General features: G+C 70.0%; 41 protein-coding genes and 1 riboswitch. Of the genes, 18 read left to right on the forward strand and 23 right to left on the reverse strand.

All coding sequences use genetic code 11. The annotated features are described in order from the left end of the window. Nucleotides 1-175: 175 nt before the first annotated feature. On the reverse strand, nucleotides 176-2236 hold the full coding sequence (locus ACE3T5_RS05770) for a M3 family metallopeptidase (protein WP_374665402.1): 2061 nt from the start codon (nucleotides 2234-2236) through the stop codon (nucleotides 176-178). Nucleotides 2237-2312: 76 nt separating this feature from the next. Beyond that, nucleotides 2313-2402: riboswitch (glycine riboswitch) on the forward strand. Nucleotides 2403-2564: 162 nt separating this feature from the next. On the opposite strand from ACE3T5_RS05770, the gene ACE3T5_RS05775 reads away from it, so the two are divergent. Next, nucleotides 2565-3824, forward strand: coding sequence for a D-amino acid dehydrogenase (locus ACE3T5_RS05775; protein WP_374665404.1), 1260 nt, complete (start codon nucleotides 2565-2567; stop codon nucleotides 3822-3824). 22 nt (nucleotides 3825-3846) lie between these two features. Here ACE3T5_RS05775 and xerD read toward each other — a convergent pair whose 3' ends face one another. Then, on the reverse strand, nucleotides 3847-4734 hold the full coding sequence (xerD, locus tag ACE3T5_RS05780) for a site-specific tyrosine recombinase XerD (RefSeq protein ID WP_374665407.1): 888 nt from the start codon (nucleotides 4732-4734) through the stop codon (nucleotides 3847-3849). Between the two features lie 111 nt (nucleotides 4735-4845). Further along, nucleotides 4846-5817, reverse strand: a complete 972-nt coding sequence (locus tag ACE3T5_RS05785; RefSeq protein WP_374665409.1) for a tripartite tricarboxylate transporter substrate binding protein BugE — start codon at nucleotides 5815-5817, stop codon at nucleotides 4846-4848. A gap of 148 nt (nucleotides 5818-5965) precedes the next feature. Between ACE3T5_RS05785 and ACE3T5_RS05790 the strand changes: the two genes are divergently transcribed. Both ACE3T5_RS05790 and ACE3T5_RS05795 read left to right on the forward strand, forming a co-directional pair. After that, nucleotides 5966-6871: an AEC family transporter gene (locus ACE3T5_RS05790; RefSeq protein WP_374665411.1), complete on the forward strand. Its 906-nt coding sequence runs from the start codon at nucleotides 5966-5968 to the stop codon at nucleotides 6869-6871. An 84-nt stretch (nucleotides 6872-6955) separates the two neighbouring features. Further along, complete coding sequence (locus ACE3T5_RS05795; protein WP_374665413.1) at nucleotides 6956-8284, forward strand: adenylate/guanylate cyclase domain-containing protein; 1329 nt, start codon at nucleotides 6956-6958, stop codon at nucleotides 8282-8284. Between the two features lie 8 nt (nucleotides 8285-8292). On the opposite strand, the gene queG is transcribed toward ACE3T5_RS05795, so the two are convergent. Then, on the reverse strand, nucleotides 8293-9390 hold the full coding sequence (gene queG, locus ACE3T5_RS05800) for a tRNA epoxyqueuosine(34) reductase QueG (RefSeq protein ID WP_374665415.1): 1098 nt from the start codon (nucleotides 9388-9390) through the stop codon (nucleotides 8293-8295). Here queG and tsaE point away from each other — a divergent pair, their 5' ends adjacent. Beyond that, a complete protein-coding gene (tsaE, locus tag ACE3T5_RS05805) occupies nucleotides 9391-9882 on the forward strand; it encodes a tRNA (adenosine(37)-N6)-threonylcarbamoyltransferase complex ATPase subunit type 1 TsaE (protein WP_374665489.1) in 492 nt (163 codons plus the stop codon). It abuts the gene before it with no gap. A 67-nt stretch (nucleotides 9883-9949) separates the two neighbouring features. Next, nucleotides 9950-11323 (forward strand): N-acetylmuramoyl-L-alanine amidase, encoded by a 1374-nt coding sequence (locus tag ACE3T5_RS05810; protein ID WP_374665417.1) that lies wholly within the window; start codon nucleotides 9950-9952, stop codon nucleotides 11321-11323. Nucleotide 11324: 1 nt separating this feature from the next. Here ACE3T5_RS05810 and ACE3T5_RS05815 read toward each other — a convergent pair whose 3' ends face one another. Next, nucleotides 11325-11810: a nuclear transport factor 2 family protein gene (locus ACE3T5_RS05815; protein WP_374665419.1), complete on the reverse strand. Its 486-nt coding sequence runs from the start codon at nucleotides 11808-11810 to the stop codon at nucleotides 11325-11327. Further along, nucleotides 11810-13135, reverse strand: coding sequence for an aromatic ring-hydroxylating dioxygenase subunit alpha (locus ACE3T5_RS05820; RefSeq protein ID WP_374665421.1), 1326 nt, complete (start codon nucleotides 13133-13135; stop codon nucleotides 11810-11812). Before ACE3T5_RS05820 ends, ACE3T5_RS05815 begins: the two co-directional genes overlap by 1 nt. A gap of 195 nt (nucleotides 13136-13330) precedes the next feature. Here ACE3T5_RS05820 and ACE3T5_RS05825 point away from each other — a divergent pair, with 195 nt between their 5' ends. From ACE3T5_RS05825 to ACE3T5_RS05850, 6 genes are all read left to right on the forward strand, one after another. Beyond that, nucleotides 13331-14050, forward strand: coding sequence for a hypothetical protein (locus ACE3T5_RS05825; RefSeq protein ID WP_374665423.1), 720 nt, complete (start codon nucleotides 13331-13333; stop codon nucleotides 14048-14050). A 1-nt stretch (nucleotide 14051) separates the two neighbouring features. Beyond that, nucleotides 14052-14585 (forward strand): ATP/GTP-binding protein, encoded by a 534-nt coding sequence (locus tag ACE3T5_RS05830; protein ID WP_374665425.1) that lies wholly within the window; start codon nucleotides 14052-14054, stop codon nucleotides 14583-14585. Then, on the forward strand, nucleotides 14575-14979 hold the full coding sequence (locus ACE3T5_RS05835; protein ID WP_374665427.1) for a roadblock/LC7 domain-containing protein: 405 nt from the start codon (nucleotides 14575-14577) through the stop codon (nucleotides 14977-14979). Before ACE3T5_RS05830 ends, ACE3T5_RS05835 begins: the two co-directional genes overlap by 11 nt. Nucleotides 14980-15034: 55 nt before the next feature. Beyond that, complete coding sequence (locus ACE3T5_RS05840) at nucleotides 15035-15400, forward strand: hypothetical protein (RefSeq protein WP_374665429.1); 366 nt, start codon at nucleotides 15035-15037, stop codon at nucleotides 15398-15400. A 78-nt stretch (nucleotides 15401-15478) separates the two neighbouring features. After that, the gene (locus ACE3T5_RS05845; protein ID WP_374665431.1) at nucleotides 15479-15838 is read left to right on the forward strand and encodes a hypothetical protein; all 360 of its coding nucleotides are present in this window, start codon (nucleotides 15479-15481) and stop codon (nucleotides 15836-15838) included. Between the two features lie 100 nt (nucleotides 15839-15938). Beyond that, entirely contained in the window at nucleotides 15939-17312 is a 1374-nt protein-coding gene (locus ACE3T5_RS05850) for a hypothetical protein (protein WP_374665433.1), read from the forward strand. A 7-nt stretch (nucleotides 17313-17319) separates the two neighbouring features. Here ACE3T5_RS05850 and ACE3T5_RS05855 read toward each other — a convergent pair whose 3' ends face one another. Then, complete coding sequence (locus ACE3T5_RS05855) at nucleotides 17320-17964, reverse strand: DedA family protein (protein ID WP_374665435.1); 645 nt, start codon at nucleotides 17962-17964, stop codon at nucleotides 17320-17322. Between the two features lie 87 nt (nucleotides 17965-18051). Here ACE3T5_RS05855 and mutL point away from each other — a divergent pair, with 87 nt between their 5' ends. Continuing rightward, nucleotides 18052-19923 (forward strand): DNA mismatch repair endonuclease MutL, encoded by a 1872-nt coding sequence (gene mutL, locus ACE3T5_RS05860; protein ID WP_374665437.1) that lies wholly within the window; start codon nucleotides 18052-18054, stop codon nucleotides 19921-19923. Nucleotides 19924-20045: 122 nt separating this feature from the next. Continuing rightward, the gene (locus ACE3T5_RS05865; RefSeq protein ID WP_374665439.1) at nucleotides 20046-20888 is read left to right on the forward strand and encodes an alpha/beta hydrolase; all 843 of its coding nucleotides are present in this window, start codon (nucleotides 20046-20048) and stop codon (nucleotides 20886-20888) included. Here ACE3T5_RS05865 and aroD read toward each other — a convergent pair. Next, nucleotides 20875-21651 (reverse strand): type I 3-dehydroquinate dehydratase, encoded by a 777-nt coding sequence (gene aroD, locus ACE3T5_RS05870; RefSeq protein ID WP_374665441.1) that lies wholly within the window; start codon nucleotides 21649-21651, stop codon nucleotides 20875-20877. The two genes, ACE3T5_RS05865 and aroD, sit on opposite strands and share 14 nt — an antisense overlap. A 47-nt stretch (nucleotides 21652-21698) precedes the next feature. On the opposite strand from aroD, the gene miaA reads away from it, so the two are divergent. Further along, nucleotides 21699-22634 (forward strand): tRNA (adenosine(37)-N6)-dimethylallyltransferase MiaA, encoded by a 936-nt coding sequence (miaA, locus tag ACE3T5_RS05875; protein ID WP_374665444.1) that lies wholly within the window; start codon nucleotides 21699-21701, stop codon nucleotides 22632-22634. Further along, complete coding sequence (locus tag ACE3T5_RS05880; RefSeq protein ID WP_374665446.1) at nucleotides 22634-23275, forward strand: ABC transporter ATP-binding protein; 642 nt, start codon at nucleotides 22634-22636, stop codon at nucleotides 23273-23275. Before miaA ends, ACE3T5_RS05880 begins: the two co-directional genes overlap by 1 nt. A gap of 30 nt (nucleotides 23276-23305) precedes the next feature. On the opposite strand, the gene ACE3T5_RS05885 is transcribed toward ACE3T5_RS05880, so the two are convergent. Next, nucleotides 23306-23920, reverse strand: coding sequence for a thioredoxin fold domain-containing protein (locus tag ACE3T5_RS05885; protein ID WP_374665448.1), 615 nt, complete (start codon nucleotides 23918-23920; stop codon nucleotides 23306-23308). 86 nt (nucleotides 23921-24006) lie between these two features. Continuing rightward, nucleotides 24007-24744: a GNAT family N-acetyltransferase gene (locus ACE3T5_RS05890; protein WP_374665450.1), complete on the reverse strand. Its 738-nt coding sequence runs from the start codon at nucleotides 24742-24744 to the stop codon at nucleotides 24007-24009. A 41-nt stretch (nucleotides 24745-24785) separates the two neighbouring features. Here ACE3T5_RS05890 and ACE3T5_RS05895 point away from each other — a divergent pair, with 41 nt between their 5' ends. After that, nucleotides 24786-27326, forward strand: coding sequence for an FtsX-like permease family protein (locus tag ACE3T5_RS05895; RefSeq protein ID WP_374665453.1), 2541 nt, complete (start codon nucleotides 24786-24788; stop codon nucleotides 27324-27326). After that, nucleotides 27320-28399, forward strand: a complete 1080-nt coding sequence (locus ACE3T5_RS05900) for a lipocalin-like domain-containing protein (protein ID WP_374665491.1) — start codon at nucleotides 27320-27322, stop codon at nucleotides 28397-28399. Before ACE3T5_RS05895 ends, ACE3T5_RS05900 begins: the two co-directional genes overlap by 7 nt. Nucleotides 28400-28423: 24 nt before the next feature. On the opposite strand, the gene ACE3T5_RS05905 is transcribed toward ACE3T5_RS05900, so the two are convergent. The 3 genes from ACE3T5_RS05905 to ACE3T5_RS05915 all read right to left on the reverse strand — a co-directional run bounded on the left by ACE3T5_RS05905 (nucleotide 28424) and on the right by ACE3T5_RS05915 (nucleotide 30148). After that, nucleotides 28424-28846, reverse strand: a complete 423-nt coding sequence (locus ACE3T5_RS05905) for a hypothetical protein (RefSeq protein WP_374665455.1) — start codon at nucleotides 28844-28846, stop codon at nucleotides 28424-28426. A 30-nt stretch (nucleotides 28847-28876) separates the two neighbouring features. Continuing rightward, nucleotides 28877-29197, reverse strand: a complete 321-nt coding sequence (locus ACE3T5_RS05910; RefSeq protein WP_374665457.1) for a HigA family addiction module antitoxin — start codon at nucleotides 29195-29197, stop codon at nucleotides 28877-28879. A gap of 126 nt (nucleotides 29198-29323) precedes the next feature. Further along, entirely contained in the window at nucleotides 29324-30148 is an 825-nt protein-coding gene (locus ACE3T5_RS05915) for a phosphate/phosphite/phosphonate ABC transporter substrate-binding protein (RefSeq protein WP_374665459.1), read from the reverse strand. Nucleotides 30149-30292: 144 nt separating this feature from the next. On the opposite strand from ACE3T5_RS05915, the gene ACE3T5_RS05920 reads away from it, so the two are divergent. Beyond that, nucleotides 30293-32059: an ABC transporter transmembrane domain-containing protein gene (locus ACE3T5_RS05920; protein WP_374665462.1), complete on the forward strand. Its 1767-nt coding sequence runs from the start codon at nucleotides 30293-30295 to the stop codon at nucleotides 32057-32059. 85 nt (nucleotides 32060-32144) lie between these two features. On the opposite strand, the gene ACE3T5_RS05925 is transcribed toward ACE3T5_RS05920, so the two are convergent. From ACE3T5_RS05925 to ACE3T5_RS05970, 10 genes are all read right to left on the reverse strand, one after another. Continuing rightward, a complete protein-coding gene (locus tag ACE3T5_RS05925; RefSeq protein WP_374665464.1) occupies nucleotides 32145-32594 on the reverse strand; it encodes a DUF1178 family protein in 450 nt (149 codons plus the stop codon). Then, nucleotides 32591-33178 carry an NUDIX domain-containing protein gene (locus ACE3T5_RS05930; protein WP_374665466.1) on the reverse strand — a complete coding sequence of 196 codons (588 nt, stop codon included), beginning with the start codon at nucleotides 33176-33178 and terminating at the stop codon, nucleotides 32591-32593. Before ACE3T5_RS05930 ends, ACE3T5_RS05925 begins: the two co-directional genes overlap by 4 nt. A 10-nt stretch (nucleotides 33179-33188) precedes the next feature. Next, the gene (locus tag ACE3T5_RS05935; protein WP_374665468.1) at nucleotides 33189-33491 is read right to left on the reverse strand and encodes a DUF2818 family protein; all 303 of its coding nucleotides are present in this window, start codon (nucleotides 33489-33491) and stop codon (nucleotides 33189-33191) included. Between the two features lie 20 nt (nucleotides 33492-33511). Beyond that, entirely contained in the window at nucleotides 33512-34999 is a 1488-nt protein-coding gene (gene nuoN, locus ACE3T5_RS05940; protein ID WP_374665470.1) for an NADH-quinone oxidoreductase subunit NuoN, read from the reverse strand. Nucleotides 35000-35021: 22 nt separating this feature from the next. Beyond that, nucleotides 35022-36500 (reverse strand): NADH-quinone oxidoreductase subunit M, encoded by a 1479-nt coding sequence (locus ACE3T5_RS05945; protein ID WP_374665472.1) that lies wholly within the window; start codon nucleotides 36498-36500, stop codon nucleotides 35022-35024. Nucleotides 36501-36513: 13 nt separating this feature from the next. Next, complete coding sequence (gene nuoL / locus ACE3T5_RS05950) at nucleotides 36514-38553, reverse strand: NADH-quinone oxidoreductase subunit L (protein WP_374665474.1); 2040 nt, start codon at nucleotides 38551-38553, stop codon at nucleotides 36514-36516. A 33-nt stretch (nucleotides 38554-38586) separates the two neighbouring features. Continuing rightward, nucleotides 38587-38895, reverse strand: coding sequence for an NADH-quinone oxidoreductase subunit NuoK (gene nuoK, locus ACE3T5_RS05955; RefSeq protein WP_374665476.1), 309 nt, complete (start codon nucleotides 38893-38895; stop codon nucleotides 38587-38589). A 25-nt stretch (nucleotides 38896-38920) separates the two neighbouring features. Beyond that, nucleotides 38921-39580 carry an NADH-quinone oxidoreductase subunit J gene (locus tag ACE3T5_RS05960; RefSeq protein ID WP_374665478.1) on the reverse strand — a complete coding sequence of 220 codons (660 nt, stop codon included), beginning with the start codon at nucleotides 39578-39580 and terminating at the stop codon, nucleotides 38921-38923. A 105-nt stretch (nucleotides 39581-39685) separates the two neighbouring features. After that, nucleotides 39686-40207, reverse strand: coding sequence for an NADH-quinone oxidoreductase subunit NuoI (nuoI, locus tag ACE3T5_RS05965; protein WP_374665480.1), 522 nt, complete (start codon nucleotides 40205-40207; stop codon nucleotides 39686-39688). Between the two features lie 8 nt (nucleotides 40208-40215). Further along, a partial coding sequence (locus ACE3T5_RS05970) for an NADH-quinone oxidoreductase subunit H (RefSeq protein WP_374665483.1) occupies nucleotides 40216-40399 on the reverse strand: 184 nt, incomplete at its 5' end.

A 40399-nucleotide genomic window follows, 5' to 3' on the forward strand; every position in this document is an offset into this window, starting at 1 on the left:
GTAGTTTATACCCACCCCACCTGGCCCCGCCTCGCGGCGCCCCCCCCGGGGGGGGGGCGCCGCGGCCCCCCCACCGCCGTGGCCGCGAAGCCGAGGGGAATGCCCTCGGTGATGTAGAGGCCGAAGAAGGCGGCGAGCCGCCCGCGCCGGGTGGCCAGCAGGTTCGGCAGGCGGATCATGCGTCGACCAGCCCGCGTTGCGCCAGCAGGGGTTCGATGCCGGGCGCACGCCCGCGGAAGGCCTGGTAGGCAGCGCCGGGCTCCACGCTGTTGCCGGCGGCATAGATGCAGCGACGCAGGCGCCCCGCGACCTCTGGCGCGAACGGATCGCCCGCCTCGGTGAACGCGCCCCAGGCGTCGGCCTCGAGCACTTCCGCCCACAGGTACACGTAGTAGCCGGCCGCATACGAATCGGTGGAGAACAGGTGCTGGAAGTGCACCAGCCGATGCATCACGCCCACCGCCGGGTCCAGGCCCAGGTCGGCCAGCGTGCGCGCCTCGAACGCGCACCAGTCCTCCACCGACGCGGGGTCTTCATGGGCATGCGCGGCCATGTCCACCAGCGCACTGGCCGTGTAACGCACGGTGTCGAAGCCCTGTCCGAAGCGGCGTGCCGCCTGCAGGCGCGCGATCAGCGCGTCGGGCAGCGGCTCGCCCGTCTGGTAGTGGCGCGCATGCCGGCGCAGCACGGCCGGCTCCTCCATCCAGTGCTCGAAGAGCTGAGAGGGCAGCTCGACGAAGTCCCGCAGCACCGCGGTGCCGGAGAGCCTGGCGTAGGTCACATCCGACAGCAGGCCATGCAGGCCATGACCGAACTCGTGGAACAGCGTGCGCACGTCGTCGAACGACAGCAGCGTGGGGCTGCCCTTGGCGAAGTTGTTGTTGTTGCTCACCACCGGCAATTGCACATCGCCGTTGCGCCACTGCAGCGCATAGCTGCTCATCCAGGCGCCACTGCGCTTGCTCGGCCGCGCGAAGTTGTCCTGGATGAACAGGCCCAGGGCACGGCCCTCGGCGTCATGCACCTCGTAGGCCCGCACGTCGGCGTGATAGAGGGGCAGCTCGGGCCGCGGCGTGAAGCGGATGCCGAAGAGCCGCGTGGCGCAATCGAAGGCTGCCGCCACCATGGCTTCGAGCGGGAAGTACGGCTTCACCTCCGCGTCGTCCACCGCGAAGTCGCGCTGGCGCACGCGCTCGGCCCAGAAGCGCCAGTCCCAGGGCTGCAGCGCATGCGCCTCGCCGGCCGCACGGGCCGTGGCCTCCAGCAGCGAGCGCTCGCGCGCCGCCACGCGCCGGGCACGCGGCCACACGTCACCCAGCAGCCGCTGCACCGCCGCCGGCTCGCGCGCCATGCGGTCCACCAGCGCGTAGTCGGCATAGCTGCGGTAGCCCAGCAGCCGGGCCTGCTCGGCGCGCAGCGTGAGGATGCGGCCGATCAGCGGGCGGTTGTCGTGCTCGCCCGCGTGCTCCCCGCGGGCCACCCACGCGCGCCAAGCCTGCTCGCGCAGGTCGCGCCGCGCCGAGAAGGTGAGGAAGGGCACGATCAGCGAACGCGAGAGCGTGATGACCGGGCAACCGGGCCGACCGCGCTCGGCGCCGGCGGCCAGCGCCGCCTCGCACAGGAAGTCGGGCAGGCCGGCCAGATCGTCATCGTGCAGGAGCGGCAGCATCCAGGTGGACTCGTCGTGCAGCACGTTCTGCGCGAAGGCCGTGGTGGCCTCGGCGAGTTCCTCCATCACCTGCGCGTAGCGTTGCCGCGCCGGCCCTTCCAGCAGGGTGCCGGCCCGGACGAAATCGAGGTAGATGCGTTCCAGCAGGCGCAGCGCCTCCGGCGCCAGCCCTAGGGTGTCGCGCCGGTCATGCAGTGCACGGACACGCGCGAACAGCCCGGCATGCAGGTAGATGGCGCTCTGGTGCGCCGCCAGCGGTGCCGCCATCTCGCGCTGCACCGCCTGCAGCTCCGGCGACGTGTGCGAAGCGCAGAGATTGGAGAACACCGCATGGACGCGCAGCAGCAGCCGGCCGCTGCGGTCGTAGGCGGCGATGGTGTTCTCGAAGTCGGGTGGCTCGGGGTTGTCGGCAATGGCATCCAGCTCCGCGCGCTCGGCCGCCATCGCGGCGATCAGCGCGGGCTTGAAGTGATGGGGTTGCACGGCCTGGAACGGCGGCAGACCGTGCAGGGCGGGCCAGGCGCCCAGCAGCGGGTTGGCTTGGGTGTCGATGGCGGCCAGGTCCATGAGGGCTCTCCTTGCGCCGCGGCGCGGGCGGCGGGTGCGTGAAGCCAGCCATTCTGCGCGAACCGGTTATCATCCGGCCACTGCATCGGGAGAGCCCGGCCCCAGCGCCGGCGCCGAAGGAGCAACCGCCCCGGAAACTCTCAGGCCCCAGGACCGGTGCAGTGTCTCGCACTCTGAAGAGCAACGGGCGGCATCGTCGGCCCGGCGCACCGAAGGAGCAAGCGGCCCCGCGCGCGGCCGTGAATCTCTCAGGTCCCGCAACAGAGGGGGTGTCCGTTCCACGTGGTGTGGGCGGTCCCAACCCTTTCTGACGGTGCGGAGACTCTTCATGCAATCCATCGCAGTCCTCGGCGGCGGCATCACCGGCGTCACGACGGCCTACGCGCTCATGCGCCGCGGCTTCCAGGTCACCCTCTTCGAGCGGCATCGCTACGCCGCGATGGAGACCTCGTTCGCCAATGGCGGCCAGTTGTCGGCCTCCAACGCCGAAGTCTGGAACCACCCCTCCACCGTGTGGAAGGGCCTGAAGTGGCTGCTGCGCCAGGATGCGCCGCTGCTGGTACGGCCGCACCCCACCTGGCACAAGCTGTCATGGTTCGCCGAGTTCCTGGCCGCGATGCCGCGCTACGAGGCCAACACCGTGCAGACCGCCCGCCTGGCCATTGCCGCGCGCGAGCACCTGTTCGCCTGGGCGGCGCAGGAAGGCATCGCCTTCGACCACAAGACCCGGGGCATCCTGCACATCTACCGCGACCGCCAGGGCTTCGAGCACGCCGCGCGCGTGACCGAGCTGCTGCGCCAGGGCGGCCTGCAGCGCCGTGCGGTCACGCCCGAGGAGATGCGGGCCATCGAGCCCACGCTGGCCGGCCAGTACCACGGCGGCTTCTACACCGAGTCGGATTCCACCGGCGACATCCACCTGTTCACCACCGGCCTGGCCGCCGCCTGCGCGCGCCAGGGCGTGCTGTGCCTCTACGGCCAGGAGGTGACGCGCGTGGCGCACCGCGACGGCCGCGTGCAGGTGACCACCGCCACGGCGGGCGGCAGCGGCACCTCGACCTTCGACGCGGTGGTGGTCTGCGCCGGTACCGCCAGCAGAGCCCTGGCCGCGCAACTGGGCGACCGCCTCAACGTGTACCCGGTCAAGGGCTACTCGATCACGGTGATGCTCAACGACGAGAAGAGCCAGGCCGCCGCCCCGCAGGTGAGCCTGCTGGACGACGAGACCAAGCTGGTGACCAGCCGCCTGGGCAAGAACCGCTTCCGCGTGGCCGGCACGGCGGAGTTCACCGGCTTCAACCGGGACATCCGCGCGGAACGCATCGAGCCCCTGGTGCGCTGGGTGAACACCTGCTTCCCGGAGGTGAGCACGCGTCAGGTGGTGCCGTGGGCCGGTCTGCGGCCGATGATGCCGGACCTGATGCCGCGCGTGGGCCAGGGCCGCAGTGCCCAGGTGTTCTACAACACCGGCCATGGCCACCTGGGCTGGACGCTCTCGGCCGCCACCGCGGAGCTGGTGGCGGACGCGGTGGCCGGGGCGCGTCGGCCCGCGGTGTGGGCGCGTCCGGCCACGGCTGGCGCCGCTTGACGGAGCGCCCGCGCGGCGCCGATCAGCCGCGTGGATGATGGCGCGCGTGCAACTGCTTCAGCCGCTCGCGCGCCACATGGGTGTAGATGGTGGTGGTGGAGATGTCGGCATGCCCCAGCAGCATCTGCACCGCCCGCAGATCCGCACCGTGATTGAGCAGGTGCGTGGCGAAAGCGTGCCGCAACGTGTGCGGTGACAACGGCACGGTGATGCCGGCCTGCGCCGCGTGCTTCTTCACCACCAGCCAGAACATGGCACGCGTCATGCCGTGGCCGCGCGCGGTGACGAACAGGTCTTCGCTCTGGCGCGGCCCCAGGATGGCGGGCCGCGACTCGGCGAGGTAACGCACCAGCCAGTCTCGCGCCACCTCGCCGAAGGGGACCAGGCGCTCCTTGCCGCCCTTGCCAGTGACGCGCACCACGCCTTCGGCCATGCCGACCGCGAAGGTCTTCAGGCCCACCAGCTCGCTCACGCGCAGCCCGCTGGCGTACAGCAGCTCCAGCATCGCGCGGTCACGCAGGCCCAGCGGCGTCTCCACGTCCGGCGCCGCGAGCAGGGATTCGACCTGGGCCTCGGTCAGCGTGCGCGGCACGCGCAGCGGCTGGCGCGCGGACTGCAGCTTCAGCGTGGGGTCCGCCGTGACCAGCCGCTCCCGGTGGGCCCAGCGGTAGAAGCGCTTGAAGACGGTGAGACGCCGGTTGGCCGAGGTGGCCTTGGTGTCGGCGTGGCGGGCGGCGAAGTAGGCCAGCAGGTCCGCCTCCGAAGCGGCGAGCAGCGCCGGCCGCTTCTGCGCGGCCAGCCAGCCAGCGAACAGGGCGAGATCACGCCGGTAGGCCGCCAGCGTGTTGCGCGACAACCCCTCCTCCAGCCAGAGGGCGTCGATGAAGGTGTCGATGGCGGGGTCGGTCAATCGGCGAAGCGCTGGGGTTCCCGCGGGTCACCCCAGCCTACGAATCACGGGTTGGCCCCGTAGGCTGGGGTGGAGCGTAGCGCAACCCCAGCGATCCCCCGGGGCGTGCGCTCAGTCCAGCTTCAGCTTCGCCGAATCGACCACCTTCTTGTACACCTCGAACTCGGCCTTGATCTGGGCCGTGAACTCCGCCGGGGTGTTGGCGACGATGATGGAGCCGGTGTCCTCGATGCGCTTGCGCACCGCGGGGTCGTTCAGGGCCTGGCGCGTGGCGCCGGAGATCTTGTCGACCACCTCCTTCGGCAGCCCCTTGGGGCCCAGGATGCCGTAGTAGGCCATGCGGTTCACCGGCTCCAGGCCCACCTCCTTGAAGGTGGGCACGTTGGGCAGGTCCTTCAGGCGCTGGGGGGCCGCCACGACGATGGGAATGAGCCGGCCGTCGCGGATGAAGGGAATGGCCGAAGGCAGGTTGTCGAAGATGATCGGCACCTGGCCGGCCACCGTGTCGTTGAGCGCCGGGCCGGCGCCGCGGTACGGGATGTGCGTCACGAAGGTGCCGGAGAGGTTCTTGTACAGCTCCATCTGCAGGTGGCCGATGCCGCCGGTGCCCGACGACGCGTACGAGTAGCGGCCCGGGTTCTTCTTCAGCGCCTCGACGAAGGTCTTGTAGTCCTTGGCCGGGAAGCTGGGGTGCACCGCGATCACGTTGGGCGTGGCCGCGATGTTGATGATGGGGGTGAAGTCCGTCGTCGGGTTGTACGGGATCTTCGGGTTGATGGCCGGGTTGGCGGCGGTGGTGGAGACCGTGGCCATGCCGAGCGAGTAGCCGTCGGGCGCGGAGCGCACCGTCTCGGTGGCGCCGATCACGCCGCCGCCGCCGGCCTTGTTCTCGACCACGACGCTCTGGCCCAGGGCCTTGCCCAGCGGCTCGGAGATGACGCGGGCGATGATGTCCGTGGTGCCGCCCGGTGCAAAGGGCACCTGCAGCTTCACGGGCTTGTTCGGATAGGACTGCGCCAGCGCGGGGGCGGCGACGACAGCGAGCGCGCTGGCGGCCAGGGCAATGCAGGAACGGCGTTTCATGGTCTGGGTTCTCCTTGAGTCGTGCGAATCGAATGCGTGCAAGTCAAAAGACCCGTGCATCCTAAGAGCAGAATCCGCTAGCGATGCTGTGGAATTCACATAAGGGTTAGCCCGGGTCAAGGTTCAGCTCATCCGCTATCCTCGACCGGTGAATTTTGCCCAGCTGCTGTTTCCCGATTTCTCGCTCATTGCCTGCGGCTTCCTGCTGTGCCGCTACACCGCGCTGGACCGCGCCGTGTGGGAGCAGGTGGAAAGCCTCGTCTACTACTTCCTGTTCCCGGTGCTGCTGTTCCACAGCATCGTGCGCAGTCCGCTCGACCTGGGCGCGGCCTCGGCGCTGATCGCCGCCGGGCTGCTGCTGGGCGTGACCGGCATCGCGCTCGCCTACAGCCTGCCGTGGTGGCCCGCACTGGGGCGGCACATCGACCGTCGCGAGCACGCGGCCAGCGCACAGGTCGCCTTCCGCTTCAACTCCTTCATCGGGCTCGCGCTGGCCGAGCGGCTGGCCGGTCCGCAGGGCCTGCTGATGATCGCCGTGCTCATCGGCGTGTGCGTGCCGCTGTTCAACGTGGCCGCGGTCTGGCCCATGGCCCGGCATGCCAAGCAGGGTTTCGTGGGCGCACTGCTGCGCAACCCGCTCATCATCGCCACGGCCACCGCTCTCGCCGCCAACCTGCTGGGCCTGCGCATCCCCGGCTGGATGGAGCCGACCGTGCAGCGCATCGGTGCCGCCTCGCTCGCGCTGGGCCTGATGGCCGCAGGGGCCGGCATGCAGATCGGCAAGCTGGCCGAGGCCAAGTCGCTCGCCATCGCGGTGCTGGCCATCAAGCACGCGTTCATGCCGCTGGCCGCGGCCGGCATCGCCTGGGCCATGCGGCTGGATGGGGCCCAGGCGACCATCCTGCTGGCCTTCTCTGCCCTGCCCACCGCTTCGAGCTGCTACGTGCTGGCCTCGCGCATGGGCTACAACGGCGCCTATGTCGCGGGGCTGGTGACACTGTCCACCCTGATGGGCCTGGCGAGCCTGCCGTTCGCGCTGGGCGTGCTGCGCTGAGGGCGCGCGGGCCTCGCCCGGCCGAGGATTGACAGCCGGCGGAACTGCTCGACAATGCCTCGGTCCCCGACTCCGAAGGCAACCATGCTTGACCGCCTGCGAGACAGCTTCCAGCGCCTGCTGGCCACCAACGGCCTGCGGTACGCCGATGACGCGGAGGAAGCTCGCTTCGAGGACTTCTACGTTCACGCCCACGTGGCCAAGACCCGCGCGTTCATGCTCATGGGCGGCGCGCTGGTCTACATCTTCTTCAACTGGGACCGCATCATCGACCCCGTGGGCTGGACCTACGGCCACGCCATGCGCGGCTTCGTGCTGGCGCCGGCCGCCGTGCTCGCAGCCATCCTCATGAGCACGCGGCGGTGGCGCCCGCATGAGGAGACCATCAACGCGCTGACCATGCTGGCCGCCTACGTGGGGCTCACGCTCATCTACATGCACCTGCACGAGGGCTTCCGCCATGGTGGCGTGGGCATCGTGCTGGTCATGATGTTCGAGGCCCTGCTGCTGCGCATGCGCTTCGCGTGGTTCGCCGCCAGCGCGCTGGCCGGCTCGGCCTTCTTCCTGGCGGTGCACGCCATCCACTTCGGCCACCTCGACATCCTGCTGATGAACACCCTCGTGGTCGCCAGCTCGCTGCTGTTCGGCCTGTTCGCCACCTGGTCGCGCGAGAGGGAGAACCGCCGCCTGTTCGACCTGATGCACCAGCTCGAAGCCGCCAAGGTGCGGGTGGAGGATCTCGTCTACTCCATGCTGCCCAAGGAGATCGTGAGCCGCATCCAGGGCGGCGAGACCACCATCGCCGACTCGCATGCCGAGGTGAGCATCGTGTTCGCCGACCTGCAGGGCTTCACCAGCCTGATGCGCAAGCTGTCGGCCAAGCAGGTGGTGGAAATCCTCAACACCCTCTTCACCCGCTTCGACGCCATGGCGGAGCAGCACGGCATCGAGAAGATCAAGACCATCGGCGACGCCTACATGGCCGTGGGCGGCATGCGGCAGGACGACAGCCACGCGGAACAGGCGGCACGGCTGGCGCTGGCCATGCGCGACGCGGTGACCGATCTCTCGCGCGAGCTGGGCATTCCGATCCACCTGCGCATCGGGCTGCACGTGGGCCCCTTCATCGCCGGCGTGATCGGCCTGCGCAAGCCGGTGTTCGATTGCTGGGGCGACTCGGTCAACATCGCCAGCCGGCTCGAATCCACCGCGCCGGTGGGCACGATCCAGATCTCCGAGCCGGCCTACTGGCGGCTGCAGAACCGCTTCGAGGTGCGCGCGCTGCAGCACGTGGACCTGAAGGGGATCGGGCCGACGCAGACGTATCTGCTGCTGGGGGCGCTGGAGCGCGCCAATGCGCCTGGCGAGGCCCGCACCAGCAGCGCCCTTGCCGAGGCCGCGCCCAGCGCATAGAGCCCTCGCTAAGGGGGAGGCCGTGCGCGCGTGCCAGACCGCGGACACTGCCCCAGCGCCCAGGCCACATGCTCGCGCACCAGCTCGCTGGGATGCGCCACTCGGGCGGCCAGCGCCGACCGTATCGCCGCATCGTCCGCAACCCGCAGCGCATTCCCCATCGCCACCGCGACGTTGCGCAGCCATCGCTCATGCCCGATGCGGCGGATCGGGCTGCCTTCGGTGTGGTGCAGGAACTCGGCTTCGCTCCAGGCGAACAGGTCCACGAGATCGCGGCCCGTCAGTGCCTCGCGCGCATCGAAATCCGGCAGCGTGGCGCGCTGGGCGAACTTGTTCCAGGGGCAGGTGAGCTGGCAGTCGTCGCAGCCGTAGATGCGATTGCCCATCAGCGGGCGCAGCGCCAGCGGAATCGGCCCCGCGTGCTCGATGGTCAGGTACGAGATGCAGCGCCGCGCGTCCAGGCGGTAGGGCGCCAAGATGGCCTGGGTGGGACAGACGTCGATGCAGGCGCGACAGCTGCCGCAGTGGTCCGCCACCGGCGGCGTGGCCGGCAGCGCCAGATCCAGGTAGATCTCACCCAGGAAGAACATCGAGCCGGCGTCGCGATGCAGGGCCAGGGTGTGCCGGCCGCGCCAGCCCAGGCCGCTGCGGGTGGCGAGCTCCACCTCCAGCACCGGCGCGGAGTCGGTGAACACGCGGTGACCCAGCGGGCCTACGGCATCAGCGATGCGGTCGGCCAGCTTCTGCAGGCGGCCGCGAACGACCTTGTGATAGTCCCGGCCGCGGGCGTAGAGCGAGACGATGCCCTCATGGGGTAGCTGCAGCCGTGCGAACTCGATGGCCTGCCAGCCCTCGGGCGTTGCGGCGGGCAGGTAGTCCATGCGCGCAGTCAGCACGCTCACCGTGCCCGGCACCAGCTCCGCCGGGCGTGCGCGGCGCAGGCCGTGGCGGGCCATGTAGTCCATGGAACCGTGGAAACCGGCGGCCAGCCAGTCGGCAAGCCCCTGCTCGGCGGCGGAGAGATCGACGCCGGCCACGCCGATTTGGGAAAATCCCAGCTCCGCCGCCCAGGCACGCGCCCGGGCCAGCAGGGAAGGACCATCCATCTGAACGCCGTCACGCCTCACGCGCCGATTGTAGGAACGCCCTGCGCCAGCGAAACCTGGCGCAGCGAGGACGACACCCGCGCGTTCGCGCTGCGCCTGGCTGGCCGCCCGGCGGTGCACGATGCGTTCATCGCGCTGCATGGCGATCTGGGTGCGGGCAAGACCACGTTCGTGCGCCATCTGCTGCGGGCGCTGGGCGTGGCAGGCCGCGTCAAGAGCCCGACCTATGCGGTGGTGGAGCCGCACGAGGCGCCGGGCCTTTCGATCTGGCACTTCGACTTCTACCGCTTCGACGATCCGCGGGAATGGGAGGACGCCGGCTTTCGCGACGTGTTCGCCGCGCCCGGCCTGAAGCTGGCCGAGTGGCCGGAAAAGGCGCAGGCCGTGCTGCCGCCGGCTGACCTGGACCTGTACCTCACGGTGGAGGCCGATGAGACGCGCACGGCCCGCCTTTGCCCGCGCACCGCGCGCGGGGCGGAGTTGCTGGCATGAGACATCCTGTGCCTCCCGTCGTCCTCGCGAAAGCGGGGACCCAGGAGGTGGTGGACGGGGTGACGTGATGACCGACCGCCGCATTCTGTTGCGCACCGCAGGCCTCGTGCTGCTGGCCTCCCTCAGCCGGCTTGCGCACGCGGCCGGCATCCTGGCCGTGCGCCTGTGGCCGGCGCCGGACTACACGCGGCTCACGCTGGAGTCCGACACGCTGCTCGTGCATCGGCAGGTGAGCGTGAACGACCCGCCGCGGCTGGCGCTGGACATCGACGGCATCGGGCTCGACGCCACGCTGCGCGACCTCGTGGCCAAGGTGCAGGCCGACGACCCGTACATCGCCGGCATCCGCGTGGGCCAGTACACGCCCACCACGGTGCGGCTGGTCATCGACCTCAAGCAGCCGGTGGCGCCCCAGGTCTTCGCGTTGCCGCCCATCGCGGCCTATCAGCATCGGCTGGTGGTGGATTTCTTTCCGGTGCGGCCGGTGGATCCGCTGGAGGCCCTGATCGCCGACCGGCTGAAGGAGCGCGCGGCGGCGCCCGCTGCGGCGGGCGCCGCAAGCGCCCCGGATCCGCTGGGTGACCTGATCGCGCAACATGCGCAGCGGGCCGCACGGGCGCCATCACCGGGCTTGCCCGGTGCGCCGACGCCGCCTGCCCCGGCGCCCTCCCCCCAGCCTGCAGCCCAGGTGGCCGCGCCCACCATCGGCAACCGCACCGACCGCCTGATCATCGTCGCGCTGGACCCCGGCCACGGCGGCGAGGACCCCGGCGCCATCGGACCGGCCGGCACGCGCGAGAAGGATGTGGTGCTGCGCGTCGCGCACCTGCTGCGCGATCGCATCAATGCCACCACCGTTGGCGGCAACCCGATGCGCGCCTTCCTCACCCGCGACGGCGACTTCTTCGTGCCCCTGCACGTGCGGGTGCAGAAGGCCCGGCGCGTGCAGGCCGATCTGTTCGTGAGCATCCATGCCGATGCCTTCGTCACGCCCACGGCGCGCGGCGCCAGCGTGTTCGCGCTCAGCCAGAGCGGCGCCTCCAGCACGGCGGCGCGCTGGCTGGCCGACAAGGAGAACCGGGCGGATCTGATCGGCGGCGTCAACGTGAAGGTGCAGGACGCGCACGTGCAGCGGGCGCTGCTGGACATGAGCACCACCGCGCAGATCAACGACAGCCTCAAGCTCGGCGGGGCGCTGCTGGGCGAGATCGGCACCGTGGGGCGGCTGCACAAGCCGCGCGTGGAACAGGCGGGCTTCGCGGTGCTGAAGGCGCCCGACATCCCCAGCGTGCTGGTGGAGACGGCCTTCATCAGCAACCCGGAAGAAGAGCAGAAGCTGCGCAGCGAGGCCTACCAGGAGCAGCTGGCCGATGCGCTGATGCGGGGCATCGAGCGCTACTTCGCGCGCAACCCGCCGCTGGCACGCGGGCGGGTGACGTAGCTCACACCGGATAGATCAGCGAGTTCAGCACCATCTCGCTGTCATACACGCACAGCCGGCTGGCGAAGCGCAGACCCTCGGGCGTGCGAACGATCTCGTCGATGTAGCGGCCCACGTTGTAGACCTCGCTGCTGTCACCGGGCTTGGTGCGGAACACGGCGTAGTTCGCCTCCGCGCGGATCACGCCCCCGGCATCGCCCAGCACCCGGGCAGTGCCGATCACGTGCCTCGTGTAGTAAGGCCCGTGGTAAATGGTCTGGGTGATGCCGTACACGCGGTCCTTCATCATGCCCTGGCTCTCCAGGGCCATCAGCGCCAGTGGCAGGCCGCGGTCGAAGTTCTCGCGCGCCTGCACCTTGTAGGTGGCCTCGGGCGTGAAGAAGGCGGGCCAGTCGGCGAAGCGGCGCTCGTCCAGCGCGGCGGCGTAGTCGGCGTTCAGGCGGTCGATCTGCTGCTGCAGCAGCACTTGCTGGAGGGTGGCGTCCATCACAGCTCCATTGCCCGGCGCCAGTACGCGTACATGCTGCGGATCAGCGTCTCGGTCACCATGTGCTCGGTCATCTCGGTGCCGGTGCCACCCAGCTCGCACAGCGTCTCGCCGCCTTCGCCCCACTGGCGGAAGCCCTGCTGGCTGAACTCGATCACCTCGCCGTCGTCGGCGCTCACGAAGCCGGCCGGGCCGAACAGGTTGGCCTGGCGCAGGCGGCGCTGCGTCATCTCGGGCGTGTCGTCGGCGAAGCCGAAGTGCGTCCAGACGAAATCGAACTCGCCCTCGCCGCGCGGCACGATGTGGCGGGTGGACAGCGAGTTCACCTGCTGCTGGATGATGAGGCTGGGGAACAGCGTGATCATCGTGACCGTGGGCATGATCTCGGTGCCGGGGTGCGATGGATCGGGGATCTTCCACCACGGCTCGGGCACCACGTCGAGCAGGCGCTTGTCGTTCAGGCTCATGTCGGCCTTGAAACTGGTCACGCCCTGCGTCACCGCCTGGTTCTCGCCGCCCTCGTTGCGGCGACTGATCATCACCGCGTGCCGGCCATGGGCATCCATCACCATGCGGCTCTTCTGGTCGGCGCGCCACAGCCCGAAGGTGACGAACCAGGTGTGCAGCAGGCCCGGGTGATACGGGTCCTTGATGTTCTCCATCATCAGCTTCCAGTTGCCCGGAATGCGCTGGCGGTTGTAGCCCAGCAGGGTGAGCGTGCGGCCCTGGAAGATGCGGTCCAGCCAGGGCATGACCGCCGGGCCCAGGTAGTCGCACAGCGGCTCCACCGTGTCGCTGAAGGTGGCGAACACCAGGCCATGCAGCACCTCCACCCGCAGGCGTGTCAGGCCGTGCTGCTTGAGATCGAAGTCCTTCGGCATGCCACCATTCACGCAGGGCTGGCCGGCCTCGTCCGTCGCTGGCACGCCATCCTTGAAGGGCAGGCCCGCGAGCTCGCCATTGAGCTTGTACGTCCACTGGTGATAGGGGCACACGAAGCTGCGCGCGTTGCCCTGCGGCTGCTGGCAGAAGCGCACGCCGCGGTGCGCGCAGCGGTTCTCCACCACGCGGATGCCGGTGTCCACGCCGCGGTCCTTCGGGGCCACGCGGTCGCGCACCAGGATCACCTGCCGCTCGCCCACCCACGAGAGACGGTAGTCGCCCACGTTGGGCACCTCCGCCTCCAGGCCCACGTAGCACCAATGCGGGCCATGGAAGATCTTCTCCAGCTCGCGCTGGTAGAGCTGCGCGTCGGTGTAGGCCCAGAAGGGCACGCGGCTGGATCGGGGCGTGGGCCAGCGCGACAGGGGTTGGGGCGCGTTCATGGTGCGGGGTCTCCAGACCCCATCATATGTATTCTTACGATTCCGGGGAAGATGGCCGCCGGGCCCATTCACCGACGCGTGAGATTGCAAATGCTGACATCCATTGACCCTGATTGAAACCGGTTCTTTGCCGGCACCGCGTTTGCGAATCCGCAACAGATTGTTAGATTCGCGTCCGCTTATTCGTCCCACGTCATGCAGTACCCCCCAATCCGCCCCCCCCTGCGCCTCGGCACGCTCGGCCTGCCCCAGGCCGAGGCCGGCCTGGTGCGCGCGTGGCTGGTGCTGGCCGCCACGGAGCCCGGGTTCGACTGGCGCCTCGGTCAGGAGCCCCCCTACGACGCCCTGCTGGCAGACGGCGCCCACCTCTCCCTGCGCAGTGAAGGCCTGCCGGTGCTGGGCGAGCGGCTGTGCGTGCTGGGCCAGACCAGCGCCACCCTGCCCGCCGGCGCCACGCTGATGGAACGGCCACTCCGCCAGGAGGCCCTGACAGGCTGGCTGTCGCGCCTGGGCGTCTCGATGCGCGCCACGTCGGCGCTGCAGGTGGCCCAGCCCGCCGCCACGCCCGCAGGTGCCGGTCTTGCGGACGCGCCCGCCATACGCTGGAAGCTGCGACGCTGGCCACCCCAGCAACTGCTGCGCGACAGCCGCACGCGCATGCGCATGGCCTCGCTGCTGTCCAGGCGAGCGCTGAGCGTGGATGAGCTCGCCTACCTGAGCGGGGGCGATCCGGCGGACTGCCAAGTCTTCCTGCAGATGCTGCAGGGCTTCGACCTGCTGGAAAAGGTGGTGCGCCCAGCCGCCACCCCTGCGCCGGCCCCCGCTGACAACCCCGCCAAGCGGGCGGCGAGTGGCGCCAACACCGCCTTGTCGCGCGTGGTGCGCGGCCTGCGGCTGCGACTGGGACTGGCCTGACATGAGCGACCACAAGATCGTGTTCACCGGCACCACGGGGGCCGGCAAGACCACCGCGATCGCGGCGATCAGCGACACCCCGCCCGTGATGACAGACGTGCCGAGCACGGATCCGTCCACCGGCAAGCCGATGACCACCGTGGGCCTGGATTTCGGCCAGGTCCGCCTGGACAGCGGGGAGCAGGTCCGCCTGTTCGGCACGCCGGGGCAGGTGCGGTTCGACTTTCTCTGGCGCATCCTGGCGCGCAACGCCATCGGCGTGGTGGTGCTGATCGACAACTCGCGCCCGGATCCCCTGGCGGACATGGCCACCTACCTCGACGCCTTCCGCGCCGAGCTGGACGTGATGGCCTGCGTCGTCGGGGTCGGCCGCACCGAGCAGCACGCCAGCCCCACCATCGATGACTTCGTCGACGCGCTGGCCGCGCGCGGCCTGGTGCTGCCGGTGCTGCCCGTGGACGTGCGGCAGCGGGACGACGTGCTGATGCTGCTGGACACGCTGCTGGCACAGATCGAGGCCAGCAATGCAGAGTGAGGCGTTCCACGCCCATGTGCCGCCGGCCCTGCGCGCCGCCGCGCAGGCCCAGGCCGAGGCGCTGCTGCGCGAGGTGAGCGGCATGCGGGCCGTGCTGGCTGCCACGGCCGACGGCTTCGAGCTGGCCGCCGCTCTCGCCGCCGCGGTGGACACGGCGCGGCTGGCCGCGCTCGCCAGCTCGATCGCGGCCATAGGCGAGGTGGTGTCCGCCGAGGCCGGCATGGGCGACAGCCGCACCGTGATCGTCGAGACGGCGGGCGGCCTGGTGCTGGTGCACCGCGTGCCACGGAGCGACGTTTCCTGCGTGCTGACCGCGCTGGCCGGCCCCGATGCGCTGCTGGGCCAGGTGAAGTTCCAGCTTGCAGCGGCCGCGTCCGCCCTGGCGCAAATATGAGCCGCTGGGCCGCCCCAAGGCGAATCCCGCAGCGCGCAGCGCGGAGGGTCGTGCCATGACAGGGTCCCGACTCCAGCAGGCCCTTGCGCAGATGGCCAGCCTCCCCGGGGTGGGCGGCTGCGCCATCGTCGAGGCCGACACCGGCATGGTGTGGGAAAGCGCGGGCGAGCTGCCGGGCGTGCACCACCTGAGCGAGGCCGTCAGCGACTACTGGCGTCTCTTCCTGCGCCGCAGCGAAGACTTCGCCGCACTGGGGGAACTGCGGGCGCAGGTGCTGATCCACTCGCACCGGCGCGTCACCCTGGTGGGTTGCGGCGAAGGGCTGGTGCTGGTCACGGTCTCGGGCGAGCCCGACCAGGTTCGATGGGCCGACTGGAAAGGTGCCGTGGGCGGCCTGCAGCAATTGGTGGCCTCGATGTGAGGCAACGGCCGCCGCGCGATGGCGTCGCGCTCGGCGAACCGACAAGACGACGCCGAAGTTGAGAGAAGGAATCGCCACATGGCAACCATCAAGCAATCCCTGGACGAACTGCTCACCCTGGACGGTGCGCTCTGCTGCGCGATCGTCGACTCCTCCAGCGGCATGATGCTCGGCTCCGCCGGCATGGGCGTGGATCTCGAGGTCGCGGCAGCGGGCAACACCGAGGTCGTGCGCGCCAAGCTCAAGGTGATGCGGGCCCTGGGCCTGAACGACGTGATCGAGGACATCCTCATCACCCTGGGCAAGCAGTACCACATCATCCGCCCCTCCTCGCGCAAGGAAGGCGTGTTCATCTACTACGTGCTCGACAAGCAGCGCTCCAATCTCGCGATGGCGCGCCGCAAGGCGCAGGACGTCGACAAGGAACTGATGTTCTGATGCCCCGTCGCCCCCGCGCAGGCGGGGGCCCGGGATCGACAGGCCCCTCATGCGGGCTTCCCACAATGCCCGGCCGCAGCCTCACGCCTACCATGCCGGCATGCGACATCTCGCCCTCACGACCCTGGCCGTCCTCACCCTGGCCGGCTGCGCCAGCCTGCCCGAGCCGCGTTCGCAACCCGTGATGCCCGAGGTCGCGCGCGCCCCGGCGCCCGAGGCCAGGCCGTGCCCGAAGGAAGTGCCGGCCGATGCGCGCTGCTTCACCGGTGAAGACGCCGCCGGCTCCTTCTACTGGATCGCCCTGCCCGCTGGCTGGGAGGCCTCGCGCGGGGTGCTCGTGATGCACGCGCACGGCGGGCCGGCCGACACCGGCCCGGCCCGCGCCGAGCGCAGCCTGGAAGACCTGCAGCGCTGGGCCATCACGGTCCGCGCCGGCCATGCGTGGGCGGGTTCCACCTATCGCCGCGGCGGCTATGGCGTGACGATGGCCGCGGAAGACACCGAGCGCCTGCGCCAGATCTTCGTGCGGCAGTTCGGCCAGCCGCGCCGCACGATCCTGCACGGCCAGAGCTATGGCGCCGGCGTGGCCGCCAAGGCGGCGGAGCTGTATGGCCGCATCGATGGCCAGCGGGGGCCGTACGACGGCGTGCTCCTCACCAGCGGCGTGCTGGGCGGCGGCAGCCTGGCCTATGAGTTCCGGCTCGACCTGCGGGCGATCTACCAGCATGTCTGCCGCAACCACCCCAAGGCGGACGAGCCGCAGTACCCGCTGTGGATGGGCCTGCCGGCCGACAGCAAGCTCACCCGCGCCGAACTCGCCGCGCGCGTGGACGAATGCACCGGCGTGCGCAAGCCCGCCGCGCAGCGCACGCCGCAGCAGGCCGCGAACCTCGCCGCCATCGTGAAGACGGTGCGCATCGAGGAACGCTCGCTGATCGGCCACCTGAACTGGGCCACCTGGCTGTTCCGCGACCTGACCCAGCTGCGCCTGGCCAGCCGCAACCCCTTCACCAACGTCGGGGCGATGTACACCGGCTCCGGCGACGACGCCGCCCTGAACCGCGCCGTGGCCCGCTATGCGGCCGACCCGGCGGCGCGGGCGGAGCTGGACAAGGACAGCCGCCCGGAGGGCCGCCTCGCGATGCCGGTGCTGAGCTTCCACGCCATCCACGACCCCACCGCGTTCGTGGAGCTGCAGTCGCTGTACCGCGACCAGGTGGCGCGCGGCGGCAGCGCAAGCCGGCTGGTGCAGGTGTACAGCGACGAACGCGAGCACAGCTACCTGGGCGAGGCGCAGTACCCCGCGCTCTTCACCGCGCTGCTGCAGTGGGTGGACAGGGGCGACAAGCCGTCTCCGCGCAGCGTGCTCGCCCTGTGCCAGGGTTTCGAGGCCACGTACGGCAAGAGCTGCCGCATCCAGCCCGACTACCAGCCGCCGCCCATCGATGCGCGGGTGACGCCGAGGCCGCACTAGCGAGCGCTCAGGCAGCGGCCTTGCGCTTCGCGTTCCAGGCCCCGCCGATCACCAGCAGGCCGGGGATGATGATCATGGCCCAGATGATCTTGTCCAGGTTCTGCTTCACCCAGGGGATGCTGCCCAGGAAGAAGCCCGCGGTCACCAGGCCCACGACCCAGATCGCCGCGCCCACGATGTTGTAGAGCGTGAACTTGGTCCGCGTCATCGCCGCGACGCCCGCCACGAAGGGCACGAAGGTGCGCAGGAACGGGAAGAAGCGCGCCAGGATGATCGAGATGCCGCCGTGCTTCTCGAAGAAGGCATGCGCGCGGTCGAAGGCCTGCTTGTTGAAGAAGCGCGACTGCTCCCACTGGAACACGCGCGGGCCGAACCAGCGGCCGATGGTGTAGTTGCACTGGTCGCCCAGCACCGCCGCCAGCCACAGCAGCAGCACCGCGAGCGGATAGCTCATGAGCCCCAGCCCGCACAGCGCCCCCACCACGAACAGCAGCGAATCCCCCGGTAGGAACGGCATGACCACCACGCCCGTCTCCACGAAGATGATCAGGAACAGCAGCGCGTAGACCCACGCGCCATAGGTGACAACGAAGTGCTCGAGGTGCCGGTCGACATGCAGGATGAAGTCGATCAGAAAGCTGGCGATTTCCATGGGCCGCGATTATCGACGGGCCGGCCGCCGCCCCTCGCCGCGCGGGGCCATGCCTCGGTGGATGCCGCCCTAGAATGCCCCTTGCCCATGAACGCCATGCTCTCCCCGCCCCCGCGCCGGCCCATCCGCGAACTGCCGGACGAACTGGTGAGCCAGATCGCCGCCGGCGAGGTGGTGGAGCGCCCCGCCTCGGTGGTGCGGGAACTGGTGGACAACGCGCTGGACGCCGGCGCGCGCCAGGTCACCGTGCGGCTGCTGGCCGGCGGCGTGCGGCTGGTGAGCGTGGAAGATGACGGCGGCGGCATCCCGCGTGAGGATCTGCCGCTCGCCCTGCGTCGCCATGCCACCAGCAAGATCGGGTCGCTGGCCGATCTGGAATCGGTGGGCACCATGGGCTTTCGCGGCGAGGCGCTGGCCGCCATCGCCTCGGTGTCGGAGCTGACGCTGCTCTCGCGCTTCGAGGGCGCAGCCTCGGCGTGGCTGCTGGAGGCCGCCAGTGGCGAGCTGCGCCCTGCCGCGCGCGCCACCGGCACCACGGTGGAGGTGAAGGAGCTGTTCTTCAGCACGCCGGCGCGCCGCAAGTTCCTGAAGACCGACGCCACCGAACTCGCGCATTGCGTCGAGGCGGTGCGCCGTCATGCGCTGGCGCGGCCGGACGTGGGCTTCGCCATCTGGCACGAGGGCCGGCTCGTCGAGCAATGGCGCCCCGGCAGCGCCGACCAGCGCCTGGCCGACGTACTGGGGGATGACTTCCTGACCGGCAGCGTGGTGGTGGACTTCGCCGCCGGCCCGCTGCGGGTGACGGGGCGCGCGGGCGTGCCGGATGCCGCCCGCTCGCGGGCCGACTGGCAGTACGCGTGGGTCAACGGCCGCTACGTCCGCGACAAGGTGCTCACCCATGCCGCGCGCAGCGCCTACGAGGATCTCCTGCACGGCCACCGGCAGCCTGTGTACGCGCTGCACGTGCAGGTGGATCCGGCGCGGGTGGACGTGAACGTGCACCCCACCAAGATCGAGGTGCGCTTCCGCGACAGCCGAGAGGTGCACCAGGCCGTGCGGCATGCGGTGGAGGCCGCGCTGTCGGCGCCGCGTGCTGGCCAGGCGGGCGGTCCGCCCGCGGCGGAAGGCGCAGGCGCGCCCTCGCCCGCCCCGTGGCGCGGCGATTCGGCTGCCGCCCCTGCATGGCAGCAGCCGCGCTTCACCTTCGCACCCAGCGCCGCAGAGGCCGCACAGTCCATGGCGCAACTGCAGGTGCTATGGGGCACCCCGCGCGTGGCCGCGGAGCCCGCGCTTGCGGCCCCGCTGCCGCGGGCAATGGCTGAAGGCTCGGCATTCGAGCCCCCCTCGCCGGCGGATGCGCAGCCGGCGGCCGAAGCGTGGCCGCTGGGCCAGGCCATTGCCCAGCTCCATGGCGTCTACATCCTGGCCGAGAACGCCCAGGGCCTGGTGGTGGTGGACATGCATGCCGCGCACGAGCGGATCGTCTATGAACGGCTGAAGACGCTGATGGACGCGCGCCAGCTGCAGGCGCAGCCGCTGCTGATCCCCGCCACCTTCGCCGCCACCCCGCACGAGGTGGCCACGGCCGAAGCGCACGCGGACACGCTGGCCGCGCTCGGCCTGGAGGTGACGCCCTTCTCGCCGCGCACCCTGGCGGTGCGGGCCGTGCCGGCCACGCTGGCGCAAGGCGACCCGGTCGCGCTGGCGCGCAGCGTGCTGGCGGAGCTGGCGCAGCACGACGCGAGCACCGTGGTCGAGCGCGCCCGCAACGAGCTGCTCGCCACCATGGCCTGCCACGGCGCGGTGCGCGCGAATCGCCGCCTCACGCACGCGGAGATGAATGCGCTGCTGCGCCAGATGGAGGCGACCGAACGCTCGGACCAGTGCAATCACGGCCGGCCGACGTGGCGGCAGGTGACGCTGCGGGAGCTGGATGGGTTGTTCCTGCGGGGGCGGTAGGGGCGCGGGCGGGGTTGAATCGCTGGGGTTGCGCTGCACGCCGCCCCGCTTCATGCGAAACTTTCTCCCATTCGCCCGGTCATTCCTGGACACCTGCTCCCGCAACCGGGTGACCCGCCCCGATGAAACGCCTCCTGCCCCTCCTGCTGGCCGCCCTGGCCGCGCTGCTGACTGTCGGCTGCGCGACGCTGGACGAGCGCCAGCGCCAATGGATCTTCCAGCCCAGCGACCGCAGCTGGGGCTACACCGCGGAGCTGGCGCGCGAGATGGACGAGGTGTGGATCGAGTTTCCCTCGCAGGTGACCGGCGAACCCACCCGCCTGCACGGCCTGTGGACGGCCGCTGCCACCCGCCCGAAGGATGGCCCGGTGCTGCTGTACCTGCACGGCGCCCGCTGGAACGTGGAAGGCTCGGCGCCGCGCATCCGCCGCATGCAGGAGCTTGGCTTCTCGGTGCTCGCCATCGACTACCGCGGCTTCGGCAAGAGCACGCCGCGCCTGCCCAGCGAGGACATGGCCTATGAGGATGCCCGCGCCGCCTGGGACTGGCTGGCCGCGCGCTACCCCAACCGACCGCGCTACATCTTCGGCCACTCGCTGGGCGGCGCCATCGCCATCGACCTCGCCGCGCGCGTGGACGACGAGCGCGGTGTCATCGTCGAGGGCACCTTCACCAGCATCCCGGACGTCGCCAGCACCATGAAGTGGGGCTGGCTGCCGATCGGGCCGCTGATCACGCAGCGCTTCGAGTCAGTGAAGAAGGTGGCCAAGGTCAACTCGCCGCTGCTGGTGGTGCACGGCTCCGAGGACCGGCTGATCGCCAGCGACCTCGGCCGCCGCCTCTATGAGGCCGCCACCGGGCCCAAGCGCTTCGTGCTGGTGGAGGGCGGCTCGCACTTCAACACCAACGCGGTCGGCCAGGGCCTGTACCGCGAGGCGCTGGCGCAGCTGTTCAGCCTGAAGTAGCCCGCTGCAGCACGGCCAGCGCCGCGCGCACGTCGGCAATCGGCATCTGCCCCGGCGCCGAGGCGGCCGACCCCACCGCGAAGGTGAGCGCCGAACCGAACACGCCGCCGCACAGGCGCGTGACGGCGCCCAGGCCGCCCATCGCCATCGTCACCACCGGAATGCGCAGCGTCTGCGCGGCCTCCAGCGTGACGCCCAGCAGGGCATGCACGTCGGCCATCGACTGCGGCATCACCGCGAGCTTGGCCACGTCGGCGCCGGCCGCGTCCATCGCCTGCAGCGTGGCCAGCATGTCGGCGGGCGCGGGCGTGCGCGCGAAGTCATGGCACGACATCACCACCTGCAGGCCGGCGCTGCGCGCGGCGGCCTGCACGCGCGCGCGCAGGGACGCGTCGGCGGACAGTTCCCAGTCCAGCCACTGCACCGTGCCGTTGATGGCCACGGCCTCGTAGAGTGCGGCCACACCGGGTTCGTCCAGCGGGATCACCTGGCCACCCTCGCGGATCGAGCGGCGCGTGAACAGGATCGGCAGATCGCCCACGGCCTCGCGCAGCGCCCGCGCCGCGGCCAGCACCGCGGGCGTGTCGGCGATGCGCTGGAAGAAGTCCACCCGCCACTCCAGCAGGTCGGGCTGCAGCGCGGCCACGCGACGGGCCTCCTCGACGAGGGAAGCGATGTCCGTGGCGACCAGGGGCGCGCAGACGGCGGGCAGGCGGTCCTGGGCCACGGGGCGGCCGGCGACAGTGAGGGGGCGAAAGACCATGGGCGCGGATTGTAGGCAAGCGACCTCGGGGACAATCGCGCCTTCGCATGTCGTCGCCCAAGCTGCCTCCCGTCATCGCCCTCGCCGGCCCCACCGCCAGCGGCAAGAGCGCCGCCGCCATGGCCCTGGCCGGGCGCCTGGGCGCCGAGATCGTGAGCGTGGATTCGGCACTGGTCTACCGCGGCATGGACATCGGCACCGCCAAGCCCTCGCACGAGGAGCGCGCGCGCGTGCCGCACCACCTGATCGACATCCTGGAGCCGACGCAGGCCTACAGCGCCGCGGCCTTCGCCACGGACGCCTTGCGGCTCGTGCGAGAGATCCGCGCGCGCGGGCGTCCGGTGCTGCTGGTGGGAGGCACCATGCTGTACTTCAAGGCGCTGTTCGAAGGGCTGGATGCGATGCCGGCGGCGGATCCCGCGGTCCGTGCCGGCATCGAGGCCGAGGCGCAGCGTCTGGGCTGGCCCGCGATGCATGCCGAGCTGGCCAAGGGTGACCCCGAGACGGCAGCGCGCCTCGCGCCCAACGATGCACAGCGCATCCAGCGCGCGCTGGAGGTGCTGCGCGTGAGCGGACGACCGATCACCGCGTTCCATGGCGAGGCCCGCACCGAAGGCTTCACGCCGGATCGCTTCCTGTCGCTGGAACCTGCATCTCGCGCCTGGCTGCACGAGCGCATCGCGCAGCGCTTCGACGCCATGCTGGCCGCCGGCTTGCTGGACGAGGTGCGCGCGCTGCGCGCCCGGGGTGACCTGCACGCCGGCCTGCCCAGCATGCGCTGCGTGGGCTACCGGCAGGCGTGGGAAGCGCTGGAAACCGGTGCGCCGATGGCGGTACTGCGCGAGCGCGGCATCGCCGCCACGCGGCAGCTGGCCAAGCGCCAGCTCACCTGGCTGCGCGCCATGCCGGCCCGTGAGGTGATTGCATGCGACGCGCCGTACGCCCTGGCGCAGGTGCTGCGCGCGGCGGAGGGGGCGAGGTGATGCTGTCGGTACAGGGACTCGTCAAGCGCTATGGCGAGGTGGACGTGTTCCGCGACGTCACCTTCGAGGTCGCCGCCGGCGAGTTCGTGGCGGTGGTCGGCGAATCCGGCGTGGGCAAGTCCACGCTGCTCAACTGCCTGGCCGGCCTGGAGACCTGGGATGCGGGCCAGGTGCGCGTCGACGGCCTCGACCTGGGGTCAATGGACGACGAAGCGCGGGCCCTCCTGCGGCGCGACCGGCTGGGCTTCGTGTTCCAGGCCTTCCATGTGCTGCCGCACCTCGATGTGGGGCAGAACGTTGCGCTGCCGCTGCTCCTGCAGAAGCGGCCGGATCCCGCCCGTGTGCAGGCCATGCTGGCGGCTGTGGGCTTGCAGGGCTTCGAGTCGCGGCTGCCGGCCACGCTGAGCGGCGGGCAGCTGCAGCGCGTGGCCATCGCGCGCGCGCTGGTGCACCGGCCGCGCGTGCTGCTGGCCGACGAGCCCACGGGCAACCTCGATCCGAAGACCGCTGCGATGGTGATGGAGGTACTGCGCACCCAGGCCGCCGAGGCCAGCGCGGCGCTGGTGCTGGTGACCCACTCGGAAGCCGCGGCCGGGCTGGCCGACCGCGTGCTGCACCTGCGCGAGGACGGCATCGGCTGATGCCGGCGCCCGCGCGGGGTGCGGGCGGGCTCAGGAGCCCGCGGGGGCGTTCAGGCCGAGGCGCTGGGCCAGCACGTCCGTCGGGGCGGAACCCTCCACCGTGACGAGCTGGCCGGTCTGGCCGTGCTTGGCCACCACGGTGGGTACGCTGCCGAAGCCGAACTTGGTGAACAGCGCGGTGTTGCGCTTCACCTGTTCCTTGCGCTCGTCGGTGGCGTTCATGGCGGAGATGCCGCCCTTCTTCTCGGCCATCAGGGCCTCATGCTCGTCCATCGCGGCCACCGGGTCTGCCGCGGCCAGCAGCGTGGCCCCCTGCGGCGCACTCTTGTCGTTGAGCAGCGAAACCGGGATCCAGACGAAGCGCGTCTGCGCCTTGAGCGGCCGCGAGGTCTTCCAGAGCACCGCGCAATGCGGGCACTGCGGATCGAAGAACACGTAGGCCACCTTGGTGACCATGGAGGAGCCGACGTTGAAGCCGGTCGCCTCGGCCGTGATGGCCTCGATGCTGGGCGCCACGCTGCCCGGCTTGGCATCGGTGGCGGCGGGGCCACTGCTGCTGCCGCCGGCGGGCGTTTCCTTGCTGCACGCGGCGAGCGTCAGGACGGATGCGGCACAGGCCGCCTGGAGGAGGGATCGTCTTTGCACGGGGGGATTCTAAGTGGCGGGAAGGGGCCGCGCAGGCAGCCCCTGGTGGGAGGCTGGCGGCCGGTTGAAGTTCCCTGGTGCCCGCGTCACTTCCAGTACTGGTACCCCCATGCGGTGGCAAAACCCGCCCGCCGATACAGCGCCTGCGCCCCCGTGTTCCCAGCCTCCACCTGCAGGAAGGCTCGCGCTAGCCCGCGCGCCTGTGCCGCCTGCCCCAGCGCCGCCAGGATCGCACTGGCCAGCCCTTGGCCGCGCCAGGCCGGCAGGGAGCGCATGCCATGGATGCCACACCAGCCATGGGCCAGGCTGGCCGAGCCGACCGCCACGACCTGGCCGTCGCGCTCGATGCTGGCGAAGACGGACGAGCGCGCCCGCGCCAGTATGGTGAGGCGGCTCGCGCCGTCGACCGGATCGAAGCCTTCACCCAGGAACACCTGGCGCCATGCGGTCGATGGTGTGTCGGCCAGAAGCACATCCGCGCGCGACGGGTAGACACTGAACCGCGCGAGATCGGTCGCCTGCACCAGGGTGGGCTGGGTCGGCGTGAAGCCCGCCGCCTGCAGCGCCGCGTGGTGGCGTTCGAAGACCGGCACCTCGGGCAACCGCAGCACGGGCCGCAGGCCGCGGGTGCGGTACGCCGCCACGGCCTGCGGCCAGGCGGCCGCGGTGGCCTCATCGTGCGCCAGCGGCACACCGCTGTGGGCGCGGCCGACGGTGCCGCTGTCATAGGCCAGCAGCCAGCCCGCAAGCGTTTCCTGCGCCTCGGGCGGCACGGCCGCCAGCGTGGCACGCTCGATGGCCTCGATGTCGGTGTCCTTCTCCATCACGCCATTGTGCAAGGGCGCGGCACGCCACAATCCCCACCATGGATGCCCAGGCCCGGCCCGTGTTGCCCACGCTGCTGGCCACGTTCTCGTGGCAGGAGCTGCGGCATCACCCATGGCGATCGGCCGCCGCGGTGCTGGCGGTGCTGCTGGGTGTGGCGCTGGGCTTCTCGGTGCACCTGATCAACGCCTCGGCGCTGGACGAGTTCACCGCCGCCGCACGGTCCGCCGGCGGCCAGCCCGACGTGGAACTGCGGGCCGTGCAGGGCGGCTTCGACGAAGCGCTGTACGCGCGGATCGCGGCCGACCCGCGCGTGACGGTGGCAGTGCCGATGCTGGAGGTGCAGACGCTGGCCGCTGGCGAGGACGGCCGGCGCCATACCCTGCGCGTGCTGGGGCTGGACGCGCTGCAGATCGCCGCCATCGCACCCGGCCTCATGCCCGTGCCGGGCACCGATGGAGAGCGGCTCGCCATCCTCGCGCCGGGCCGCGTGTTCCTGAACCCCGCCGCACGGGTGTTCTGGTCCGGCAACCAGTTGCGGGTGCAGGTCGGCATGACGCTGCGCGAGGTGAGTGTGGCCGGCACGGTGGCCGCGGGCGGCGGGCCGCTGGCGGTGATGGACATCGGCGCCGCGCAGGATCTGTTCGGGCGCGCCGGTGAGCTGACGCGCATCGACGTGCGCCTGGCGCCCGGGACGCCCGTGGCGGACTGGCTGCGCGAGGTCTCGCTGCCGCCCGATGTGCAGCCCGCCGACCCCGGCGATGCCGGCCGCCGGGCCGGTGCGCTCTCGCGGGCCTACCGCGTGAACCTCACGGTGCTGGCGCTGGTGGCGCTCTTCACCGGCGCCTTCCTCGTGTTCTCGGTGCAGGCACTCAGCGTGGCGCGGCGCACGCGCTCCTTCGCCCTTCTCGGCGTGCTGGGCCTGACGGCGCGCCAGCGCCTGCGGCTGGTGCTGGCCGAGTCGGCGGTGCTCGGTCTGGTGGGCAGCGCACTCGGCATCGCCGTGGGCACTGGACTGGCCCTGCTCGCGCTGCGGGTGCTGGGCGGCGACCTGGGCGGCGGCTATTTCGCGGGCGCCGCGCCGCGCCTGCAGTGGGACACGCCGGCCGCACTGCTCTACGGCCTGCTGGGCGTGGCCGCGGCGGTGGTGGGCGGCTGGCTGCCGGCGCGGCAGGCGGCCGTGCTGCCACTGGCGCAGAGCCTCAAGGGCCTGGGCGCCGCCTTGCCACCGGCACGGCGGCATCTGGCCGGCGCGGCGCTGATGGCCGCGGGTGGCCTGCTGGCCCTGCTGCCACCGGTGGCCGGTGTGCCGCTGGCGGCGTATCTGAGCGTGGGCCTGCTGCTGGTGGGCGGCATCGCCGCGCTGCCGCCGCTGGTGGCGGTGGTGTACGACCGCATCGCGCCGCGCGTGGCGACGCGCGCGCTGGCCCTGCTGGCGGTGGAGCGGGCGCGTCGCGTTCGCGAGAGCGCCGCGGTGGCGGTGAGCGGCGTGGTGGCCGCGCTCAGCCTGGCGGTGGCATTGACGGTGATGGTGACGAGCTTTCGCGCCAGCGTGTCGCAGTGGCTCGACGTGCTGCTGCCGGCGGACCTGTACGCGCGCACGGCCCTTTCCACGGCGACGGGGGACGCGGCCTTCCTCACGCCGGGCTTCGTCGACGCGGCTGGCACACTGCCGGGCGTTGCGCGCATCGCCACCCAGCGCGTGCGGCCACTGACCCTGGATTCCGCGCGCCCACCCGTCGCGCTGCTGGCACGGCCGCTCGACGACCCCGCCCGAACCCTGCCCCTGGTGGGGAACCTGCTGCCCACACCGCCCGGCCAGGTACCGATCTACGTGAGCGAGGCGCTGGTGGACCTGTATGGCGCGAAGCCCGGCGAGGTGTTCCGTCCGCTCGCGCAGGCCATCGGCGGCGGACCGTACGTCGTGGCCGGCGTGTGGCGTGACTACGCCCGGCAGTCCGGCACGCTGATGATGGATCTGCGCGCCTATCGCGACCTCACCCAGGACGTCCGGGTCAATGAACTGCACCTCTGGCTGGCCCCGGGCGCGGACGCAGCGCAGGTGCAGGCCGGCCTGCGCGCGGCGGCTGCGCGCGAGGGCGGCACCGAAGGCCTGATCGAGTTCGCCTCGGCGGCCGAGATCCGCGCCATCTCGCTGCGCATCTTCGACCGCAGCTTCGCCGTCACCTACTGGCTGCAGGCCGTGGCCATCGGCATCGGCCTGTTCGGCGTGGCGGCGAGCTTCAGCGCGCAGGTGCTGGCCCGCCGCAAGGAGTTCGGCCTGCTCGCCCACCTGGGGCTCACGCGTCGGCAGATCCTGGCCGTGGTGGCCGGTGAAGGCGCGGCCTGGACGCTGATCGGCGCACTGGCTGGCCTGGCGCTGGGCATCGCGGTGGCGATCGTGCTGGTGCACGTGGTCAACCCGCAGAGCTTCCACTGGACGATGGATCTGCGCGCGCCCTGGAACCGGCTGGCCCTGCTGTGCGCCGCGGTCGTCGTGGCCGGCACCCTGACCGCCTGGCTCGCGGGCCGGGCCGCTGCCACGCGCGACGCGGTGCGCGCGGTGAAGGAGGACTGGTGATCGCGCGCCGGCCCTTGCTGCTGGGCCTGGCCGCCCTGCCGCTGGCGGGCACGCCTGCCGCCGCCAGCGCCTTGCCGCCACGCCAGCTGCAGTTCCCGCGCGACCACGGCGCGCACCCAAACCTGCGCACCGAGTGGTGGTACGTGACCGGCCATGCGCGCGCGGGCGAGCGGCAGTTCGGCTTCCAGGTCACCTTCTTCCGTTCGCGGGTGGATTCGACGCAGGGCATGCAGTCGCGCTTCGCCGCACGCCAGCTGATCTTCGCCCATGCCGCGGTCACTGACGTGCAGGGCCGGCGCCTGTGGCACGACCAGCGCATCGCGCGCCAGGGCTTCGGCATCGCCGAAGCGGCGGAAGACGACGCCCGGCTGCGGCTGCGTGACTGGTCCCTGGACCGCGCCGACACCCCGGCCGGCGGCGAGGTGTGGACGGCGCGGCTGCCGGCCGGCGACTTCAGCCTGGACCTGCGCTTCGCGGCCACCCAGCCGCTGCTGCTGCAAGGCCGTGATGGGCTCTCACGCAAGGGGCCCCAGCCCGAGCAGGCCAGCTACTACTACAGCATCCCCCAGCTCGCGGCCAGCGGACGCATCGTGCTGAAGGGGCAGGCCTTCGAGATCACGGGGCAGGCCTGGATGGACCATGAGTGGAGCGAGGCGCTGCTGCACCCCGAGGCCGTGGGCTGGGACTGGATCGGCATGAACCTGCAGGATGGCAGCGCCCTCACCGCGTTCCGCCTGCGGCGCGCGGACGGCAGCAGCCTGTGGGACGGCGGATCCTTCCGCCACCCGAAGGCCGGCCTGTACATCGCCAGCCCCGGCGAGACGCAGTTCCAGCCGCGCCGCCGCTGGACCAGCCCTGCCTCGGGTGCGAGCTACCCGGTGGAGTGGATCGTGCGCACGCCCGCGGACTTCTACACCGTGCGCGCCGTGGTCGACGCGCAGGAGCTGGACAGCCGCGCCAGCACCGGCGCCATCTACTGGGAAGGCCTGTCGGACCTCATCGACAGCAATGGCCGCCCCGTGGGGCGCGGGTATCTGGAGATGACGGGGTACGGGCAGCGGTTGCGGATGTAGGGGCCAGCAGGACCTGGCGCTCGTTCAGAGCGCTCGCGCTTCGAAGCCGACATGATCCACCGCATGGCCGCAAGCAGTCACCATGACCGTCGTCTCCATTGCACGTCGACTGCCGTCGGCCCACGGCAGGCTGACTGTCACCAGCGCGTAGTTCGGACAGAAGAGATCCGTCAGGGATCGGCCCTGCAGGGATCGATCCAAGTGGCAGCAGTCAGGGGCCAGCCTCTCGCTGAGAAACGGCACTTGCCGACCGAATGAGTCCATTGCCGAGTGACGCTGCCTGGCATAGGCCGTTGCACTGTCGAACAGTTCCGCGTCTGACAGGAAGCGAAGCTTCGAGAAGCAGAACCCGTTCAAGGCCAGGGAAAAGTAACCCATCAGGGCCACCAGGCCGAAGACTCCTGGCACACGCATTGAAACGCCATGGCGGCCATCTGAAGGCGTCATGCCATGCTCTTCTGCTGACGCCACAGCCCTCTACGCCTGAGCGCCATCGAGCTTGGCTCGCTTGATGCCACGCAACAAGGGAGCGCGCGCCTTCCTGGCCTGAGCCAGGTCATAGGCAGCCTGCAGACGCAACCACAGCTCGGCGGAACCGCCATTTTCGGGGCCCAACCATTTCTCGATGCGCAGGGCCATTTCGGGCGACACGGCGGCCGAGCCGTTCAACACCCTCGACAGCGTGACACGGGTCACCCCCAGTTGCTCGGAAGCCTGGGTGACCGTCAAGCCGAGCGCCGGCAGAACGTCCTCGCGCAGCGTCTCGCCCGGATGAGGCGGCATGTGCATGTGTGCCATCGAGTACTCCTTTCGAGGTCAGTGATAGTCCAGGTAATCCACCAGTTCGGCGTCGCCCCCGTCGAACCGGAAGATCAGCCGCCAGTTTCCACTGACTACAGTCGGCATGCAGCACCCGGCACCCCGCTACTTCTTCTCGATCCACGCCAGCAGATCCCCCAGCCGCTTCGCGCCGCTCACGTCGAAGCCCTCGATGCCGATCGACTTGAGGATGTCGGGCCCCATGGGGATCTGCTCGATCCCCGCGAGTTGCTTCTGCGCGGCCTCGACCTGCGCGGGGGTGATGCCCTTGCCGGCCACGAGCGGGAAGTACGGCTGGGGCGTGCTCTTGTGCAGCACCGTCAGGCCGTTCTTCTCCAGGTCGCGCGCCAGGCCGGAGTACGACGCCACGCCGCCCACGTCGGACAGGCTGGTCTGCAGGTACTGGCCGATGGAGGCCTGCTCGCGCACGTAGGTCACCTTTTCCTTCGTCAGGTCGATGCCCTGGTCGCGCAGTTCGGCGGTGCAGAACTTCGTCATGTAGGCAGCCTGTTCGGGCAGCACCCACCGCTTGCCTCGGGCTTCGGCCAGGCTCTTCATCGGCGAGGCCTTGGGCACGACCAGCAGGCATTGGCCGTCGGGCCTGGCATGGGCCACATACCGGTAGCCGTGGTTGCGCACGCCGCGCGCGGGGTAGTCGCTGGGCCGGGCCATGACGAAGTCGAAGCGGCCGGTCTTCATGCCCTCCTCGAGCTGCGCGAACTCGCGAACGAACACCACGACCACGCGGCGCTTGATGGCATCCCCCAGCACGTTGGCGAGCCCGCCGTACTTGGCGACCACGCGGGCATGGTCGGTGCCGCCGGAGGTGCCCTCGCTGATGGCGAGCACGAGATCCCGGCCCTGGGCTTGTGCGGAAAAGGCGGCGGCAGCCAGCAGGGCCGCGACCGCGAGGCGCGTCTTGAACATCATCACTCCCTTTCAACGGCCTGCGGGGGCCGCGTCACCATTTTGCGCAGGATGCTGCCTCTGGCAAAGCCTGGATACGGTTTGAAACGATGCATGGGTCGCCCGCCCCCTCATCGGAGACGAAGAATCGGCCCCTACACTCGGTGAATGACAGAAGGTGCTGCGAAGTCCCCCCAATCCCTCTCGGGGCTGCTGCCCTTCCTGCGGCCCTACCGCTGGCGCATCGCGGCGGCGGGCCTGTTCCTGCTGGCCGCATCGGCTGCGATGCTGGCCTTTCCGATCGCGCTGCGCGGCCTCATCGACGGCGGCCTGGCCGCCGACCCCGGTGAGCGGCTGGTGGCCTTGCGCGGGCACTTCCTGGCGCTGTTCGGCGTGTCGGTGGCGCTGGGCGTGGCCTCCGCCGCGCGCTTCTACATGGTGAGCTGGCTGGGCGAGCGCGTGACGGCCGACCTTCGCACCGCCGTCTACGCGCACGTCCTGGAGCAGAGCCCCGAGTTCTTCGAGACCACGCAGACGGGCGAGGTGCTGTCACGCCTGACGACCGACACGACACTGGTGCAGACGGTGGTGGGCTCCTCGTTCTCGCTCGGCCTGCGCAACCTGGTGATGGGCGTGGGCGCCCTGGGCATGCTGGTGGTGACGCACCCGATGGTGATGCTGCAGGTGCTGCTGGTGGTGGTGCTGGTGGTGCTGCCTGCCATGGCCTTCGGCCGCCGGGTGCGGCGCCTGTCGCGGGCCAGCCAGGACCGCGTGGCCGACTCCAGTGCCATCGCGGCGGAGGTGCTGAACGCGATCCCCACGGTGCAGAGCTACACCGCGCAATCGCGCGAGGCCGGGCGCTTCCGGGATGCGACCGAGAACGCCTTTGCCACCGGCATCCGCCGCACGCGCGCGCGGGCCGTGCTGGTGGCCTTCGTCATCATCGCCAACGCGGCGCTGGTGCTGTGGGGCCTCTACCAGGGCACGCAGGCCGTGATCGCGGGGCGGCTGACCGCGGGGCAGCTGGGGCAGGCGGCGTTCTACGTGGCCATCTTCGCCGGCGCCGTGGCGATCCTGGGCGAGGTGTATGGCGATCTGCTGCGGGCCGCCGGTGCGTCCGAGCGCCTGATGGAGCTGCTCGCCAGCCGCTCACCCGTGGCGTCGCCCGCGCAACCCGTGCCGCTACCCGCCGTGGCCGGTGGCAGCACGGTGAACCTGCGCGACGTGGGCTTCCACTATCCCTCGCGCCCCGGCACACCCGCGCTGTCCGGCGTGACGCTGGAGGTGGCCGCGGGCGAGACCGTCGCGCTGGTGGGCGCCAGCGGCGCGGGCAAGACCACCGTGTTCCAGCTGCTGCTGCGTTTCTACGATCCGCAGGCTGGCCAGGTGCGGGTGGATGGCGCGCCGGTGCGTGAGCTGGCCCTGGCGGACCTGCGCGGGCGCATCGGCCTGGTGGCGCAGGAGCCGGTGATCTTCTCGACCTCCGCGCTGGAGAACATCCGCTACGGCCGTCCCGGCGCGACCGATGCCGAGGTGCAGGCCGCTGCAAAGGCCGCGTACGCGCACGACTTCATCACCGCCCTGCCCGAGGGCTACGACACCTTCCTGGGCGAACGCGGCGTGCGCCTCTCGGGTGGGCAGCGACAGCGCATCGCCATCGCGCGCGCGATGCTGAAGAACCCGCCGCTGCTGCTGCTGGATGAAGCCACGAGCGCGCTGGACGCCGAGAGCGAGCGCGTGGTGCAGGCCGCACTGGAATCGGCGATGCGCGGTCGCACGACGCTGGTCATCGCGCACCGGCTGGCCACGGTGCAGAAGGCGGACCGCATCGTGGTGCTGGATCATGGCCGCATCGTCGAGACGGGGCGGCATGAGGACCTGGTGGCCCGCGGTGGGGCGTATGCGCGGCTGGCGGCGTTGCAGTGGCTGGATTGAGGGGGTGGAGCGTTGGGGTTGCGCTGGCACTCCACCCCAGCCTACGAGAGGCCTAACAAGACCGTGCCCGCCTTCGTAGGGCCCCCTACTGCACAGGCCCCTTCAAGCCCTTGGGCAGCGGCAACGGCAGCACCGGGATGCCCTCCTCCAGCAGCTCGCGCGTTTCCTCGCGCGAGGCCTGGCCGCGGATGCCGCGCTCCTCGGTCTCGCCGTAGTGCATGCGGCGGGCTTCCTCGGCGAAGCGCTCGCCGACGTCCTCGGTCTGCGTCATCACCTCGTGCACCATGCGCAGCCAGGCCGCCTGGAGCTGCGCATCGGGCGTGGTGGCCACGGCCTGGCGCTCGGCCGGCGCCTCCACCGGCGCCGCGGCACCGAGGTTCAGCCGTGGCGCAGAGGGCATCTTCGCGATCTGGGCGTCCGCGCACAGCGGGCATTCGACCAGGCCGCGGCCCAGCTGGGCCTGGAAGTCGTCTTCCGAGGCGAACCAGCCTTCAAAGGCGTGACCATGGCGACACTGGAGGTTGAGGACCTTCATGGATGCGAGGATGGGGGCCGCCAGTCCAGATTCCAGGCCCCCGAACGCACATTCTGCAGCCACAGCGCCGAGGCCAGGGTCTTGCAGTCGCGAATGACCCCATCACGGCACCAGGCGAGGAACTCATCCGCCGTGGCGGTGAACACCTCCAGGAACTCGCCCTCGTCCAGGCGGGCGGTGCCGGCGGTCAGGCCGCGGGCGAACCAGATCTCGATGAACTCGTCGGAGTACGCCACCGTGGGGTGCAGCGTGAACGCATACGCGTACTCACTGGCCACGTAGCCCGTCTCCTCCAGCAGCTCGCGCTGGGCGCAGGCGATGGGCCGCTCACCGGGATCGAGCTTGCCGGCGGGGATCTCGATCTGCACCGCGCCCACCGCATGCCGGTACTGCCGCTCGAGCACGATGCGGCCGTCGTCGAGCAGCGGCACCACGGCCACCGCGCCGGGATGGAGTACGAACTCCCTCGTGGCTTCGCCGCCATCGGGCAGGCGCACCGTGTCGCGCACCACGTGCAGGAAGCGGCCCTTCAGCAGCTCCTGTCGGCCGGTCCGCTGCTCGATGAGGTGGGCGTCTTCGGCCATGGGCAGGCGGTCAATCGCGGTGCTTGTACAGGTAGCGCCACACGAAGCCGGGGAAGGCCAGCGTGAGGAAGAGCGCGCCGGTGATGGCGTAGAACTCCCAGCCCTGCGGCGCGATGCGCCCGGCGCGGTTCTCCAGCGCCAGGCCGACACCGCCGACCAGGAAGTACAGCACCAGCACCTCGGCCAGGTGGATGCCCAGGTGCTTGGGCCGCGCGAACGGCACCACGCCCAGCAGGCGACGCGTGAGGAAGGGCAGGTTCGCCGCCGCCAGCGCGAGCAGGATCACCAGCCAGATCGATGCGGTCAGTTCCATGCGGCCAGCCCGCCCGCGCCTCAGGACCCGAGGGTCTTGACGATGGCCTGCGCGCACAGCGTCATCAGGCCGCCGGGCAGGATGCCCAGCACGAGGATCAGCGCGCCGTTGATCGACAGCACCACCCGCACGTCCACCGGGGCGGAGACGGTGGTGGCCGTGATGGGCTCATCGAAGTACATGACCTTGATGACGCGGATGTAGTAGAACGCCGCGATCAGGGACATGAGCACCGCGAAGACCGCCAGGCCGATGTAGAGCGGCGCGCCGGAGACCACCAGCGCCTGCAGCACCGCGAGCTTGGCGTAGAAGCCCACCAGCGGGGGGATGCCGGCCAGCGACAGCAGACACATCGTCATGATGCCGGCGTACAGCGGGCTGCGCTGGTTCAGGCCGGCGAGATCGGCGATCTCTTCGCTCTCGAAGCCCTCGCGCGCCAGCAGCAGGATGATGCCGAAGCTCGCCAGCGTGGTCAGCACGTAGGTGATGACGTAGAACATCGACGAGCTGTACGCATTGGCGGCCGACAGCGTGTTGCCGTTGACGACGCCGGACATGAGGCCCAGCAGCACGAAGCCCATCTGGCCGATGGTGGAGTAGGCCAGCATGCGCTTGAGGTTGGTCTGCGCGATGGCCGCCAGGTTGCCGATGAAGAGCGAGGCCACGGCCAGCACCATGAGCATCTGCTGCCAGTCGATGGCCAGCGGCAGCATGCCCTCCACCAGCAGGCGGATGACGATGGCGAAGGCGGCCAGCTTGGGCGCCGAGCCGATCATCAGCGTGACGGCCGTGGGCGCGCCCTGGTACACATCGGGGATCCACATGTGGAAGGGCGCGGCACCGATCTTGAACGCGAGGCCGGCCACCACGAACACCAGGCCGAACACCAGCACCTGGTGCTTGATCTGGCCGGTGCCGATGACCTTGAACACGGTGGCCACGTCCAGCGAGCCGGTGGCGCCGTACAGCATGGACAGGCCGTACAGCAGGAAGCCGCTGGCCATGGCGCCCAGCACGAAGTACTTCATCGCGGCCTCGGTGGCCACGGCGTTGTCGCGCCGCAGGGCCACCAGCGCGTAGCTGGAGAGCGTGAGCAGTTCCAGGCCCAGGTAGATGACCAGGAAGTTGCTGCCGGAGATCATGACGAAGATGCCCAGCAGCGCGAACAGCGACAGCGTGAACAGCTCGCCGCCGCGCAGCATGTCGCGGTCACCGGCGTAGGGACGGCCATAGACCAGGCAGACCATCATGGCGATGGCCGCGAAGCACTTGAGCCAGTTGCCCATGGGGTCGCTCACGATCATCTTGCCGAAGGCATAGCTCGTGACGCCGGACTGGGCGAAGTCGGCGCAGAACCACGCGACCACGGCCAGCGTGAGCATGGAGAGCCAGTAGGTGCCGTCGCGCAGGCGCGTCTTGACGCCCAGGTCCACCAGGGCCACCACGCACGCCATCACGAGCAGCAGGATCTCGGGCGAGACGAGGATGAGGCTGAATGTATCGATCATGGTCGGGTCCTCGGCTTGCCGCTCACAGCTTGGAAGCCGACACGTGCTTCAGGAAGTCCGCCACCGAGACGTTCATCACGTCGGTGAAGGGCTTGGGGTGGATGCCCATGTACAGCACGGCCACGGCCAGGATGCCGAGCATGAGGAACTCGCGCGCATTGATGTCCGTGAGCGCGCGCACCTTGTCGTTGGCGATCGGGCCCAGGTACACGCGCTTGACCATCCACAGCGTGTAGGCCGCGCCGAAGATCAGCGCGCTGGCGGCGAACAGGCCGAGCCAGAAGTTGTACTTGACCGCGCCCAGGATCACCATCCACTCGCCCACGAAGCCGGCGGTGGCGGGCAGGCCGCAGTTGGCCATGGCGAACAGCACGGCGAAGGCGGTGAAGTTCGGCATGGTGTTCGCCACCCCGCCGTAGTCGGCGATCTGGCGCGAATGCACGCGGTCGTACAGCACGCCGATGCACAGGAACATGGCGCCCGAGACGAAGCCGTGCGCGATCATCTGCACCAGGCCGCCGGCCACGCCGAGGTCATTGAAGATGAAGAAGCCCAGCGTGACGAAGCCCATATGCGCCACCGACGAGTAGGCCACCAGCTTCTTCATGTCCTGCTGCACCATGGCGACCAGGCCCACGTAGACCACCGCGATGATGGACAGGCCGATCATCAGCCAGGCCCACTCGCGCGAGGCATCGGGCGCGATGGGCATGGAGAAGCGCAGGAAGCCGTAGGCGCCCAGCTTCAGCATGATGGCCGCCAGCACGGCGGAGCCGCCGGTGGGCGCCTCCACGTGCACGTCGGGCAGCCAGGTGTGCACCGGCCACATCGGCACCTTCACCGCGAAGGCGGCGAAGAAGCCGAAGAACAGCAGCGTCTGCGCAGTGCCCGACAGCGGCAGCTTGTGCCAGGTGGCGATGTCGAAGCTGCCGCCCGACTTGGTGTACAGGTACACCAGCGCGATCAGCATCAGCAGCGAGCCCAGCAGCGTGTACAGGAAGAACTTGAACGCCGCGTAGATCTTGTTCGGGCCGCCCCAGATGCCGATGATCAGGTACATCGGGATCAGCGTGGCCTCGAAGAACACGTAGAACAGGATGGCGTCGAGCGCGCTGAACACGCCGACCATCAACCCCGACAGGATGAGGAAGGCGCCGTAGTACTGGTTCACGCGCTCGGTGATCACCTCCCAGCCGGCGATGACCACCACCACGGTGATGAACGCGGTGAGCAGCACGAACCACAGCGAGATGCCGTCCACGCCCAGGTGGTAGTGCACCGCGAAGCGGTCGATCCAGGGCGCCTTCTCGACGAACTGCATCGCGGAGGTGGCGGTGTCGAAGCCGCCGTACAGCGGCAGCGTGACGAGGAAGCTGACGATGGCACCGACCAGCGCGACCCAGCGCACCACGCGCGCCTGGTCATCGCGGCCGAGCGCGAGCAGGATGACGCCGAAGACGATGGGCGTCCAGATGGAGAGGCTCAGAAGTCCGACTTGCATTGTTGTTGTTCCCCTACTTCCTGAGCCAGTCGGTGATCATGGGCCAGCTCACGAACCAGGTCATGAGCACGATCACGCCGAGCAGCATCGCGAAGGCGTAGTGGTAGATGTAGCCTGACTGCACCCAGCGCACGATGCCGGCGAACCAGCCGACCGCGCGCGCGCTGCCGTTGACGAACACGCCCTCGATCACGCCCTGGTCGCCGCCCTTCCACAGGCCGGTGCCCAGCGCACGCGCCGCCCGCGCGAGGATGTTCTCGTTGATCCAGTCCATGTAGTACTTGTTCTCCAGCAGCGTGTGGATCGGCTGGATGGCCTTCTGGATGCGCCCGGGCAGCGCCGGGTTGACCATGTACATGTAGTAGGCCGTGCCCACGCCGGCCAGCGCCAGCCAGAAGGGCGCGGTCATCAGGCCGTGGGCCGCCATCTGCAGCGGGCCGTGGAAGATCTTCGCGAGTTCCGCCATGGCGGGGTGGCGCGCCGCATCCACCACGATGGCGTCCTTGAAGAAGTCGCCGAACAGCATGGGGCCGATGAACAGGAAGCCGATCACCACCGAGGGGATCGCCAGCAGGATCAGCGGCGCCGTCACCACCCAGGGTGACTCGTGCGGCTCATGATGATCGTCGTGGCCATGGCCGTGGTCATCGTGGTGCGCGTCCGGGTTCTGGTCGAAGCGCTCCTTGCCGTGGAACACGAGGAAGTACATCCGGAAGGAGTAGAAGGCGGTGACGAACACGCCGGCCAGCACCGCGAAGTAGGCGAAGCCCGCGCCCGGCAGCTTGCTGAAGTGCACCGCCTCGATGATGCTGTCCTTGCTGTAGAAGCCGGCGAACAGCGGCGTGCCGATCAGCGCCAGCGAACCCAGCAGCGCGGTGATCCAGGTGATGGGCATGTACTTGCGCAGCCCGCCCATCCAGCGGATGTCCTGGTTGTGGTGGCAGCCCATGATGACCGAGCCAGCCGCCAGGAACAGCAGCGCCTTGAAGAACGCGTGCGTCATCAGGTGGAACACCGCCACCGAGTAGGCCGACGCACCGAGCGCCACCGTCATGTAGCCGAGCTGTGACAGCGTGGAGTACGCGACCACGCGCTTGATGTCGTTCTGGATGATGCCCAGGAAGCCCATGAACAGCGCCGTGATGCCGCCGATGACGAGGATGAACGACAGAGCGGTGTCCGAGAGTTCATACAGCGGCGACATGCGCGCCACCATGAAGATGCCGGCCGTCACCATGGTGGCGGCGTGGATCAGCGCGGAGATGGGCGTGGGGCCTTCCATCGAATCGGGCAGCCACACGTGCAGGGGGAACTGCGCGCTCTTGCCCATGGCGCCGATGAACAGGCAGATGCAGATCACGGTGATCAGCATCCAGTCGCTGCCCGGGAAGCCCATCTTGGCCAGGTCGCCGGCCTTGGCGAAGGTCTCGCCGTAGTTCAGCGTGCCCGCGTAGGCGGCGATGAGGCCGATGCCGAGGATGAAGCCGAAGTCGCCGACCCGGTTGACCAGGAAGGCCTTCATGTTGGCGAACACCGCCGTCGGTCGCGTGAACCAGAAGCCGATGAGCAGGTAGGAGACCAGGCCCACCGCCTCCCAGCCGAAGAACAGCTGCAGGAAGTTGTTGCTCATGACGAGCATGAGCATGGAGAAGGTGAACAGCGAGATGTAGGCGAAGAAGCGGTTGTAGCCTTCGTCCTCCTCCATGTAGCCGATGGTGTAGATGTGCACCATCAGCGACACGAAGGTCACCACGCACATCATCATGGCGGACAGGCCGTCGATCAGGAAGCCCACCTCCATCTTGAGGCTGCCGATCACCATCCACTCGTAGATCGTGGCGTTGAAGCGGGCGCCATCCACCGCCACCGACCACAGCGTGTGGGCCGACAGCACGAAGGCGATGAACACGCCCAGGATGGTCAGGGTGTGGGCCAGGCGGCGGCCGATCCAGTTGCCGCCGAAGGTGGTGCCAAATAGGCCTGCCAGCGCGGCGCCGGCGAGGGGCGCCAGCGGCACGGCGAGCAGGGTCGACGCGTTGAGGGTTTGGCTCATAGGGGCTTGGTCGGCTCGGTGGCGGTCGGGGCGTCAGCCCTTGAGGGTGTCGAGTTCCTCCACCGCGATGCTCGAGCGGTTGCGGAACAGCAGCACCAGGATGGCCAGGCCGATGGCGGATTCGGCGGCGGCGACCGTGAGGATGAAGAACACGAACACCTGGCCGTGCATGTCGCCCAGGTAGTAGGAGAACGCCACGAAGTTCATGTTGACCGCCAGCAGCATGAGCTCGATGGCCATCAGCAGCACGATCAGGTTGCGGCGGTTGAGGAAGATGCCCACCACCGACAGCGCGAACAGGATCGCGCCGAGGGTGAGGAAGTGGCCGAGGGTGATGATCATCGGGTTCTCCGGTGCGCGCGGGCCATCACGCCTTGGGCTCGGCCGGGGCCGCGGCGGCGGGCGGCTGCGGCAGCGAGGGCGGGAGCTTGACGATCTGCACGCGGTCGGCGGCCCGCACGCGCACCTGCACGGCCGGGTCGATGTGCTTGCTGTCCTTGCGCTGGCGCAGGGTGAGCGCGATGGCGGCAATGATCGCCACCAGCAGGATGACGGCGGCCACCTCCAGCGGGTACAGGTACTCGGTGTAGAGCAGCTTGCCCAGTTCCTTGGTGTTGGAGTACTGAACGCCGGCCTGCGCCGCGGCGGCCACGCCCGGCAGGGCCTTGGGCTCCTCGGCAACGCGGAAGCCGCCCATCAGCACGGCGGCCATTTCCAGCGCGATCAGCGCGCCCACGGTGGCGGCGGCCGGGAAGTGCTTCCAGAAGTTCTGCCGCAGCGACTGCAGGTTGATGTCGAGCATCATCACCACGAACAGGAACAGCACCATCACCGCGCCCACGTAGACCAGCACCAGCGAGATGGCCAGGAACTCGGCCTTCAGCAGCAGCCACACGCCGGCCGCCTGGAAGAAGGTGAGCACGAGGTAGAGCGCCGCGTACACCGGGTTGCGGGCCGTGATCACGCGGAAGGCCGCGAACAGCAGCACCGCGGAGAACAGGTAGAAGAGGCCGGTTCGGATATCCATGTTTCGTTCAGCGTTGGGCGTTGGGCGTTCGGCATCGGGCCTGGGGGTTCGGCGACAGGGCATGCCCGCCCATCGCCAGAAGCCTGTGGCGCCACGCCATCGTCGTCACCGGTACTTCGCGTCCGCCGCCTTGTTGGCCGCGATCTCGGCCTCGTAGCGGTCGCCCACGGCCAGCAGCATGTCCTTGGTGAAATACAGGTCGCCGCGCTTCTCGCCGTGGTATTCGAGGATGTGCGTCTCCACGATGCTGTCCACCGGGCAGCTTTCCTCGCAGAAACCGCAGAAGATGCACTTCGTGAGGTCGATGTCGTAGCGCGTGGTGCGGCGCGTGCCGTCGGCGCGCTGGTCGCTCTCGATGGTGATCGCCATCGCGGGGCAGACCGCCTCGCACAGCTTGCAGGCGATGCAGCGTTCCTCGCCGTTCTCATAGCGGCGCAGGGCGTGCAGGCCGCGGAAGCGCGGCGACAGCGGCGTCTTCTCCTCCGGGAACTGCACCGTGATCTTGCGCGCGAAGAAGTACTTGCCGGTGATGCGCAGGCCCTTGAACAGTTCCACCAGCATGAAGCTGGACAGGAAGTCCTTGAGCGAGAACGCCGACTGATGGGAGGCCAGTGCCTGGTGTGCCATGGCTTGCCTTACTTCCAGGGGTTGAAGGGGGTCTGCATGATCGCGCCGACCACCACCAGCCACAGCAGCGTGACCGGGATGAAGATCTTCCAGCCCAGGCGCATGATCTGGTCGTAGCGGTAGCGCGGGAAGGTGGAGCGCACCCAGAGGAACAGCGTGACCACCGCGAAGGTCTTGGCGGCCAGCCAGATC

The sequence above is a fragment of the Ramlibacter sp. genome, from assembly GCF_041916345.1.
Lineage (GTDB): Bacteria > Pseudomonadota > Gammaproteobacteria > Burkholderiales > Burkholderiaceae_C > Ramlibacter.

Excerpts from the sequence above, each read along its gene's own strand:
- ACE3T5_RS05770 (WP_374665402.1), bottom strand. The coding sequence starts at position 2,236 with ATGGACCTGGCCGCCATCGACACCCAAGCCAACCCGCTGCTGGGCGCC.
- ACE3T5_RS05775 (WP_374665404.1), top strand. The coding sequence starts at position 2,565 with ATGCAATCCATCGCAGTCCTCGGCGGCGGCATCACCGGCGTCACGACG.
- ACE3T5_RS05785 (WP_374665409.1), bottom strand. The coding sequence starts at position 5,817 with ATGAAACGCCGTTCCTGCATTGCCCTGGCCGCCAGCGCGCTCGCTGTC.
- ACE3T5_RS05795 (WP_374665413.1), top strand. The coding sequence starts at position 6,956 with ATGCTTGACCGCCTGCGAGACAGCTTCCAGCGCCTGCTGGCCACCAAC.
- queG (WP_374665415.1), bottom strand. The coding sequence starts at position 9,390 with ATGGATGGTCCTTCCCTGCTGGCCCGGGCGCGTGCCTGGGCGGCGGAG.
- ACE3T5_RS05810 (WP_374665417.1), top strand. The coding sequence starts at position 9,950 with ATGACCGACCGCCGCATTCTGTTGCGCACCGCAGGCCTCGTGCTGCTG.
- ACE3T5_RS05815 (WP_374665419.1), bottom strand. The coding sequence starts at position 11,810 with ATGGACGCCACCCTCCAGCAAGTGCTGCTGCAGCAGCAGATCGACCGC.
- ACE3T5_RS05820 (WP_374665421.1), bottom strand. The coding sequence starts at position 13,135 with ATGAACGCGCCCCAACCCCTGTCGCGCTGGCCCACGCCCCGATCCAGC.
- ACE3T5_RS05825 (WP_374665423.1), top strand. The coding sequence starts at position 13,331 with ATGCAGTACCCCCCAATCCGCCCCCCCCTGCGCCTCGGCACGCTCGGC.
- ACE3T5_RS05830 (WP_374665425.1), top strand. The coding sequence starts at position 14,052 with ATGAGCGACCACAAGATCGTGTTCACCGGCACCACGGGGGCCGGCAAG.
- ACE3T5_RS05835 (WP_374665427.1), top strand. The coding sequence starts at position 14,575 with ATGCAGAGTGAGGCGTTCCACGCCCATGTGCCGCCGGCCCTGCGCGCC.
- ACE3T5_RS05840 (WP_374665429.1), top strand. The coding sequence starts at position 15,035 with ATGACAGGGTCCCGACTCCAGCAGGCCCTTGCGCAGATGGCCAGCCTC.
- ACE3T5_RS05845 (WP_374665431.1), top strand. The coding sequence starts at position 15,479 with ATGGCAACCATCAAGCAATCCCTGGACGAACTGCTCACCCTGGACGGT.
- ACE3T5_RS05850 (WP_374665433.1), top strand. The coding sequence starts at position 15,939 with ATGCGACATCTCGCCCTCACGACCCTGGCCGTCCTCACCCTGGCCGGC.
- ACE3T5_RS05855 (WP_374665435.1), bottom strand. The coding sequence starts at position 17,964 with ATGGAAATCGCCAGCTTTCTGATCGACTTCATCCTGCATGTCGACCGG.
- mutL (WP_374665437.1), top strand. The coding sequence starts at position 18,052 with ATGAACGCCATGCTCTCCCCGCCCCCGCGCCGGCCCATCCGCGAACTG.
- ACE3T5_RS05865 (WP_374665439.1), top strand. The coding sequence starts at position 20,046 with ATGAAACGCCTCCTGCCCCTCCTGCTGGCCGCCCTGGCCGCGCTGCTG.
- aroD (WP_374665441.1), bottom strand. The coding sequence starts at position 21,651 with ATGGTCTTTCGCCCCCTCACTGTCGCCGGCCGCCCCGTGGCCCAGGAC.
- miaA (WP_374665444.1), top strand. The coding sequence starts at position 21,699 with ATGTCGTCGCCCAAGCTGCCTCCCGTCATCGCCCTCGCCGGCCCCACC.
- ACE3T5_RS05880 (WP_374665446.1), top strand. The coding sequence starts at position 22,634 with ATGCTGTCGGTACAGGGACTCGTCAAGCGCTATGGCGAGGTGGACGTG.
- ACE3T5_RS05890 (WP_374665450.1), bottom strand. The coding sequence starts at position 24,744 with ATGGAGAAGGACACCGACATCGAGGCCATCGAGCGTGCCACGCTGGCG.
- ACE3T5_RS05895 (WP_374665453.1), top strand. The coding sequence starts at position 24,786 with ATGGATGCCCAGGCCCGGCCCGTGTTGCCCACGCTGCTGGCCACGTTC.
- ACE3T5_RS05905 (WP_374665455.1), bottom strand. The coding sequence starts at position 28,846 with ATGACGCCTTCAGATGGCCGCCATGGCGTTTCAATGCGTGTGCCAGGA.
- ACE3T5_RS05910 (WP_374665457.1), bottom strand. The coding sequence starts at position 29,197 with ATGGCACACATGCACATGCCGCCTCATCCGGGCGAGACGCTGCGCGAG.
- ACE3T5_RS05915 (WP_374665459.1), bottom strand. The coding sequence starts at position 30,148 with ATGATGTTCAAGACGCGCCTCGCGGTCGCGGCCCTGCTGGCTGCCGCC.
- ACE3T5_RS05920 (WP_374665462.1), top strand. The coding sequence starts at position 30,293 with ATGACAGAAGGTGCTGCGAAGTCCCCCCAATCCCTCTCGGGGCTGCTG.
- ACE3T5_RS05925 (WP_374665464.1), bottom strand. The coding sequence starts at position 32,594 with ATGAAGGTCCTCAACCTCCAGTGTCGCCATGGTCACGCCTTTGAAGGC.
- ACE3T5_RS05930 (WP_374665466.1), bottom strand. The coding sequence starts at position 33,178 with ATGGCCGAAGACGCCCACCTCATCGAGCAGCGGACCGGCCGACAGGAG.
- ACE3T5_RS05935 (WP_374665468.1), bottom strand. The coding sequence starts at position 33,491 with ATGGAACTGACCGCATCGATCTGGCTGGTGATCCTGCTCGCGCTGGCG.
- nuoN (WP_374665470.1), bottom strand. The coding sequence starts at position 34,999 with ATGATCGATACATTCAGCCTCATCCTCGTCTCGCCCGAGATCCTGCTG.
- ACE3T5_RS05945 (WP_374665472.1), bottom strand. The coding sequence starts at position 36,500 with ATGCAAGTCGGACTTCTGAGCCTCTCCATCTGGACGCCCATCGTCTTC.
- nuoL (WP_374665474.1), bottom strand. The coding sequence starts at position 38,553 with ATGAGCCAAACCCTCAACGCGTCGACCCTGCTCGCCGTGCCGCTGGCG.
- nuoK (WP_374665476.1), bottom strand. The coding sequence starts at position 38,895 with ATGATCATCACCCTCGGCCACTTCCTCACCCTCGGCGCGATCCTGTTC.
- ACE3T5_RS05960 (WP_374665478.1), bottom strand. The coding sequence starts at position 39,580 with ATGGATATCCGAACCGGCCTCTTCTACCTGTTCTCCGCGGTGCTGCTG.
- nuoI (WP_374665480.1), bottom strand. The coding sequence starts at position 40,207 with ATGGCACACCAGGCACTGGCCTCCCATCAGTCGGCGTTCTCGCTCAAG.